At 65.3% G+C, this 56518-nt stretch carries 57 protein-coding genes (1 of these 57 cut by a window edge); 47 read left to right on the forward strand and 10 right to left on the reverse strand.

Annotation, left to right across the window (positions count from 1 at the left end):
• Positions 1-75 precede the first annotated feature (75 nt).
• The 8 genes from R2834_19325 to R2834_19360 all read left to right on the forward strand — a co-directional run bounded on the left by R2834_19325 (position 76) and on the right by R2834_19360 (position 6873).
• Entirely contained in the window at positions 76-816 is a 741-nt protein-coding gene (locus R2834_19325; GenBank protein ID MEZ4702493.1) for a hypothetical protein, read from the forward strand.
• Positions 817-1353: 537 nt separating this feature from the next.
• A complete protein-coding gene (locus tag R2834_19330) occupies positions 1354-1866 on the forward strand; it encodes a hypothetical protein (protein ID MEZ4702494.1) in 513 nt (170 codons plus the stop codon).
• 55 nt (positions 1867-1921) lie between these two features.
• The gene (locus R2834_19335; GenBank protein ID MEZ4702495.1) at positions 1922-2266 is read left to right on the forward strand and encodes a hypothetical protein; all 345 of its coding nucleotides are present in this window, start codon (positions 1922-1924) and stop codon (positions 2264-2266) included.
• A gap of 16 nt (positions 2267-2282) precedes the next feature.
• Positions 2283-2681, forward strand: a complete 399-nt coding sequence (locus R2834_19340) for a hypothetical protein (protein MEZ4702496.1) — start codon at positions 2283-2285, stop codon at positions 2679-2681.
• Between the two features lie 68 nt (positions 2682-2749).
• A complete protein-coding gene (locus R2834_19345) occupies positions 2750-3601 on the forward strand; it encodes an alpha/beta hydrolase (GenBank protein MEZ4702497.1) in 852 nt (283 codons plus the stop codon).
• Between the two features lie 126 nt (positions 3602-3727).
• Positions 3728-4651, forward strand: coding sequence for a T9SS type A sorting domain-containing protein (locus R2834_19350; GenBank protein MEZ4702498.1), 924 nt, complete (start codon positions 3728-3730; stop codon positions 4649-4651).
• 19 nt (positions 4652-4670) lie between these two features.
• Positions 4671-5144 (forward strand): NUDIX domain-containing protein, encoded by a 474-nt coding sequence (locus R2834_19355; protein ID MEZ4702499.1) that lies wholly within the window; start codon positions 4671-4673, stop codon positions 5142-5144.
• 148 nt (positions 5145-5292) lie between these two features.
• Positions 5293-6873, forward strand: a complete 1581-nt coding sequence (locus R2834_19360) for a cryptochrome/photolyase family protein (protein ID MEZ4702500.1) — start codon at positions 5293-5295, stop codon at positions 6871-6873.
• Positions 6874-6916: 43 nt separating this feature from the next.
• Here R2834_19360 and R2834_19365 read toward each other — a convergent pair whose 3' ends face one another.
• On the reverse strand, positions 6917-8686 hold the full coding sequence (locus tag R2834_19365; GenBank protein ID MEZ4702501.1) for a hypothetical protein: 1770 nt from the start codon (positions 8684-8686) through the stop codon (positions 6917-6919).
• A gap of 135 nt (positions 8687-8821) precedes the next feature.
• Here R2834_19365 and R2834_19370 point away from each other — a divergent pair, with 135 nt between their 5' ends.
• The 3 genes from R2834_19370 to R2834_19380 are packed head-to-tail and all read left to right on the forward strand — an operon-like array spanning position 8822 to position 10073.
• The gene (locus R2834_19370; GenBank protein MEZ4702502.1) at positions 8822-9103 is read left to right on the forward strand and encodes a T9SS type A sorting domain-containing protein; all 282 of its coding nucleotides are present in this window, start codon (positions 8822-8824) and stop codon (positions 9101-9103) included.
• 57 nt (positions 9104-9160) lie between these two features.
• On the forward strand, positions 9161-9757 hold the full coding sequence (locus R2834_19375; protein MEZ4702503.1) for a YdeI family protein: 597 nt from the start codon (positions 9161-9163) through the stop codon (positions 9755-9757).
• Between the two features lie 16 nt (positions 9758-9773).
• On the forward strand, positions 9774-10073 hold the full coding sequence (locus R2834_19380) for a hypothetical protein (GenBank protein MEZ4702504.1): 300 nt from the start codon (positions 9774-9776) through the stop codon (positions 10071-10073).
• 537 nt (positions 10074-10610) lie between these two features.
• On the opposite strand, the gene R2834_19385 is transcribed toward R2834_19380, so the two are convergent.
• Positions 10611-11288, reverse strand: coding sequence for a DUF4386 domain-containing protein (locus R2834_19385; protein ID MEZ4702505.1), 678 nt, complete (start codon positions 11286-11288; stop codon positions 10611-10613).
• 236 nt (positions 11289-11524) lie between these two features.
• On the opposite strand from R2834_19385, the gene R2834_19390 reads away from it, so the two are divergent.
• The 5 genes from R2834_19390 to R2834_19410 all read left to right on the forward strand — a co-directional run bounded on the left by R2834_19390 (position 11525) and on the right by R2834_19410 (position 17282).
• A complete protein-coding gene (locus R2834_19390) occupies positions 11525-12136 on the forward strand; it encodes a hypothetical protein (protein MEZ4702506.1) in 612 nt (203 codons plus the stop codon).
• Positions 12137-12301: 165 nt separating this feature from the next.
• Entirely contained in the window at positions 12302-13156 is an 855-nt protein-coding gene (locus R2834_19395; GenBank protein ID MEZ4702507.1) for an endo alpha-1,4 polygalactosaminidase, read from the forward strand.
• 243 nt (positions 13157-13399) lie between these two features.
• Positions 13400-16444, forward strand: a complete 3045-nt coding sequence (locus tag R2834_19400) for a glycosyl hydrolase (GenBank protein ID MEZ4702508.1) — start codon at positions 13400-13402, stop codon at positions 16442-16444.
• A 2-nt stretch (positions 16445-16446) separates the two neighbouring features.
• Positions 16447-16848: a hypothetical protein gene (locus R2834_19405; protein ID MEZ4702509.1), complete on the forward strand. Its 402-nt coding sequence runs from the start codon at positions 16447-16449 to the stop codon at positions 16846-16848.
• A gap of 50 nt (positions 16849-16898) precedes the next feature.
• Positions 16899-17282, forward strand: a complete 384-nt coding sequence (locus R2834_19410) for a Rid family detoxifying hydrolase (protein MEZ4702510.1) — start codon at positions 16899-16901, stop codon at positions 17280-17282.
• A 9-nt stretch (positions 17283-17291) separates the two neighbouring features.
• Here the strand turns inward: R2834_19410 and R2834_19415 are convergent, their stop codons facing one another.
• Both R2834_19415 and R2834_19420 read right to left on the reverse strand, forming a co-directional pair.
• Positions 17292-18992, reverse strand: a complete 1701-nt coding sequence (locus tag R2834_19415) for a hypothetical protein (GenBank protein MEZ4702511.1) — start codon at positions 18990-18992, stop codon at positions 17292-17294.
• Between the two features lie 208 nt (positions 18993-19200).
• The gene (locus R2834_19420) at positions 19201-21414 is read right to left on the reverse strand and encodes a DUF5060 domain-containing protein (GenBank protein MEZ4702512.1); all 2214 of its coding nucleotides are present in this window, start codon (positions 21412-21414) and stop codon (positions 19201-19203) included.
• Between the two features lie 257 nt (positions 21415-21671).
• On the opposite strand from R2834_19420, the gene R2834_19425 reads away from it, so the two are divergent.
• The 6 genes from R2834_19425 (at position 21672) to R2834_19450 (ending at position 25388) form a co-directional block, all read left to right on the forward strand.
• On the forward strand, positions 21672-22103 hold the full coding sequence (locus tag R2834_19425; protein MEZ4702513.1) for a hypothetical protein: 432 nt from the start codon (positions 21672-21674) through the stop codon (positions 22101-22103).
• Positions 22104-22203: 100 nt separating this feature from the next.
• Positions 22204-22524 (forward strand): metalloregulator ArsR/SmtB family transcription factor, encoded by a 321-nt coding sequence (locus R2834_19430; protein ID MEZ4702514.1) that lies wholly within the window; start codon positions 22204-22206, stop codon positions 22522-22524.
• Between the two features lie 6 nt (positions 22525-22530).
• Positions 22531-22998 (forward strand): SRPBCC domain-containing protein, encoded by a 468-nt coding sequence (locus tag R2834_19435; GenBank protein ID MEZ4702515.1) that lies wholly within the window; start codon positions 22531-22533, stop codon positions 22996-22998.
• Between the two features lie 5 nt (positions 22999-23003).
• Positions 23004-23408, forward strand: a complete 405-nt coding sequence (locus R2834_19440) for a DoxX family protein (GenBank protein MEZ4702516.1) — start codon at positions 23004-23006, stop codon at positions 23406-23408.
• Positions 23409-23613: 205 nt separating this feature from the next.
• On the forward strand, positions 23614-24435 hold the full coding sequence (locus R2834_19445; GenBank protein ID MEZ4702517.1) for a DUF1080 domain-containing protein: 822 nt from the start codon (positions 23614-23616) through the stop codon (positions 24433-24435).
• 11 nt (positions 24436-24446) lie between these two features.
• Complete coding sequence (locus R2834_19450; protein ID MEZ4702518.1) at positions 24447-25388, forward strand: DUF4256 domain-containing protein; 942 nt, start codon at positions 24447-24449, stop codon at positions 25386-25388.
• A 17-nt stretch (positions 25389-25405) separates the two neighbouring features.
• Here the strand turns inward: R2834_19450 and R2834_19455 are convergent, their stop codons facing one another.
• The gene (locus tag R2834_19455) at positions 25406-27502 is read right to left on the reverse strand and encodes a NosD domain-containing protein (protein ID MEZ4702519.1); all 2097 of its coding nucleotides are present in this window, start codon (positions 27500-27502) and stop codon (positions 25406-25408) included.
• Positions 27503-27631: 129 nt separating this feature from the next.
• Between R2834_19455 and R2834_19460 the strand changes: the two genes are divergently transcribed.
• Positions 27632-28510, forward strand: coding sequence for a VOC family protein (locus R2834_19460; protein MEZ4702520.1), 879 nt, complete (start codon positions 27632-27634; stop codon positions 28508-28510).
• 6 nt (positions 28511-28516) lie between these two features.
• Here R2834_19460 and R2834_19465 read toward each other — a convergent pair whose 3' ends face one another.
• A complete protein-coding gene (locus tag R2834_19465; protein ID MEZ4702521.1) occupies positions 28517-29644 on the reverse strand; it encodes a transcriptional regulator in 1128 nt (375 codons plus the stop codon).
• A 171-nt stretch (positions 29645-29815) separates the two neighbouring features.
• On the opposite strand from R2834_19465, the gene R2834_19470 reads away from it, so the two are divergent.
• From R2834_19470 to R2834_19485, 4 genes are all read left to right on the forward strand, one after another.
• Entirely contained in the window at positions 29816-31126 is a 1311-nt protein-coding gene (locus R2834_19470) for a hypothetical protein (GenBank protein ID MEZ4702522.1), read from the forward strand.
• A 60-nt stretch (positions 31127-31186) separates the two neighbouring features.
• The gene (locus R2834_19475; protein MEZ4702523.1) at positions 31187-32008 is read left to right on the forward strand and encodes a ferritin-like domain-containing protein; all 822 of its coding nucleotides are present in this window, start codon (positions 31187-31189) and stop codon (positions 32006-32008) included.
• A gap of 115 nt (positions 32009-32123) precedes the next feature.
• The gene (locus R2834_19480; GenBank protein MEZ4702524.1) at positions 32124-32591 is read left to right on the forward strand and encodes a GNAT family N-acetyltransferase; all 468 of its coding nucleotides are present in this window, start codon (positions 32124-32126) and stop codon (positions 32589-32591) included.
• Positions 32592-32737: 146 nt separating this feature from the next.
• Positions 32738-33502 carry a DUF6090 family protein gene (locus R2834_19485; GenBank protein ID MEZ4702525.1) on the forward strand — a complete coding sequence of 255 codons (765 nt, stop codon included), beginning with the start codon at positions 32738-32740 and terminating at the stop codon, positions 33500-33502.
• A 17-nt stretch (positions 33503-33519) separates the two neighbouring features.
• On the opposite strand, the gene R2834_19490 is transcribed toward R2834_19485, so the two are convergent.
• On the reverse strand, positions 33520-34182 hold the full coding sequence (locus tag R2834_19490) for a hypothetical protein (GenBank protein MEZ4702526.1): 663 nt from the start codon (positions 34180-34182) through the stop codon (positions 33520-33522).
• Between the two features lie 164 nt (positions 34183-34346).
• Here R2834_19490 and R2834_19495 point away from each other — a divergent pair, with 164 nt between their 5' ends.
• Together R2834_19495 and katG are read left to right on the forward strand one after the other, a co-directional pair.
• Positions 34347-34766: an SRPBCC domain-containing protein gene (locus R2834_19495; protein MEZ4702527.1), complete on the forward strand. Its 420-nt coding sequence runs from the start codon at positions 34347-34349 to the stop codon at positions 34764-34766.
• A 209-nt stretch (positions 34767-34975) separates the two neighbouring features.
• Positions 34976-37156 carry a catalase/peroxidase HPI gene (gene katG, locus R2834_19500; protein ID MEZ4702528.1) on the forward strand — a complete coding sequence of 727 codons (2181 nt, stop codon included), beginning with the start codon at positions 34976-34978 and terminating at the stop codon, positions 37154-37156.
• A 190-nt stretch (positions 37157-37346) separates the two neighbouring features.
• Here the strand turns inward: katG and R2834_19505 are convergent, their stop codons facing one another.
• Positions 37347-37556: a cold-shock protein gene (locus R2834_19505; protein ID MEZ4702529.1), complete on the reverse strand. Its 210-nt coding sequence runs from the start codon at positions 37554-37556 to the stop codon at positions 37347-37349.
• 352 nt (positions 37557-37908) lie between these two features.
• Between R2834_19505 and R2834_19510 the strand changes: the two genes are divergently transcribed.
• The 3 genes from R2834_19510 to R2834_19520 all read left to right on the forward strand — a co-directional run bounded on the left by R2834_19510 (position 37909) and on the right by R2834_19520 (position 40214).
• Complete coding sequence (locus R2834_19510) at positions 37909-39438, forward strand: phage tail sheath C-terminal domain-containing protein (protein ID MEZ4702530.1); 1530 nt, start codon at positions 37909-37911, stop codon at positions 39436-39438.
• Positions 39439-39455: 17 nt separating this feature from the next.
• A complete protein-coding gene (locus R2834_19515; protein ID MEZ4702531.1) occupies positions 39456-39842 on the forward strand; it encodes a VOC family protein in 387 nt (128 codons plus the stop codon).
• A 222-nt stretch (positions 39843-40064) separates the two neighbouring features.
• The gene (locus R2834_19520; GenBank protein MEZ4702532.1) at positions 40065-40214 is read left to right on the forward strand and encodes a hypothetical protein; all 150 of its coding nucleotides are present in this window, start codon (positions 40065-40067) and stop codon (positions 40212-40214) included.
• Positions 40215-40390: 176 nt separating this feature from the next.
• On the opposite strand, the gene R2834_19525 is transcribed toward R2834_19520, so the two are convergent.
• Positions 40391-40654, reverse strand: coding sequence for a type II toxin-antitoxin system death-on-curing family toxin (locus R2834_19525; GenBank protein ID MEZ4702533.1), 264 nt, complete (start codon positions 40652-40654; stop codon positions 40391-40393).
• Between the two features lie 8 nt (positions 40655-40662).
• Complete coding sequence (locus R2834_19530; GenBank protein ID MEZ4702534.1) at positions 40663-40890, reverse strand: hypothetical protein; 228 nt, start codon at positions 40888-40890, stop codon at positions 40663-40665.
• Between the two features lie 81 nt (positions 40891-40971).
• Between R2834_19530 and R2834_19535 the strand changes: the two genes are divergently transcribed.
• From R2834_19535 to R2834_19605, 15 genes are all read left to right on the forward strand, one after another.
• A complete protein-coding gene (locus tag R2834_19535; GenBank protein ID MEZ4702535.1) occupies positions 40972-42309 on the forward strand; it encodes a TlpA disulfide reductase family protein in 1338 nt (445 codons plus the stop codon).
• 210 nt (positions 42310-42519) lie between these two features.
• On the forward strand, positions 42520-43929 hold the full coding sequence (locus R2834_19540) for a sulfatase (protein MEZ4702536.1): 1410 nt from the start codon (positions 42520-42522) through the stop codon (positions 43927-43929).
• Between the two features lie 71 nt (positions 43930-44000).
• Complete coding sequence (locus R2834_19545; protein MEZ4702537.1) at positions 44001-44408, forward strand: SRPBCC family protein; 408 nt, start codon at positions 44001-44003, stop codon at positions 44406-44408.
• Between the two features lie 597 nt (positions 44409-45005).
• Complete coding sequence (locus R2834_19550; protein ID MEZ4702538.1) at positions 45006-45224, forward strand: DUF4287 domain-containing protein; 219 nt, start codon at positions 45006-45008, stop codon at positions 45222-45224.
• An 84-nt stretch (positions 45225-45308) separates the two neighbouring features.
• Positions 45309-46115, forward strand: coding sequence for an alpha/beta hydrolase (locus R2834_19555; GenBank protein ID MEZ4702539.1), 807 nt, complete (start codon positions 45309-45311; stop codon positions 46113-46115).
• 56 nt (positions 46116-46171) lie between these two features.
• Complete coding sequence (locus R2834_19560; protein MEZ4702540.1) at positions 46172-46780, forward strand: hypothetical protein; 609 nt, start codon at positions 46172-46174, stop codon at positions 46778-46780.
• A gap of 114 nt (positions 46781-46894) precedes the next feature.
• Positions 46895-47812 carry an alpha/beta hydrolase-fold protein gene (locus R2834_19565; protein ID MEZ4702541.1) on the forward strand — a complete coding sequence of 306 codons (918 nt, stop codon included), beginning with the start codon at positions 46895-46897 and terminating at the stop codon, positions 47810-47812.
• 29 nt (positions 47813-47841) lie between these two features.
• The gene (locus tag R2834_19570; GenBank protein MEZ4702542.1) at positions 47842-48846 is read left to right on the forward strand and encodes a sugar phosphate isomerase/epimerase; all 1005 of its coding nucleotides are present in this window, start codon (positions 47842-47844) and stop codon (positions 48844-48846) included.
• A 226-nt stretch (positions 48847-49072) separates the two neighbouring features.
• Positions 49073-49564 carry a hypothetical protein gene (locus tag R2834_19575; GenBank protein MEZ4702543.1) on the forward strand — a complete coding sequence of 164 codons (492 nt, stop codon included), beginning with the start codon at positions 49073-49075 and terminating at the stop codon, positions 49562-49564.
• A gap of 148 nt (positions 49565-49712) precedes the next feature.
• Entirely contained in the window at positions 49713-50705 is a 993-nt protein-coding gene (locus R2834_19580) for a c-type cytochrome (GenBank protein ID MEZ4702544.1), read from the forward strand.
• Positions 50705-51043, forward strand: coding sequence for a TfoX/Sxy family protein (locus tag R2834_19585; protein MEZ4702545.1), 339 nt, complete (start codon positions 50705-50707; stop codon positions 51041-51043). The genes R2834_19580 and R2834_19585 overlap by 1 nt, the downstream gene beginning before the upstream one ends.
• 35 nt (positions 51044-51078) lie before the next feature.
• Positions 51079-52635 (forward strand): hypothetical protein, encoded by a 1557-nt coding sequence (locus R2834_19590; protein MEZ4702546.1) that lies wholly within the window; start codon positions 51079-51081, stop codon positions 52633-52635.
• A gap of 13 nt (positions 52636-52648) precedes the next feature.
• Positions 52649-54115, forward strand: coding sequence for a YdiU family protein (locus R2834_19595; protein MEZ4702547.1), 1467 nt, complete (start codon positions 52649-52651; stop codon positions 54113-54115).
• A 102-nt stretch (positions 54116-54217) separates the two neighbouring features.
• The gene (locus R2834_19600; protein MEZ4702548.1) at positions 54218-56092 is read left to right on the forward strand and encodes a sulfatase-like hydrolase/transferase; all 1875 of its coding nucleotides are present in this window, start codon (positions 54218-54220) and stop codon (positions 56090-56092) included.
• Positions 56093-56197: 105 nt separating this feature from the next.
• Positions 56198-56518: the 5' portion of a dihydrofolate reductase family protein gene (locus R2834_19605; GenBank protein ID MEZ4702549.1), read on the forward strand. It continues 231 nt past the right edge of the window; the window shows 321 of its 552 coding nt (coding positions 1-321); its start codon is at positions 56198-56200; its stop codon lies off the right edge, out of view.

Below are 56518 nucleotides of genomic sequence, written 5' to 3' on the forward strand. Positions count from 1 at the left end.
GGATGGTCTGGGGCGCGGTGGTCGAGGTCCGGGAGATCCAGTTCCACCCCGATCCAAACGCGACGAAGGAATAAGATGATGCGCAGAACACATCTCTGTGCGATCGGCATGCTGCTGGTCGCATCCCTGTGCCACGGCGTGCCGGATGCCGCCGCGCAGGAAGATCCGTACCCGGCGATGGCGCCGATCGACGCCTACCTGATGGATCGGGACGCCGAGATCCAGCTGGCGCGAAGCGCTGCTCCCGACTCGCTCTCCCGCGATGCGACCGTGCTGGTGCTGGGCCGGCATGGTTACGAGACCGCCGTCGAAGGCACAAACGGGTTCGTCTGCCTGGTCGCCAGAAGCTGGATAGCCGCGTTCGACTGGCCCGAGTTCTGGAACCCGAAGATCCGGGCAGCCGACTGCATGAATCGCCAGGCGGCGCGTTCGCTGGTGCCTGTCATCGTGTTGCGCAGCGAGGTGGCGATGGCCGGCCGCTCGAAGGAGGACATGCTGGCGGCGATCCGGGCGGCGTACGAGCAGGGCGACGTGCCGGCCCTCGCCTACGGTGCGATGGACTACATGATGTCGAAGTCGGCCTATCTGACCGACATGGGCGACCACAACGCCCCGCACCTCATGTTCTTTACGATGGGTCTGGAATCCGCGGATTGGGGATCGGGCGTGGCGAATTCACCCGTCATGGCGGCACCGTACTGGTTCTTCTGGCCGCAGGATACCGCGCAGCTGGATGGCCTGCCGCCGATCAACGTATTCCTGGTCGGGGTGCCGACCTGGTCGGACGGTGCGCCGGCCGGCGGGCAGGACCACTGAGACGGGAGCCTCCTGGCTCAATTGCCTTGTGATCTTGCGCAGGCGTGTGCCCGGTTATCTGATGCAGGATGAAAGAAGCGCCGGCATTTTACCGCAAGCAGGGCTACGAGGTCTTTCTGGAGCAGACAGATTTTTACAGCAGCGGTCACAGCCGTTTTGGACGCTGCAAGAGCCTGCGCTGAACCTGGAGCGCCCCGGCTCTATGCAGACGTCAGAAACTGTTGAGAAATCAAAAAGGGTTGTCTTCCTGAGCCCCCGGCGCTTGCGACGGGGTTGTCGAAGGACCTCCCGAATCACTCGCGCAGGGCTCCCATGAGCGTCTCACGGTGGTTCGAGAGGTCTCCCCGCGTTCGCGCGGACTCGCATTCATCACGCCCACCGCAAGCGGAGGGCGGTTCAGGATGACGCACCGAGAAGGATTTTTGAAAATCCCAACCGTTTCTCAAGGGGCAATCGGGTCTTGTCTCGTTGGGTGATGGTATTTATGTTGTTTCTCAGCTGACACGTCCAGCTGAAAACCATTCATTCATCCGTCCGATGCGTATCTGGATACTCGCCCTGCTGTCGCTCCTTGGTCCGGCGGCATTTGCCCAATCGCCGGTCGCACCCGACGCCTTGCAGGATAAATTGATCGGCCAGTGGGTTATGACCGGCACGATCGACGGGGAAGACGTTACGCACGACGTCGACGTCGACTGGATCCTCGGTCGTCGTTATATCCGCGTCCACGATGTATCCCGTGAGCGGGACGCCGATGGAGCGCTCGCCTATGAGGCGTGGATACATATCGCATGGGATGAACAGAACACTGAATACGCGGTCATGTGGCTGGACAATACCGGCACGACGAACTTCGCGGAAGAAGGCGTCGGACACGGGAAGCCCGATGGCGACACGATCCCTTTCATCTGGCGGTTTTCGGACGGGAGCGGCATCGACAACACGTTCGCGTACGACCGGGCGAACGACAGCTGGTCCTGGAGCATCGATAACGTGGCGTCGTCCGGGCAATTGGCTCCGTTTGCACGTGTGACGTTGAACCGAAAGTAGACGGAGGCGGGAAGAGCATGTGCGAACGACCGGACCTACTCAAACAGATGTCTCGATGCGCCCTGAAACATCCCTGCGTCTGGTAAAGACCGCCCACACGATCGTCTGGGCCTTTTTCGCCGGCTGCATCGTCGCCCTCCCGTTTTACGCCTGGCGCGGCGCGTTCGGCACGGCCTTCGTTCTGATAGCCATCACGTGCGTTGAGGTCGTCATCATCCTCGCCAACCGCTGGCGCTGCCCGCTCACCGACATCGCCGCCCGCTACACCGACGACCGGCAGGATAATTTCGACATCTACCTCCCCCTCTGGCTCGCCCGGCACAACAAGACGATCTTCGGCAGTCTGTTTTTCGCGGGGCTGCTCTATACCCTGGCGCGATGGCGGGGGTGGATGCCGTAACGCAACCCATGAACGCATGCGATTCATCCCCAACCTCCTCTGGTTCGACTGCTCCGCCGGCGCGCTCGTCGGGGTGCTGGTACTGATCTTCAGCGGGTGGCTAAGCCGGCTCGAAGGCCTGCCCGAAGGCGTTCTGCTGTTCACCGGCGCAGCGAACCTCGTGTATGCCGCCTACTCCTTTTCGCTGGCCGTCCGCCCGGAGCGGCCGATGCGGCTGATCAAGGTGCTGGCGATCGCCAACATGGCGTGGGCTCCGGTGTGCATCGGACTCATCGCGGCCTTCGCCGGCGCGGCGACGCCGTTCGGGTTCGTGCATCTCGGGGGCGAGGCCGTGTTTGTCGGCGTGCTGGGCGCGGTCGAGTGGCGGTGGCGGCGGGCACTTGCCTCCGGCCTTGCCGGGCGAAAAACGGTCTGAAACATGCCCAACCTTTAGTGCCAGCCTGCCGTAGGGGAAGCGACACGCAGCGTTCACCCAATGGTCGCATGAAGCAGTCGCGTTTCGCCGCAGTTCTTCTCGCTTTTCTGGCACTCACTCCGATCGCCAGCGCGCAGCATGCCGGCGACCCGCGTGCCGAGGAGGTCGCGTTCGACAGCCACGGTGTCACCCTATCCGGGACGATCGTCTTGCCGGCGGGAGTGCCGATTGATGCGGCGGTGGTCTTTATCCACGGCTCTGGAAAGCAGACGCGTAATCTGGGTCTGGCGGAGCGGTTTGCTCGGGCCGGCATCGCGGCGCTGGTCTACGACAAACGCGGCGCAGGCGCGTCCGGCGGCACCTACGAAGGCGAGCAGAGCGTCAGCGAGCAGAATATCGCCCTGCTGGCAGACGACGCGGCATCGGCTATGCGGGTTCTTACTGAGCACCGATCCCTCCGGGGGGTACCGATCGGATTCGCCGGCATCAGCCAGGCCGGCTGGATCGCCCCTTTGGCGGCCGAGAAAAGCCGGCTGGCCGACTTTCTCATCCTCTGGAGCGGACCCGTCTGCCGGGTGAGCGAGGAAGACATCTTCAGTAAGTACACCGCCGACCGGGACAGCCGCGTCGCGCCGGCGTACGGCGAGGCGCTGCACGCGCGGACGGAGCCCTATGTCTGGCCGGATTTTCTGGGCAAAGACACCGACGCCGGCGAGAGCCTCGCCGCGCTGGGGATACCGGGATTCTGGCTCTTCAGCGACAACGACGGCAGCATCCCGGTGGACCTCTCCATCGAGCGGCTGCAGGCGCTGCGGGGCAGCGGCCATCGCTACGACTATGTCTTGTTCTCGGGGCTGGGGCACAACAACATCGACGGCACCTTCGCCACGGCCGTCGACTGGATCCGGCGCCTGCGCTGAACGGCGGCCCGGCCGGGGCACAGGTGTTTTCCCCGGCGGGTAGCGTCTGCGGCGACACTATGGTGTTGGCTTGCGCGATGCAGGCCATTGCTTCATCTCCGTGTCAAACCGCATGTGGTGTTCGTTATGAAATACGTTACCGCTCTTTTTGCCCTCCTTTTCGTGGCCGGCCTGCCGGCCGCCCATGCCCAACTCCTGGGCCCCATCGGAGGCTCCGGCGCCGACGGCGAATACAACCAGGCGGCCGACAGCCCGTTTTTTTTGCTCGACTTTTCGACGGGTTATTTCTACCTGGAAAATTTCGAAGAGGACTTCGATGTGCCCGGCGTGACGACCGACCAGGGCAACAAGGTCAGCATCAACTACGGGCCGAACCAGCACGATTCCGTCGATTCCGATGACGGGGTCGTCGACGGCAACGGTCTGGACGGCGACAACTGGTATTACGACACCGGATCGATCGGGGTCACCTGGACCTTCGACGCGACGGTGCTTCCCGCGCTGCCGACTCACGCCGGCATCGTCTGGACCGACGGCGAGGGCGACATCGTATTCGAGGCCTTCGACGCGGAGGGCAACTCGCTTGGGACAGTGACAGGCATGCACGCGTGCTGCGGCACCAGCGGCACTACGGCCGACGACCGGTTCTACGGCGTGATCGATGCCGGAGGTATCTCCGCGATCAAGATCTCGAACGCCGGTGGCGGCATTGAACTCGACCACCTCCAGTACGGACGGATGGACATCTCCAACGTGGCCATCGAAACACCCGGCTCGGGGCGTTCCGACGGGACCGCGCTGCATCAGAACTACCCCGAGCCCTTCCACGGACGCACCACCCTGGCGTTCGATCTGCCCGATCAGGCCCCGGTGCGGGTCGAGGTGATCAACGTACTGGGCCAGGTGGTTCAGGTGCCTTTTGACGGCTGGGCGTACCGGGGCGCGACGACGGTGCCGGTCGATCTCTCGGCGCTGCCGGGCGGCATCTATATCTACCGCATGACGACGCCCTCCGGAGTCTTCACGCGCCAGATGGTCAACGCCAGGTGAGCGATCCAGCCGACGTCGTATGTCTCCATACTACCAGCAGATACGGGTCCGCATCGGGCACCAACTTATGATGGTGCCGAGTGTCGCGGCGGTGATTCGGGACGAAGAGGGACGTCTGTTGCTGCAGCATAAGGCATCGGGCGAGGGCTGGAGCCTACCGGCCGGTGCGATCGAGCCGGGCGAACGGCCCGAGGATGCGTTGCGCCGGGAAGTCCGCGAGGAAACGGGTTTGATCGTGACCGCGCGCGCGATCCTCGGCGTTTTTGGCGGTGCCGCGTTCCGCTACGTGTATCCGAATGGCGATGCCGTCGAATACACCGTCGTTCTGTACCGGTGCGACATCACGGGCGGGCATCTCGCGGCGTGCGATGCGGAGACGGGATCGCTTCGGTTTCATTCTCGCGCCGGCATGCCGCTGCTGGCGCTGCCTTACCCCACCGAGCTGCTCTTCCCGGCTTCTGACATGGATATGCCGGCGGATCGGGCCGGCTAGTGGTCATATCGTGTCGGTGGTTCTGTACTTTGGACAGGCACGCCTCCCGCCAACCTTAGACATACCGAACGTGCACGATGCAGGCGATCGAACATCCCTCCGTTGATCTTGTCCAGGCCGGCGCGTCCCTCGCCGCATTCCCGTCGCCATGCGTCATCTGATCCTCGTCCTGGGCGACCAGCTGGATGCGGACTCATCCGCGTTCGACGGATTCAACCCCGAGCAAGACGCCGTCTGGATGGCCGAGGTGGCCGAGGAGAGCACGCATGTCTGGTCGCACAAGGCGCGCATCGCGCTGTTTCTCTCCGCCATGCGGCATTTTCGCGACGCGATGATCGCGCGCGGGAGGACGGTGCACTACCGCCGGCTCGACGATGAGGGGAACGCCGGCACGCTGGCGGCGGAGCTGGCCGCCGCGGTGGAAAAGCTCCGTCCCGGCAAGCTGATCCTGACCGAGGCCGGCGACTGGCGGGTGCAAGCGTCGATCGAAAAAACCGCTTCAGCGCTGGGGGTGCCGGTGGAGATCCGATCCGACCGTCATTTCCTCTGTACGCGCGAGGCGTTCGCCGCCCACGTCAGCGGGCGCAAGCAGCTCCGGATGGAATATTTCTACCGGGAGATGCGCCGCAAGACCGGCGTGTTGATGGAGGGCGATCGGCCGATCGGGGGCGCGTGGAATTACGACGCCGAGAACCGCGGCGCCTTCGGCAGCGAAGGTCCCGGACAGGTCGCCGAGCCGGTCGCGTTTGTCCCGGACGCGATCACCCGGGAGGTCATCGCGCTCGTCGAACAGCGCTTCGCCAATCATCCTGGCAACCTCGCCGGCTTCGACTGGCCCGTGACGCGCGATCAAGCGCTCGCGGCGCTGCGGGATTTTGTGACGCATCGTCTGCCGCATTTTGGCATGTATCAGGATGCGATGTGGCGTGCCCGCCCCGGCGACCGAATGCTCTTTTCCGGGGACGCGCCGGCGGCGTCTTTCGATCGTCGCGACGCCTACCTGTTTCACTCCCGACTGAGCGCCGCCCTGAACCTCAAATGGCTGGACCCGCGCGAGGTCATCGCGGCGGCCGAGGCGGCATGGCGCGACGGGCGAGCGCCTCTTGCCGGGGTCGAGGGCTTCATCCGGCAAATCCTCGGCTGGCGCGAGTACGTGCGCGGCATCTACGGACACTTCATGCCCGGGTACCGCGACCTGAACGCCCTCGATGCCGTTGAGCCGTTGCCGGCGTTCTACTGGACCGGCGACACCGAGATGAACTGCCTGAGCCAGGTCATCCGGCAGACGCTGGCGTTCGGCTATGCGCATCATATCCAGCGCCTTATGGTCACCGGGCTCTACGCGCTGCTGCTCGGCGTCCGGCCGCAGGCCGTGCACGCATGGTATCTTGCCGTTTATGTCGACGCCGTCGAGTGGGTCGAACTGCCCAACACGATCGGTATGTCGCAGTACGGCGACGGCGGTTTGATGGCCAGCAAGCCGTACGTCGCCTCCGGGAAGTACATCCAGCGGATGAGCAATTATTGCGAGCGCTGCCGGTTCGATCCATCGAAGTCGACCGGCGACGACGCGTGCCCCTTCACGACGCTTTACTGGGATTTCCTGATGCGCCACGAACCGCTTCTGGCGAAAAACCCCCGCATGGCGTTGCAGGTTCGTTCGATGAAGCGGCTCGGACCGGCGGAGCGGGAGGCCATCCGGGCGCAGGCAGCACGATGGCGAGCGTGATGTACAGGCGCCGGATGGGCCGATGATCGGGCTGTTCGCGTGATCAGCGGATGGTCATCGTATGCCGGAACGGCGTCCGGCCGGTCAGATAGACGTGCATCCCCTCGCCCCTGATGGTACCGTTGTGCACCGAATAGGCCTCGCCGTCGAGGCCGCGGAGGTTGTTGTGCGCGTAGGTGCCGGGGCCGATCTCGATGACGTCGTCGCCGGCGATGTACCGCGCCGTGCCCGACCGCAGGAAATAATCGTCGCCGTTGCGTTCTGGCGACACGCCTTCCAGCCGGCCGCCCTGGTTGAAGCAGCACTCGATCGTCACATCGACATCCGGCGGTCCGTCGATGTCGAACACGAGCGTGAAGGCGCCGTTGTCCTCCGCGACGGTGACGGTCGACTGTTGCACGACGGTATCTTTGGGCCGTTCGGGGAAGTCCAGCTTGCTCCAGAACCGTCCGTCGAGCGACTCGGTGAGGGGGTAGTCGCCGGCGGGGTTGCGCTTGTCCGCCGGCAGCGGCAGGTAGTAGTAGGCCTCTTTTCGCTCGGTCAGCGCGTAGCGGTTTCCGTCGATGGCGACGCCGTCGCCGCGTACGTAGCCCATGCTGAAGAAGGTGGTTGACACCCGCACGGAATGCAGGATGGCCTTGCCTTTCCGGAAGGTGAAGAGCGTCGGGTTGTTGGAGCGCCCGGAGGCGACCTGGATCGGTTTGTCGTTGCCGCCGAAGATGGAGGCCGTGGTATCCGCGCGCCGGATCCGCACGAGCCCGGAGCCGGGCAGCGACTTCGTGTACGTCGTGGGCGGGTGTTCTCGGGGCTCGAGCCGGCCCAGGAGGATGGGATCCTCCATGAAGGCGTACAGCTTGGTGAGTGCATGCCGCTCGAAGCCGGGGAACTCCTCGATCTGGTTGGCGATGGACGCGAGGAAATCGTCCTTGAAGTGGAGGGCCAGGTATTTGTACAGGAAATAATACCGGGCCATTTCGAGCGGGGCGTTCTGATCCTGTCGTCTGGAATCGAGCGTCACGAGGTCGCCGTTGGGCTCCAGATAATAGTAGGTGGCGACCAGGTTGCGCCGGGCAATCTCCATCAGTTCGGGGCGGTCGAGCAGCCGGCCGATCGTCACGAACGCGTTGCTTTCGACGAGCGCGTAGTTCCTGCTGCGCTCCGGATAATTCCCGTCCGCATTCTGGTAGATGCCTTCCGCGAGCCACTGGTCCATGCGACGCAGGTATTTTTCGTCGCCGAACAGCGCGTGGAGCCGCGCGAGCATCGCCGAGACCACCCAGCGGTGGTTCGGGGTGTGGATGCCGCCCGTGCGGACGGCCTCGCCGGCGCGCACCAGGAACGTGTCGAGCTTCTCCCGCACGCCGCCCGAGGCGTCGATGCCGGCCTGCTTGAGGATCTCCGCCGCCGGGATCATCTTCTCCAGAAAAAACGCCGTATCCGGGGGCGACTGCCGGTTTCCGCCGGAGTCCATCGTGCCGTTGGGGTATTGCACCTCGAGCAGCCGGTCCAGCAGGGAGTCCATGCGCGCCAGCACCTCGCCGGACGCGTGGTACGTCGATTTTGGATGGCAGTAGGAAGCGGCGTATGCGGCCAGGGCGTCGCTGAAGGTCCGGTAATACCGGATCTCGTCGTAGTTCTTTAGCGACTCGAAATACTGCGCCACGACGCGGTCGCTGCGCTCGATGATCCGGTCGAGCAGGGCGTCGTCGTGGACGATGGCCGGGCCGTTCGACAGCCAGCGGGCGAGGAGGCCGGCGTGGGTCGTCCCGGCCAGGCCGAGGGCGCTCAGTTTCAGGAATGTGGATCGGTTCATCGTGTCCATGCGGGGTCGTCAGTCAGGGCTGGATTGCGGGGTTCTGCGAGAAGGGCTGGCCTGCCGGCGGCAATGTAAGGCTTGCGGCATGGAACGGGCAAAGCATGGCGGCCGGTTTGGCAATCCGGCGATGGGATGGCTACCTTGCGCCCGCGCCGGTGGTTCTGGATCAGAATCACCCCTAACCCCTTTAATTCCGAGACCGTCATCACCTACACGTTGTCTGCCGATACCGAGGTGGAACTGTCCGTGTACACCGTTACGGGTCGTTTGGTGGCCGCGCTGGTCAACGAGCGGCAGGCGGCCGGGCCGCACGCCGCCACCTGGCACGCCGGCGAGGCATCGAGCGGGATCTATCTGTACACCCTGCGGGCCGGGGCGTTCGAGCGGACGCGGCGGATGGTGCTGTTGCGGTAGCGCAACGAGGCATTATGCGGTGCGATTGAGCGAATCCCATCAGACGGTCGAGAAGACATGCGAAAGAGCGGTATGAATCCGAAGGTCGACGCGTTTTTGCACCGGGCGACGGCCTGGCAGGAGGAATTCGAGAAGCTGCGAGCCATCGCGCTCGCCTGCCCGCTGGACGAAGATCTGAAATGGGGCACCCCGTGTTATTCGCTGGGAGGCGGCAACGTCGTCCTGATCCATGGCTTCAAGGACTACTGCGCGCTGCTGTTTTTCAAGGGCGCGCTGTTGCAGGACCCGGAAGGCATCCTGGTGCAGCAGACGAAAAATGTGCAGGCGACGCGCCAGATCCGGTTTTCGAGCCTGCGGCAAATCGTGGAGATGGAGCCGGTAATCACCGCCTACATAGAGGCCGCCATCGAGGTGGAAAAGGCCGGTCTCAAGGTAGCCCTGAAGTCGACGGAGGCCTTTGAGGTCGCCGAGGAATTCCAGGCGAGGCTGGATGAGCTGCCGGCCCTGAAGGCGGCGTTCGAAGCCCTGACCCCCGGCCGGCAACGCGCTTACCTGCTGCACTTCGCCGCCCCGAAGCAGTCCCGAACCCGCTCGTCCCGCATCGAAAAGTGCATCCCGCTGATTCTGGAGGGCAGGGGACTGCAGGATCGTTAACCCGGGCCATGAACTCATGCGAATCGTACAAAAAGCCGGTCTGGCGCTGGCGTCCCTTTTCGTGATCGGTGCTATCGGTTTCTACTGGAACGAGGCGCGAAAGGAGGTCGTCTTCCTCTGCGGCAACTTCGTAGAGGGCGTTCCCGAGGCGTCGGTCCGCCGGCAACTCGATACCGGCAACCTGCTTCGGTATCACACGGTGGATACGCATGAAGGCCGCCAGGTGCGCGCCGAGAGCCTGATGCCGTTTGGCGTGCCGGCGTGTGTCGTCGACCTCGACGCGGCCGGCGTGGTCGTCGCGGCGCGTCTGGAATGAGGTCTGAGCGATTCGCTTCGGCCTCTCAACCTGCCCTAACCCTACGCATCAGCGTCTGTACGCACGCCACCTGCTAACCCCACGCATCAACGCGTGTACGCACGCCATCTGCTACCCCACGCCACTCGCTGCCCCATGCTGAAGGGTGGGGCAGGGTCCTCCGCGTGTGCAGGGCGAGGATGCCCCACCCGCGGCGCCCATGAACCCCACGCCACTGCTGCCCACGTGAAGTGGGCAGGGCCTCGCGTGTCATGGCGCCTGAACCCCACGCCACTCGCTGCCCCACGCTGAAGGGTGGGGCGGGTGCAGAGCCTCCGCGTGGGGCAGCAGGGCGAGGATGCCCCACCCGCGGCGCCCGCATGAACCCCACGCCACTCACTGCCGCACGCATCAGCGTGGGGCAGGAGCCTCCGCGCGTGCAGCACGAGGATGCCCCACCCGCGGCGCCCATGAACCCCACGCCACTCACTGCCGCACGCATCAGCGTGGGGCAGGAGCCTCAGCGCCGGGCTGCGGCCTCAGCATGGGGCAGCATCCTCAGCGCGGAGACGGACGCAACCCCACCGACAGCAGGTACCCGATCATCCAGAACTCCCCGACGCTCGCCGGCGCCGTCAGCCCTTCCACCAGCCACACCGGCGCGCCGGCGACGCCATTCGAGAGGAAGGCGCTCAGCAGGTACCCTCCGCCGCCCCCCATGAGGGTCCACCCGAGCCCCTTCGGCATCCGGCCCGAGGTCAGGGCGAGGTACCCCATCGGGATGAGCCAGAGCCCGAAGAACAGCGCCCCGACGCTCCAGAAGTTGGAACTCAGGACATACATCAGCTGGATCGTCGCTGCCGCGTCGCCGCCCGGCGCGAGGCCGGCGTCGGCGGAGACCTCGATGGCGGTCGCCATGAACCCGGCGCTGCCCAGGATGGCGACGGCGTTGACGAAGCCGAACGCCGCGAGCGAGCCGGCGGCGATCTCGCCGAACGAGCGAAACAGCTTGTAGAACCAGATCGCGGCCAGGGCCTGCGTCACCACGATGCCCATCTCCAGCACGACGCCGAGCCGCGCGAGCGCCGCGTGGTCGATCAGGTTTTGCGCGGTCGCGGCCGCGTCGCCGGCGACGTAGATGGCCGGGCGGACGAGCAGAAAGCCGAAAACGCCCGTCAGGGCGATGCCGAGGTACCAGAGGCCGGTGATGCGGGCCGTTTTGTTGAGGTCGCTCATGTTGGTGGGGTTGGGGTGGGTCCGGACACATGTCTCGCTAAGAAATACGGGACGAGGCGTAAAATGGCAAGGTTGCGTTTCCCGGACGTAGGCCGAACCGCTTTTCAAACGCCGTCCGCACGCCGCGGGGATCCACCCGGACGCCGCCGCGTCTACCCAGCGAAGCCGTTTTGATGGGATCCTACGCCGGGGCACGAGTCGTTTTGCACGCTGGACGCAGCACATATCTGGCAGCGGTGTTGCTGCTTTTCGGCCTCGCGCATCCGGCGCGGGGTCAATCCGATCGGGAGGTGGCGGAACGTATCGTTGCGACCCTGCCGGCGAGCCCGCAGGGCTGGAGCGCGGCCGCGTTCAGCGAAGCGCAGTTCCGCCACGTGCAGGACCACGGGGCGCTGTATGTCGACGTGATCCGGGAGGCGCTGTCCTGGCCGGCGAGCGAACGGCTTCTGGAAGATGAGGACGCCATCCGGCTGTACGGCACGTTGCTTCCGCTGCTGGTGACGGCGCGGGGAGAAGCGTCGAGGCACTTCATGGACGAGGTGTTCCAGGCCGCCGCGCGGCGCTACGACCGGTTGCAACAGTCGGTCGATAGCCAGGGCAATCGGGCCAAGAGCGCGATCCTCGCCGAAGAGCTTTTTATGCCGCTGGCCGACGTGATGCGCCTGTCCATCGAGGGATTGCGCTACAGCGAAGACGACCGGTTGCTGGATGAGGTGATGAGCCGCTACGACGCCATCCAGGAATCGGCGCGATCCGCCTGTGTCGCCTACGTCAGGCAGTTCAGTCCCGGGAATCCGAAAGCTGAAAAATGGCTCCAGGATCGCGGACTAGCTCCGGCCACCCGATAAACCGCCGGCCGCGAAGGGGCGATGGCGGATGCGACCACCCAGGCGGCGTTCGGGCTGATCCAGTTGGAAGGAGGGTGTAAAAGGCGGGTCCGTGATCGATTTCTGGCGGGTTTGTTGCGTCAGAACAGAGACCCCTCTCCAACCGAGCATCAAACCGCCTTTCTTATGCTGCGCGTCCTTCTTCCCGTACTGCTTCTGCTCGTCCAGGCCGGCTGCGATTCGGCCTCGACCGCCGATCAGGACCCATCGCCCCCCGCCGATCTCGACCCGACCGTCACCCCGCCGCCGCCCGGCGACTGGTACCGTCCCGCCGCCGACGTGACCTGGCAATGGCAGCTCGACGGCACGATCAACACCAGCTACGCCGTCGAACTCTACGATGTGGATCTCTGGGAAACCCCCGACGCGACGATCGACGCGCTGCACGCCGCCGGCCGGCGGGTGATCTGCTACTTCTCGGCCGGCTCCGGCGACGAAGACCGCGCCGACTACGACCGCTTCCTCCCGTCCGACCTCGGACGCAAGCTCGACGGCTACCCCTCGGAGCGCTGGCTCGACATCCGCTCGGCCAACGTCTTCCAGATCATGCTCGACCGCCTCGACCTCGCGGCGGAACGCGGCTGCGACGGCGTCGAGCCCGACAACGTGGACGGCTACACGAACCGGCCGGGCTTCCCGCTGACAGCGCAGGATCAACTCGCCTTCAACCGCAACCTCGCCAACGCGGCGCACGAGCGGGGGCTGGCCATCGCGCTGAAGAACAGCGGCGACCAGGCCGGCGAGCTGGAACCGTATTACGACTTCGAACTCAACGAGGAGTGCCACGAATACGAGGAGTGCGAACAACTGCAGCCGTTCGTCGACGCCGGCAAGCCGGTTCTCAACGTCGAGTACACCGATACGAAGAACCAGGCGACCAACCTCTCGCGGACCGTCTGCCCGGTCGCCAATGCGGCCGGGCTGCGGACGCTGATCATGTCCTACGACCTCGACGATGCCTTCCGGGTCGCGTGTTTCTAAATCCCGCATCCAACCCCGGGAATGCGCCGGCCGGTCGCTCGATCCGGGATAGATCGCCGTCGGGATTGATGCGCGCCGGGCCGACGCCTACCTTACCGATGTGCTTGCAACGGGTCGTGCGTCCCATGCCTTCACGGAGACGATTCGGCCCAGAACGGAAAGGATACCATGCGTTGCCCCCGGATCGCCACAGTGGTGCTTGTTACAGGTCTGGCCGTCCTGGCTGCATCCTGCACCTCCGCCATGAAGGTGGATCCTGGCTCCGTCGTCCAGGTCGAGGATGCGCGCGGCAACCGGGTGACGGTGCTCACGGCGGCGGGCTTCGCCCATCCGCCGATCTCGGACTGGCCGTGGGTCCGCTACAACTTCCCGCCGGAAACGGCGCAAATACCCGATCTGGAGCGGGAGCTACAGGAACTGTACGACGCCGGCGTGGGCGGTGTGGAGATCGGGCAGGGCGGAGCGCCCACGTTCGAGCAGCTGGCCGCCATCCTGCGGAAGGCCACGGCGCTGGGCATGAGCGTCAGCCTCAAATACAAGGACGGTGCGCCTGTCCCGGGCACCTACGCCGAGACGGACGACTATGTCCGCAAGATGCTGCAGATTCGCGACACGACGCTCGCCGCCGGCCAGGCTTTCGAAGGCGCGCTGCCCGGTGAGGGGACGCTCGTCGCGGTGCTGGCCTATCGGATGGCGGACGCCGTCGAGGCCGATACACGGGTCATCGCGCTGGATCGCGCGTCGGTCGTGGACCTCACCTCCTCCGTCACCGCGACGAATACGGACGGCTTCCTCGGCGGCTCGACGGCCGGCGCGCTCGCCTGGATCGCCCCCGCCGAACCTGCCGGTGCGCGATGGGTGCTGATCACCTTCCGGGCCGTCGCCTACAGCCCGCAGCCCGAAGTCTACAGCCGCAAGGGCACGGATCAGCTGATCGCCGGCTACGAGGCCTACTGGCCGGAGGAGATCAAGACTCTGCTCCAAGCGACGTCCGGCGGCGATCTTTTTGTCGATTCGCACGACACCGATCCCTGGGGCGCCGTGCTGGATCTGTGGAGCAGCAACCTGGCCGGCGACTTCCAGTCGCGCCTCGGCTACGACCTCATCCCGAACCTCGCCGCCCTGATCCATCCCACCATGAACCGGATCATCCGCGGGCGCGCGTCTTTTTCGACCGACCGGTATTACGCCTTCAGCGATGGCAGCGCCGAGCGGATTCGGGCCGACTTCAACCAGCTCCGCAGCGATCTCTACATCGAAAACCGGATCCTCCCGTTCAAGGAATGGGCGGCCGGGTACAACCTGAAGCTGCGGCTCCAGTTCGAGGACGGCGTCACCCCGCCGGAGGCCGCCTACAACTTCGGCGGCGACCAGATCCAGGTGACGTACCACCTCGACCGCACGGAGCACGAAACGCTCGCACAGGTGGACGCCATCGACAGTTACCGGCCCATGGCGTCGGCGAACCACCTCAGCGGCAGCACGTGGTACTCCAACGAACTCGCCGCGGCGCTGGGGATGAACTACGTGCAGACGTTCCAGGACCTGATGATCCGCATGAACAAGGGCTTCGCCGGCGGCAACACGAAGCCGGTGTACCACGTCTATCCGCACGCCGCGAGTCCGACCGCCACCTGGCCCGGCCACGACCACTTCGCGCCGGCCGGCTTTTCGAACAGCTGGGGGCCGCGCAATCCGAACTGGAACGCCGACGCGAAGCGGCTCAACGCCTGGATGGCGCGCAACGGCCAGGTGCTCTCGCAGGGCGTCCCCCGGGTAGACCTCGCCGTGTACATGCACAACTTCTCGTACCCGACTGCCCAGGGCGACCTGCGCGGGCACTGGAACGACCCGGCGCTGTACCATGCCGGCTATTCGTGGGATTACCTCAACCCGACGCTGCTGAGCCTGCCGGGCACCACGGTCCGCAACGGCCGGCTCGCGCTTGATGGGCCCGCCTACAAAGCGCTGGTTTTTGATGCCGATCTCTGGCCTCCCCAAAACGCGGCCAGCGGCGATCTTACCCTCGCGATGGCGGACCGCTTCCTTGAATATGCCGTGGACGGCTTACCCATCCTTTTCGTGGGCCGGCTGCCCGACGAAACTCCGGGGGATACCCCGGAGGACGATGCTCGGCTGAGGGAGCGGATCGAGCGGCTGATGGCGTTCAGCACTGTCCGGCACGTGCGGACCGAGGCGGATGCGCCGGCCGCACTCTGGGAACTCGGTGTTGAGCCTGCCGCTCTTACCGCCGCCCTGCCCTCTGAGCCGTCCAGCCTGTTCAGCGTCCGCCGGCACGACGCCGGCACCGGGACGGATTATTATTTCCTGTACAACCAGGGGCATCAATCCAATACCTACAACTCCCTCTACGAAGAGCCAACGGCGGCGCTGGATGGCACCGCCGGCGACCGCTTCGTGGGCACGGGCGACGGGATCGATCTGGAGGTCCGCTTCGAGGGCGCCGGCGCGCCGTACCGGCTCGACGCCGGCTCGGGGACGATCACGCCCCTCGCCGAATACGAGGCCGGCGACGGGTATGTCACCCTGCCCATTCGCCTGGGGCGCGACGAATCGATGCTCCTCGCCATCACCCGAAACCCCCAACGCTTCGGCAGCGCGGCCGCGCCGGTGCACGTGACGGGCACCACGGCGGAGCGGGCGGTGCAGACGGCCGGCGGCGACATCGCCGTGCAGCTCACGTCGGCCGGCCGGTTCGAGACCGTGCTGAGCAACGGCGAAACCGTGTCCAGCCAGGTCGAATTTGTCCCCGAGCCGCTCGACCTCACGGCGGGCCTCTGGCAGCTTTCCGCCGAGGACTGGCAGCCGGAGCATCCGTTCGGGGCCACGGGACAGGATGGGGCGGCGACGAGCCGGCATCCCGTGCAGGTCGACCTCTTGGGCCTGAGACCCTGGCCCGACATCCCCGAACTGGCCCGCGCCTCGGGGGTCGGGACCTACACCACGCGGCTCGACCTGCCCGGCATGTGGGCCGACGGCTACGGCGCCTACCTGGAGCTGGGGCAGGTGGTGGACTCGTTTGTCCTCACCGTAAACGGAGACCCCGTACCCATCGATCAGATCAACCCGGTGGCGGACATCGGGCCGTACCTGCGTGCCGGCGTCAACGAGATCGTCGTCCGCGTCGCGACCACGCTGAACAACCGCCTGGCCACGCTGCATCAGGGCGTCGCCGACCGAGGCATCGTGCAGGCGTACGGGTTGGTGGGGCCGGTCGTGCTGCGTCCTTATAAACAAGAGAGGGCGTGGGGCTCTGCCTCGGAATAACCATGGCCGACTATTACGGATTTCTCGCCTCGATCAGCGCCGTCCTCGGCGGGTTCGCGCTGGCCTTTTTGGGCTCCGTGCTCAGCCGCCCGGAAGGGCGGGTTTCGGCGTGGACGCTCGGGCTCAGCGCCGGCGCGACGGCCGTGTTTACCGTCAAGGCACTCGGATGGGCGCTCGCGGCGTCCGACCTGGCCGTCGCCACTATGCCGTCCGGACTGATGGAGAGTCTCCGGCCGCTTCATCGGACCCTGTCGATGCTGTTTATCGGCGGGATCTATCTCTTTCTCGCCGTGCTGGGCGTCGCCGGCTGGATGCGATCGCGGGCGGTAGGTATCGCCACGACGGCCATTGCCGTGACGGCCGGCGCTCTGGTCGTGTATGTGCTGACCTTTTTTGTCAGATAGGCAACTCCGGTACGTCAATCCCGCATTCCATAACCCGCATCCCCATCCCCATGCCCCGTAGCGCAGTAACCTCCCCCAACGCTTCCACCGTCGGACCCTATTCGCACGCCGTGTGGGCCGGCGAACTGCTCTACCTCTCCGGCCAGACGCCCATCGACCCGGCCACCGGCAACCTCGTCTACGGCGACGTCGGCGCCCAGGCCGCACAGTGTTTCGCCAATCTGTTCGACGTGCTGGCGGCCGCCGGCCTCGCGCCCGGTGACGTCATCAAGGTGAACGTCTACCTCACCGACATGGCGGATTTTCAGGCGATGAATGCCGTGTACGCCGGCCAGTTCGCGATGCCCTACCCGGCTCGGACGACCGTCGCCGTCGCCGGGCTGCCGCTGGGGGCGCGGATCGAGATCGAGCTGATCGCGCGCCGGTCTGCCTGAGGCCTGCGTTCACCACGACAGCTGCAGCAGCGAAACCCCCTGACGCGGCAGTGAGAAGGCGATCGTCGCCTCGCCGGCGGGGGCGTCGATCCACATCGGCGACGTCAGCAACTCCAGCTGCCCGGACGCCTCCAGCCGGGCGTACTGCTCCCGCGTGACCTGCTGCGGGGCGCCCATCTCGCGCCAGACGGTGTAGGCGTTGCTGTGGTTCTCGTCGATCCGGTAATGCGAGAGCTTCACGCGGCCGGCGGGGATGCCCTTCAGGTGGACCGACACGTCGGCGGCCAGCGCGGGGAGGTCGTCGTCGTGGTAGTTCCAGACCATCACGTAGGCCGCGTCGCCGTCCCGGCTCGCCAGCGCGTTGATGTCCGGGAGGTCTCCCCGGACGCCCTCCTGGATCACGCGCTCAGCGGATGGGGCGTCGGATGGCGACACCGCCACGCGGTCGCCGCCCATCATCCCGAACATCCGGAAGACGTTCAGCACCGGCTTGTCGACGCCGTTGGTCGCCATCGCGCGGAAGCCGGCGAACCAGGGTTTGCCCTCGAACTGGAACGACCAGCTGACGGCCCCTTCGAGGTTGATTCCGCGCCGGTCGGCCAGCTCGTATTTTTTTGCGAACGAGGACGCCGTGTAGCTGGCGTACATCGTGCCGTTGCGGTAGGCGTTGGCCGGGTGGTAGTCGACCGAGCACGCCGCGCAGCCCTCGGGGTCGGATTCGCCGATGATGATGGGCAATGCCTTGAAGGGTGATGCCGCCACGATCTGGAAGCCGGCGTCGATGGCGTCCAGTTGCGGGGCCATGTTCATCCGCACGTAGCGGCCGTCGTCCATCACGCGGGGGCTGCCCTTGGCATGGAAGGAGATGAAATCGAGCGGCGAGCCGGTCTGGCCCGTCGCGTAGTTGGTGCCGGCGCTGCAGTGGGCGAGAAAATCCGCGAGAAACCGGCCCGAGGCGTCGTCGCCGAGGCCCGGGTTGGTCGTCGTGGGGCCGCCGACGCGCGCGGCCGGCAGCGCGCGTTTGATGGCGTCCGCCGTGTAGTCGTACAGCGTGAAATACTCCTCCCGGGTGCCTTTCCAGTAGGGGATGTCGGGTTCGTTCCACACGTCCCACCACCACGTCGCCACCTCGTCCGCTCCGTAGCGGTCGACGCTGTGGCGGACCCACTGGAAGATCAGTTCCGCCCATTTCGCATAGTCCTTCGGCGGATAGGCCCAGCCCGTGAAGATGTCGCCGTAGGGGTCCGCCGGCGACCAGTGGTGGCGGTAGGGCTCCGGCTTCGAGGAGAGCGCCTTCGGCATGAATCCGACTTCCATCATCGGTTTCGCGCCGTTCTCGACGTAGGTGTCCACGATCCGGTCGACGATCGTCCAGTCGTACACCGGGTTGCCGGCGGCGTCTTCCGTATAGGCGTTCGTCGAGCCCCACTTCAGCGCCGCGCGCGGCCCTTCGTCGGTGTTCAGCATGCTGTGCGCCCGGAAGTACACTGGCACCGGGCTCAGTTCGCTGATCTCCCGGATCAGCTTACGACCGTTCGCCATGTAGGTATAGTTCGGCTCGTCGTAGCCCCAGTACGCCCACATCGGATACATGGCGCCTATGCGCGTGTCCAGGTCGATGCCGATCGATACAGGCTGTGCTTCCGCGCAGGAAAGGCATGGAAGCAGGAGGATCAACAGCAGAAAGGCGGGGAAGCGGGTCGCGTGCATCTGGAGGCGGGGTTGGTGAGCGCCGGATAGCGTGAACGGTTTGAAGCTCCAGGTTTCCTGTTCAACGTAAACGCGCCTTGAACCTGAAACGGCAAACCCATGCACGCCGCGGCATGCATGGGTTTGTACGTAGATACGCGAAACGAAGCGAGAACTACAAGCGAGCCCGTATGGCGAGGAGGGAGGCGCCCGATGGGCCAGGGGCCCCTCAGCGATGCACCACCGGCATCGTCTGCTGCAGCCGTACGGCGTTTCCGGTCTCCAGCCGATAGAGGTACAGCCCGCCGGGCAGGTTCGAGGTGTCGAGGTCGTAGCGGTAGACGCCCGGTACATGGAAGCCGTCGGCGAGCACGTCGATTTTTCGGCCCAGGAGGTCGTACACCGTCAGCGTCACCCGATCGGGCGCGAAGAGTTCGAAGGCGATGGTCGTCGCCGCGCCGGCGGGATTGGGGTAGTTCGGGTGCAGCACCGCGTTGGGGCGGTCCGGACCGGTTTCGTCGCCTATCGACTCGATGACAGGCCGCAGCGTCACCACGGCGACGGCATCCTCCGTAAACCCGATGGGCTCGCCGATGGAAACGAAGGCGTTGCCGCTGGAGACCGTGACGTCCGCCAGCGTACCCTCCTGCAGCGGGCCGCCGGCGAACGCATCGTACCAGCGGATGTCGTAGGTGCCCGCCGGCAGCAGAAGCTCCGTCGGCTCCAGGTAGGGGGAGTACACGAGATAGGCCTCGCCCGGTTTGGCGAGCACCCACGTGTTGGCGGCCGTGGCGATGCCGTTCAGGTTGTGCATCTCCCAGAACGGCAGCCCGCTGCGCTGTATCATGGCGACGCCGTCGCGCGTCCGCTCGAAGAACTCCTCGCGGTAGCTGAAGTCCTCCATCCAGATGTCGTTGTATTCGTAGGGATCGGAGCCGAAGTACCAGTCGGCGCCGGCGCCGCCGGCCATCAGCGTCCCCCAGAACCCTTCGCGCCGGGCGCGCCGGTTGGTCGGATCGCGCCGGTCGCCGTCGGGCACGATGCCGTCGCTCCAGTGGCCGATTTCGTCGAGCGTCACGACCCACGGCTGTTCGGCGGCGTTCGACGCCGCCACCCACTTCAGTACGGCGTTATGGATGCGGCCCGGCAGCGACTGCGGGATGTCGAGCGAATCCAGATCCGTCAGACCCACCTGCAGCGAGGCGCCGGCGAAATTCGGGAAACCCAGCAACGGGGTGTAATACCGCTCGTGGGCGTCCAGCGTACCGTTCGCTTGCGAGACGATAGGATGGTCGTAGGCATCCACGCTGCGGATAAAGTTCGAATAGTCGCGGATCTGGGCCGTCGTGGCGGAATTTTCCTCCCCGAGGTTCCACACGATACCCGGGTGGTGAGCGTACCGCGCGACCAGTTCGCGATAGAACAGCTTGCGGATCCGTCCGAGCTCGGCATTGTCCAGATCCCACTGGTTGAGGCGATCCTGGGTGACCATGTTGATGGAGATGCCCAGGCTGTCCATGTGGCTGAAGACGACTTCCCACTGGGCGAGCTTGACGATGCTGAACCGGTCGCGCGACTCGGCCTCCGGCGTCAGCCAGGGCCAGATCGCGGTGTCCTGCCCGTTGCCGTTGAACGCGGTGTTATTGACGATGAGGTAGTAGCTGTTGACGTTCAGGCGGTGCAGGTAATTGAGGGCGCCGATGACGCCCTGGCCTTTGGACCGGTCGGGTCCCCAGAGCGGGTCGCCGGCTCTAAAATCCTTGACGTGCGGCCCGAACTGGTGGGGCGGAATGCGCGGGATGGTGTCCTGCTGGTACGTGTTGTCGAACTCGTGATAGTGGAGCAGATTCTCGGGGCTGCCCGCGCCGTTTTTGAGGAAGTACTCGCCCGACCCCGAAAAACGCAGGTAGTTGGTGTCCGAAGATCTCAGAAAGCCCTTTGCCCTGAAGTCGCTACCGGTTTTGTCGGATTCGCCCACCGCGAACGTGCCGGTCGCGCCGTCGGGGCCGACCGGCGTTCCGTCGCCGGTTTCGATCACGAGGTCGGGCCCGGTCTGAAACGACACCCGATACGACCAGACGCCGGATTCGGGCGGCGCGAAATAGGCCATCCAGACATTGCCGGAGTCCGCCTCGGAGCGTTCCGCACGCCCGTCGCCGGCGTAGAATCCGGGGACGGTCAGTACGTCGCCCCCGCCGGGCGGCGTGAGCATCACCAGCAGCCGGTAGTCGGTAAACGGGTTGGGGTCGCTCGTGGCCGACACGGCGCCGCAGTCGGCTACGGGGCACGTAACGAGAAGGGAGATCCTGTGGTACTCCTTGAACGTGCCTTCCAGGCGGATCGGGTCCTGGGCCAGTGCTGTGCGGCTCGTCAGCAGAGCCAGCCCGATTATAAGCGCGACGGCCCATCGACGACGGGACCACGACGCGGTATGTGAAACCATGTATGTATGCGGAATGAATCGACTCGTAGAGGACTACCTGAATGCGTCGCGCGGGCTTGCGCGTATCGGGGAAGCGGGGCAACCGGGCGCGCAGGCATCGCCCATTCAGGTACTCGGCGTAGGTGCCTACTCGTCTCGCGCCTGTCGGTTCGGCAGTGGCATGCGGAAGGAGGCGGCCGCTGGAAAAAACCCGCGCGATATCTATCTTTGCGCCGGCGTCCCTCCGGTTTCGGGGGATGGATAGCTATCGTTGCGTCATGGATCACCTTCTGACAGAAATCGCCGGCATGTTGGACGGCGTCGCCGCGATGCCGGTTCGCGTCGCTCCTCCCGCCGCCGGGGAAGAGGGCGTGTTCGTCTGGCCATGGCGCGCCCGGGTCGACCCCGTCATGCGAAGCAGCCCGCTCCCCGCGCGGGATACGGCCGGCGTTCCGGCCCCGGTGGTGCACATCGACTGGCTCCTCGTCGTGCAGCTTGCGGACGCCGCCGCGGCGCTTGCGACGCTTGTGGCCTGCTGGCGCGCGCTCGAAGCGCATCCCCTCGTCCAGCGCCCCGAGGGCGAGGGCCGCATCGCGGCGTCGCCCCTGCCGCACGCAGACCTGTGCGGCCTGTTTCTGGCCGCGGGTATCCCGCTGCGGCCGAGCATGAGCTTTTCGCTTACCGTCGTCGATCGGCGCGCCGGGATCTGACGGGCCGGCTTCGACACCCCCCTCGGGTAGTGGCGATTTTTTTCTGTTCTATTGCGTAGCTATGTGGCTACGCATATATTTGTAGTCAAATAGCTACACGATGGACCTACGACGCGATGTATTCCAGGCCATAGCCGACCCGACCAGGCGGGCGATCCTCGTGCTGGTAGCCATGCAAGCCATGACCGCCGGCGCGATCGCAGCCAACTTCGACACGGCCCGGCCGACGGTTTCCAGGCACCTGAAGATTCTTTCGGAATGCGGCCTGCTCGAACAGGAGCAGAACGGCCGGGAGATCTACTACCACCTGAATCCGCAAAAAATGAAAGAGATTGCCGACTTCATTGAGCCCTTCCGCGCCGTGTGGGACGAGCGGTTCAACAAGCTCGAAGCCGTCATGAAGGCCTATAAAACCAAATAATCCACGATGGAGCGAAAAACGCAGGTTCACGCCGAAGACGACCGGCAGGAACTGGTGATCACGCGCGATTTCGACCTGCCTGTCGACCTGCTGTTCAGGGCGTACGTCGAGCCAGAAATCGTCGAGCAGTGGATGGGGACGCGGGTTGTCAGGCTGGAGAACTGGAAGGGTGGAAGCTGGCAGTTCGAAACGTCTGATCGCCACGGTGTGATTGCTGTCCGCATGAACGGGGTCTTCCACGCGTACGAACCCGATCGGACAATCACGCGGACTTTCGAGATGGAGAATACCCCCTTCGGCGCGCAGCTCGAGTTCCTGGAGTTCGAGTCGCTCTCGGAGGACACCAGCAGGCTCACCATGCACATAGTATTCCGGTCGACCGCTCTCCGGAATCAGTTGCTGCAAATGCCGTTCGCGTCGGGCATCAACATGGCGCACAACCGATTGCAAACCGTCGCAGGCAACCTGCGCTGACGACTATGACGAAGCGAAACAAGATCATCTACTGGGTTGCCACACTCTGGCTGGCGCTGGGCATGGTGTCGACCGGAGTCGTGCAACTGCTCCAGCTTGAGGAGGGGCAGGGCGGCGCGGCCAGCATCGCGCATCTCGGGTTTCCGCTGTACATGCTGACGCTACTGGGCATCTGGAAACTCCTGGGCGTTGTAGCCGTGCTGCTCCCGCGGTATCCGCTGGTCAAGGAATGGGCCTACGCCGGCTTTTTCTTCGCCATGACCGGAGCGATCTATTCGCATGCCGCCGTCGGAGATGCGGTGGTCGAGATGCTGCCGGCGCTGTTGCTGCTGGTGCTAACCGGGCTGTCGTGGTACTTCCGGCCGGCGGGCCGGAAAATGGCCGTGGCCAATCCAGGAGGAGCGTCGTGAATCCACGGACCGCATCCGAGTTGATCGATGCCCTGCCGGCGGGACGCAGGCCTGCGTTCGAACGGGTTCGCGAGGTGATCCTGTTGAACCTGCCGCCGGGATACGAAGAAGCCCGTCGAATACAGGGGTTAGGTGTTTGGGGGGAATGGATTTATCTTTCACCCATCAGCTGCACCGCGTTTCCTTAAAACCCGCCAGGTTCGCCATGCCCTCTCGCCGCAACTTCCTGAAACAATCCGCCACGCTCGCGCCGGCGCTCTCCCTCGCCACCGTCATCACCCCGAGCAAGACCCGGGCGGATGAGGCCGACTTCATCTCGCTGTTCGACGGGAAATCCCTCGCCGGCTGGCACAAAAATCCGGAAAAGATCTGGCACGGCACCGGCGGAAACTGGCAGGTGGAGGACGGCGCCATTACCGGCGAGCAGGATCCGCCGGCATCCGGAAACGGCGGCATCCTGCTGACCGACCGGACCTTCGGCGACTTCGAGCTGCTCCTCGAAATCAACCCCGACTTCGGCATCGACTCCGGCCTCTTCCTGCGGGCGACCGACAAGGGCGAGGGGTTCCAGGTGATGGTGGACTACCTCGAAGGCGGCGTGGTCGGGCAGATCTACGGGGAGAACATCGGCGGGTTCGGCGCCGCGTCGCTGCGGCTTCGGGGGACCACCGACGCCGCCGGTAAGCTCACGCGGCTCGGGGCCGAAGCCAACCCGAACATCCTGGAAAACCCCATGACCTACGCCATCTCCCCCGAAAACTGGCTCAAGGCGTGGCAGATCAACGACTGGAACCGGATCCGCGTCGTGTGCGTGGGGGACTACCCGGTCATCAAGGTCTGGATCAACGACGCCCTGGTGACCGACTTCAACGCCGCGACCTTCGTCCATGCCCGCTACGACCGCGAAGAGACAAAGGCGAAGCTGGGACGCGCCGGCTCCATCGCCATCCAGGTCCACGGCGGCGCCGACCGCTGGGCGACCGGGGCGAAAAACCGATGGCGCAACATCCGGATTCGGCCACTCTGACGAAAGCATAGATGACCCTGGAAGAAACCCTCGCTCAGCTTGAGGCGCTCGGCAACGAGAAAGTCCGCGCGATGCACCGGAAGAACGGCGCCGGCGACAACCTGTACGGCGTCAAGAGGGGCGACATCCGGAAGGTGGCCGCGAAGATCAAGAGCGACCACGTGCTGGCCCTCGCGCTGTGGGACACCGGCAACCTGGAGGCGCGGCATCGGCATCCATCATCCCGCGCACCGGGAGCGCGCCATCGCGATCGGCGAGGAGCTGGGCATCTATCGCGACTACCCGGTTTCCAAAGGCTGCACCTCCCCGTTCGCGCCGATCTGGATCAACGAAATGGTCTCCCGCGCCGAACACGGGACTTGATCCCTGTTGCCACGCTTGTCCTGACCCTGAAACGCCACGACCGTATGCCTGCACCCGACTACAGCACCCTCATCCAGACCCTCGAGGATCGCTTCGCCCACAACATGCCCCGGCACCCTGAGGTCGTCTGGGGCGACGTGCTCGCGCGGTTGCTGGCGCAGCCCGAAAAACTCGGCGTCCTGGAAGCAATGGAAGAAACCGGCGGCGAGCCGGATGTGATCGGGCGCGACGCGAAGACGGGCGCTTTTGTCTTTTGCGACTGCGCCCCGGAGAGCCCGAAGGGCCGGCGCAGCCTGTGCTACGACCGCAAGGCGCTCGATGCGCGCAAGGAAAACAAGCCCGGCGGCAACGCGCAGGAGATGGCCGCCGAGATGGGCGTCGAGCTGTTGACCGAAGCACAGTACCGGGAGCTGCAGGAACTGGGGGAATTCGACCGGAAAACGTCCAGCTGGGTGCAGACGCCGGAGCGCATCCGCAAACTGGGCGGGGCGCTTTTCTGCGACCGCCGGTATGACACCGTGTTTGTGTACCACAACGGTGCGGAGTCCTATTACGCCGCGCGGGGCTTCCGGGGCCGGCTGTCGGTGTGACGCACGATGCCGCGTCGTTACGGTGCCGCCTGTTCCAGCGTCGCGACGAGCGTGGCGTAGCCGTCGATCTCGAAGTGTTCGATGCGGAGTTCGTGCCGGCCGCTCAGGGTTAGCGGGATGCGCTCCAGTTTGGGGGGATGGTAGGTCCAGTCGTCGTGGATGAGCGTGCCGTCGAGCCAGACGCGGACGCCGTCGTCGCTCGTGAGGTCGAGGACGTAGCGGCCGGGGGGTACGGCGAACGTGCCGGTGGATACCGTCGCGAAGTGGTTGGCCGGCAGGTCGTGCCCCGGGCTGCCGTACCACTGGTAGCCGAGGTCGGTCGGGTGGTCGGTGAAGGCCGGCGTGCCGGCGATCAGGGCGCGGAAGGCCTCGGGCCGGGAGCGCGGTTCGGTGGCGTCGTCGTAGGCGAAGAAGTCGACGGTCCAGTCGATGGCGGCATGGAAGTGGCGGTAGGGGTAGACGTACGGCGTGCCGGCCGGCGTGACAACCCCGAACCGGTCGGTCACCGTTTCGCCGACGTATTCCAGGTCGATGCGCAGGTCCACGACCGGTCCATCGGTGCGCCAGACCACGATGGAATCGGGCACGGAGCCGCTCCGCGCCGAAACGGAATCGACGCCGCTGGTCTGTGCGATGCGCCAGGCGCCGGCGGGGCCGTGGATGTCGAACACCTGCCGCACGCCGTCGCGGGGATAACGGGGCCAGAGCACGGGCGAGCGGAAGTCGTACGGCCCCCAGGCATCGACCATCATGTAGCGCCGGCCGCGCGGGAGGGACGCGGGCCAGTCGGGCAGCGCCTCGGGCAGGCCCGGCGCGGCCTCGTCCGCCTCCGCCACGATCCGGTTTTCCGTTTCCGACACCGGTTCGGTTTTCAGGATGCGCAGGGGTTCGGCCACGCCGGCGAAGCGGTTGCGATGGATGGTGTAGTCGCGGCTGCGCGTGTCGCGATGCTGCGCGTAGCCCCAGTCGGCCGGCTGGCTGTCGCGCGCCCAGGTGTAGATGCCGAGCTTCCCGCCGGCGAACGTGTTGTCCGTTATGGCGATGTCCTGCCCGTGTTCGATGGCGATGTGCTCGTCGTTGTCGATGAAGGTGTTGCCGGCGATGGCGGTATCGAACGAATACCCGCCCCAGATGCCATGCCAGCAGCCTTCGAGGCGGTTGCCGAGGATCGTGTTGCGGCTGAAGGTGACCTCGATACAGTTGGTGGGCGCGAACGAGAAGTCGTTGCCGACGAGCAGGTTGTCGTTGCTGCCACCGCTGCCGTCGTCCATCGTCGTCTGGCCGGCCCAGAGGAAAAACCCGTCGCCCGAATGCGTGGCCGAGTTGTAGGCGAAGGTGTTGTGCGTCGACTGCTCGTAAACGAGGATCGCCGCCGAATCCTGGCCCCGGTAATAGACGCCGTGACTGTAGCCGCGCACGTTCCAGTCGAGCCGGTTGTGCAGCACGGCGTTGTAGCTGCTCCGGTACATCCCGATGCCGATGCCCGAGTTGAAGGTTATCGCGTTGTCTTCGAGGAGGCCGTGGTTCACGTCGGTCAGCATGACGCCGTTCTGCCCGCCGGTCACCGTCACCGCCCGGATGGTCGGCCGATCGCACCGGTTGAGGTAGATGGCCGCCCCGTAGCCGAGCCACTCGTCGTGGTCGTTGAGGTGGTAGCTCATCCAGTCGTCGAGATGCTCCCGTTCGATGGTGCTTTTGAGGCGCTGCCGGTAGTTGTAGCTGAAGTCGCCGCCATCGATCTTGAGGTGCGGGGTGTCGTAGGCGATGAGGCCGACCTTGTAGCCGCGCACGACGGCGTTTTTAATCGTGACGTGGCTGGACCGGTCGATGACGATGCCATACCCGGCGAACTGGTCCGGCGTCGCGTCCGCCGCTGCGCCATCGAGCACCGCGCCGTTGAAGTCGACGACGATGCCCTCGCCCTGGACGCGGATGGCGCCTAGGCTGTCCGCCGGCAGGCGGTACACGCCCGGCGCGACCGTGACGGAGGTGGTGAAGACCATGCCGGCTTCGAGGCGGACCGGCTCCTGACCGAGGGCGGGGAGGTTGATCGCCGCGCCCAGGATGAGCGCGAGCAGTGCCTGTCTGGCGTAGTCCGTTTGCCGGTAAGTCATCCCTGACACGGGGTTTAGGGGTTAGAAGATCGCGTGCATCCGCGACGCATCCTGGAGAAGCTAGCGCTTTATGCCGGCAATGTCATGCGGCTCCCGTGCGAGGGAACGGATCCGTCACTAGATTCCACCATGAGCATTCTCGCACCCGGCACGATCCGCCGGACGGGCTGTCGCCCGCTGGTTTTGATCCTGGCCATCCTTCCGATGGCCTGTACTTCCCCCACGCCCGATCCCGACATGCGCCTCGTCCGCCAGATCGACCATATCAAACTCGTCTCCGGCGAGGCCAGGGGGTTGTTCGCGGTGCTGACGGATACACTGCGGCTTCCCGTAGCCTGGCCGATGACGGACTACGGTGGCTTCGTGAGCGGCGGCGTAGCGATCGGGGATGTCAATCTGGAGATCATCCAGACGGAGGAGGGCGCGCCTCGATTTACGGGCTTTGCGCTGGAGCCGGCGCCGCTCGATGAAGTGCTGACCGAGTTGAAGGCCCGGGGCATCCGTCACGGCCCGCCGGCCCCGTATCGCGCGCGGCAGCCGGATGGGACGATGCAGACGCGCTGGACGACCGTGTCGCTTCCGGAGGTATCGCGCGACGCGGTCGAGGTCTTTTTTTGCGCATACACGCACGACGTCCCCGCCCGCCGGCGCAGCTTGCGCGACGCGCTCCAGGCCCTTCATGGCGGGCCGCTCGGGGTGGTTGCGACGGAGGAAATCGTCTACGGCGCACGCGATGCGGAAGCGATGCATGCCGCGTGGGAGCGGCTACTCGCACCGGCGTCGGATTCCCTGGGGAGATGGTCCCTATCAGCCGGGCCGGCGATCCGGGTGATTCGGGCGGATGAAGACGAGATTCGGAGCGTGGTGCTCGGTGTACGGTCGTTGGCCGAGGCGCGGCGTTTTCTGGAGGATCACGATCTGCTGGGGGAGGTTCGGGGGGATACCCTGATGCTGAAGGGGATGTCGATGGCGCTGGTGGAGGCCGCACCACTCGGCGCCAGCAGGTAGGGGCCGTTAACCGACCTTCGCGCGGCGCGACGCCACGAGCGCGCCTACCACGCATCCGCCGAAGAGGAGCCCCTCGATGCCGGCGAGGATGACCTGCGTCGTCGTTCCGAAACGCACGTCGCCGAAGAACCGCCCGATGGTGTCCAGCTGGAGCCGCGACTCCGCGAAGGACTTGGCCAGGAGGTCCAGACTGCCTCCCAGCAGATGGCCGCCCGCCAGCGCGATCAGGACGCCGATGCATGCGCCCGTGGCCGCTGCGGCGACGACGGGCCTCCACCACACGCCGGCGTCGACGTCACCTCCCAGGCGCGCGCCCAATCCCACCGCAAAACCGAGCGCGGCGCCTTCCATGCCGCCGGTGATGCCCGCCGGCGTGCGCCCGAAGAGCAGGTTGAACGCGTCGACGCCCAGCAGCTTCACGCTTCCGCCGATCAGCAGGCCGCCCAGCGTTGCGCCGACGATCCGCCACGCCGGCCCCCCGCCCGACGCGTGGTCGGCCGCGGCCATTCCGGCTCCGATGCCGAACCCGCCCACGGTGCCCAGGAAGCCCGTCAGGCTGATCAGCACGACCAGCACCGAGGCAGTCCCGATCTGCTGATCCACCGGCGAGTAGGCCAGGCCGAAGCCGTAGAGGAGCCCGCCCACGAGACCGGCGACGGTGCCCCCCAGCGTGCACGCGAGCGCCGTCGCCATGGCCGCCGAAAACGCTGTGTCGCGCCGGGCGGCGGAGTGTATCGTGGCGTGAGATTCGGGTGACGGCCGGAAGGCCGGCGGCGGCGTGTCCTCGACCGCCGCTTCGTGCGGGCCACCGGGATCGACGGACACCGCCGCGATGAACCGGTAGCCGTGCCGGGGGACGGTCTGGATGAACCGGGGGTTTGCGACGTCGTCGCCCAGCTGCCGGCGGATTTCCTTGATGCACTGTGTGAGGGCGCTGTCGCTCACCACCACGTCGTCCCATACTTCCTGGAAAAACCGATCCTTGACGACGAGCTGTCCCTGCTCCCGCACGAGCAGGACGAGCGCGTCGAAGTAGCGCGCGCTGAGGTCCAGCCGTTCTTCCTCCCGAAGCAGCGTCCGGTTGGAAACGTCGAGCGTAAAGCCGTCGAAGCGGTAGATCAGGGAATCTTGCACGATGCTTATGAAATGCTCAGATGTCGCTCATGCCCCTCACAAGCCATGGAGGCATATTACGGCCGGGTTGGTACTCCTGCAAAATGGCCGGACATCGGGAGCCGGCACAGGAGCCGAGCCCGGGAAGGACGTCAGGTCCTGCCGCATTATCTGAAAACCAACGAGCCGTCCATGACACAGCAACAAGACATCGAAGCGGCGAGCGGGGATCCCGCGCGTCTCGAGCAACTTTACCGTAGCGCCCGCGAAGCCGGCCGCGAAGCCGACTTCCGGGAAGCGCTCCGGCACTGCGCGGAAGCCAGTCCGGGCGACGTGCTGTTCGAAGCCTGGGCGCACCGGCTCGACGTACCGGTCGTCAAAAAGGAAGCCGCCGGCGGCGACCGGCGCTGGCTGCCCCTCATCGGCGGAAGTGTGGCGCTCGGCGTCCTGAGCGCCCTCCTCGCGGGAGGCCAGCCCCCCGTGCCGGCGCCGGGCGAGGCCACCACGCTGTTCTGGGTGAGCTGGGGGCCGATGATGGCGCTGGGCCTGCTCGCCTACCTGGCCTGGGTGCAGCGCGCGAAGGAAAACGTGACGCGCTACGCGGTGGCCGCCGTGGCCGTCGTCGTGCTGGCGCTGTATGTCGGTCTGGTGCTGAGCCCGCGGACCGGCGACGTGGCGGAGCTGACGGCGGTCCACCTCCCGCTGCTGTGCTGGGCGATCGTCGGAGCTGCTCTATGCTTCGGGTATCGCGACCCCGAGCGGCAGGCTTATGGCTTCCTCGTCAAGTCCGTCGAAAGCGTGCTGACGGGCGGGATTTTCTTCGGCGCCGGCGTGCTGTTCATCGGTCTCACCGTCGGCATCTTCAAGGTGCTGGGCATCGCGTTGCCGGAGGAGGAGCTGGTGGTCGTGGTGGCCTGGGGTGTGGGCGCCATCCCGTTGCTCGCGGTGGGGAGCGCCTTCGACGCGACCCGGACGCCGGCGGCGCAGGACGAACAGGCCGGCATGGCGCGCACCCTGCGCATCCTGGCCCGGCTCATCCTGCCCCTCGCGCTCGGCGTCCTGGTCGTCTACGTGCTCTGGTTTATCCCTGTTTATTTCCTGAAGGCGTTCGAGGAGCGGGAGGTGCTGCTGGTCTATAACGCGACCATCGTCGCGATTCTGGTGCTGCTGACCGTCGTCGTTTCCGGTCCGCTGGATGCCGGACGAGGATCGCTGCTGCGGTACGGCGTGCTGGCCCTCGGCGCGCTCACCCTGATCCTCAACGCGTATGCCCTGGCGGCGGTAGCCGGTCGGGCGCTCGATGCCGGCCTGACCCCGAACCGCCTGGCTGTGATCGGCTGGAACGTGACGACGCTCCTGATCCTGTCGACCGTCGGCTTGCGTCTCTGGAAGCACCGCCTGCAGCCGTGGCTGCCCGTCTTCCGGGCGTCGATGGGGATGGTCGCCGGGCTGGCGGCCGTATGGGGCGTCCTGCTGCTGCTGCTCCTGCCCCTGTTCCCGTAACCCGCGCCGGAATCGCCCGGATCGCCGGGATGCCGAACCGCGCAACAGACTTCGACCATCATGGACCGATCGACTTCATACCGCCTTCCTCTTTCGTCCCAGGTGTGGGTCAACCACTTCCGCGAGAACCTGAAGGAAACCCGGATAAACTGGCGTCTTCCGGCCATTCTGGATACCACGTGGGATAAAAAACTGATTCGCTCGCTCCAGGCCTGGCAGCGCGGCGAGACATCGGATGGCGCGCACCTCCTCCGGGCCGCACGCGCGTATGCGGAGCGGGTCGACGACCCCGACTACGTGACGGCCATCACCCTCTTCATCCAGGAGGAACAGAAACACGGCGAAAATCTCGGCAAATACCTCGATGCGATCGGCGCGCCGCGGCTTGTGTTCGATCTCGGCGACTGGCTGTTTCGGCGCGTGCGGTATTTTAACACCAGCATGGAGCTGTGGACGATCACCGTGATCACGGTCGAGCTGTTCGCCCAGTTCTATTATGCCGCGCTCGCCAGAGCATCCCACTGCCCCCTGCTCACCCAGGTGTGCAGGGACATCCTGCTCGATGAATCGCACCACATCCGGTTTCAGGCCGAGCGGTTGCAGACGCTTCTCAAGGATCGCCGCAGCACGCTGCGTCGTCTTTCAAAATGGGGCTACCGAGGCTTGTTTTACGGGGTGGCTCTGAGCGTCTGGGTCGGGCACGGCGTCGTGTTTCGGAAAGGAGGCTGGTCTTTTGCGCGCTACTGGAGCACGTCGAGCCGGCGTTTTTCAAGACTCATGTCGGGGCTCGATGCCGCACCGGACGGGCTGCCGGCCCGGGCGGCGCAGCGCGACAGTCCCGTGCGGGCGCGTGCGCGCACCGTGTTGCCGTCGCTGGAGTGATTGCTCCCGCCTTCTTCTATCACGCTGCGGCCGGTAGCGTGATGAGGTCCGCTGGGAGGTGCTTTCGACGTTCGCGCACAATTTTTCGTCATCACGGAGCACTGGGGAGGCTGCTATGAGGCACGCTATCGCCATACGGCCTGTTCGACCGAACGAGTTAACGACCCTCAACCGGATCGCCCGGGCCGCCAAGGCGCACTGGGGCTATGCCGAGGAGCTGCTCGACGCCTGGCAGGATGACCTGACCGTCGACCCCGGGACGCTGGCAGATCGTCCAGTATTCGTCGCGGAGGATGCCGCCGGCCCCGCCGGCTTCATCCAGGTTGCCACCGACACGACGCCCTGGGAGATCTGGGCGCTATGGGTGTCGCCGGACCGGATGCGACGGGGGATCGGCCGCGCGCTGGTCGAGCAGGCTTGCCGGTTCGCGCGCGATGCCGGCATCGCCGAACTGGGCATCGATGCGGATCCGAATGCCGAGGCGTTTTATCGGGCGATGGGTGCGAGGCGCGTCGGGAGCGTGCCGGCGCCTATCGCCGGCGAGCCGGACCGGGCGCGGCCTCAACTCGTGCTTCCTGCGTGATCCGGCGTCACCTGGTGTGTCGTGCCGCTGCGGTCGGCCGGTGATAGGGTAGAGACCCTCCGAGCCGGTCATTGGACGCCCGTTGATGCCATCTATGGAGACGCAATATATTGCATCTTTGCGCACGTTGACCTGTCCAGACCCACATGATTCGATTCTTCAGGAGCATCCGCCAGAAGCTGCTGGTGGAGAACCGGTTCACGAAGTATCTCGTGTATGCCCTGGGCGAGATCGTGCTCGTCGTCATCGGCATCCTGATCGCGCTGCAGGTCAACAACTGGAACGAGCACCGAAAGTCGCTGGCCCGCGAACAGAAATATCTGGTGGCGATCCGTGGTGAACTCAGGAATAATCTCGCATCGCTTAATCGAGAAAAGGCCAGGCTTGCCGCAGCGCTGGAGGCGCAACGCATGCTCATCCGGCTAGTCGAGGCGGAAACGGATACCGTGAGCGAACGCTTCCTGTCGACGCTCTTAGGACGGTCGTTCTCCGACGAAATCGCGCTGCCGTACGAACACGGGGTGTTTACCGAGCTGTTGAGCACGGGAGGGCTCAGCGACCTCACGAACGACAGCATCAAGACGGAGATTGCATCCTGGGATGGCAAGATGCGCGACGTGGAGTTACAGGAGGCGGAGCTGGCGTTGTACCGCAACACCATCACCCAGTATTTTATCGACCACATCGACTTCAAGACCATGTTCGCCGATCCGGGACGGACCGCGATGGCGAAGGATGGCCGGTCGCTGGCAAACCACAGCAACCTGCACCTGTTGCACGATCAGACGTTCGAGAATTATCTGTTGCTGTACCAGGTGCTGGGGGACGTGCAGTATGAGATGAAGTACCCCGCACTGGAAGCCGACATCCAGACCTTGCTGGATCGTGTGGAGCGCGAAATCGATGGGTGATGCTTCCCCATCAAAATCTAGGCTTGCATCGCCAGCGCCCTGATATCCGGTGGCTCCAGGATGCGTTTGGGCGCCCCGTTGCGGGCGGCTTCCAGCATCGCCAGCCCCACCTCTTTCGAATTGAGGATGTAGCCCGGTGCGACCTTGCGCGCCAGCCATACGACCGGGGCGAATACGGCATAAAGCCCATTGTACCAGGCCGTTCTCGAGCGCACCCCGTCTACCGGCTGGATGACGCCGGGTCGGAACATGTAGGCGGCCTTGAAGGGCATCGCCAGCAGGTCTTGCTCTGTCTTCCCCTTGACGCGGCTCCACATGGCCGCCGCGTTGCCGGTGCCCTGGCCCGAGACGTAGATGAACGTCATCCCCGGATTGAGCCGGCCCAGCAGCGCGCCGGCGTGGACCGGCATGTCGTGGTTGATGCGCGTGTAGCCGGCCTCGTCGAGGCCGATGGCGGAAGCGCCCAGGCAGTAGAAGCAGGCGTCGTACTCCTCCAGCTGCGTGGTGACGGGCGAGAGATCCAGCAGGTCGGGATGGGCGATCTCCCGGAGTTTGGCGTGCGAGCGCCCGGTCGGCTGGCGGCCGACGGTGACGACGCGGTCGACGTCGCCGGCGCGCAGGCATTCCTGCAGCACGCCCTGGCCGACCATCCCGGTGGCGCCGAAAAGGATGATGTTCATGGGGTTTCTCGACGTCAAAAGACCTTTTGGGTCTTCAAAGACCCGAAAGGTTTCGTTGCGAAACACGCCACCCAATATCGACAACCCTGCGTCAGGCGCGCAAACGCCGTATCTTGGTACGGCCCGATGGGCTCGCTTCTATTCCGCATCTTTCTCCAAACCGCATGTCGACCTTTTCCACCTTGCGTCACATCCTCGCAACGCCTGCCGCTGTCTTCGCCGCGATCAGCGATCCCGTGCGCCTCGCCCGCTGGTGGGGGCCGGACGGGTTCACCAACACGTTCGAGATCTGCGAATTCGAGGCCGGCGGCCGATGGATCTTCACGATGCACGGTCCGAACGGCGCCGCCTATGCGAATGAGTCCGTTTTCGAGGAAATCGTCCCCGACACCCTCGTTCGGATCCGGCATGTTTCGCCGCCGCACTTCGTGTTGACCGTCGCGCTCGAACCGCGCGGCGCGGGCACGCTCGTGACGTGGGAGCAGGTGTTCGCGGATGCCGATGTCGCCGAACGCGTCCGCCACATCGTGGAGCCGTCAAACGAGCAGAACCTGGATCGGCTGATGGTTGAGGTGGCCGGGTAGCGGGTAGCGGGTAGAAAGGCGTCGAAGGGGTTCAGATCCGCGCCGTGTCAGGGCCGAACGCACGCCGGCGTACGGAACTCCCGGTAATTCCGCATGGCGGCCGACAGGGAGGAACGTACCCCCCTCCAGGCCGTACCTTGGCGCCAGCGCGACCCTCAATTCGCGCACCCACCTCGCAGTCAAACCACCCGCATACGATAGAAGAAGCCATGTCAACCGAACCCAAATGCCCCGTTAATCATACGGCTGGCGGCGGTACCTCCAACCGCGACTGGTGGCCGAACCAGTTGAAGCTCGAACTCCTCAACCAGCACTCCGAAAAGTCCAACCCGATGGGTGAGGACTTCGATTACGCGGAGGCCTTCAATGCCCTGGACCTCGCCGCCGTGAAGAAGGATCTCGCGGCGCTGATGACCGACTCGCAGGACTGGTGGCCGGCGGACTTCGGCCACTACGGCCCGCTCTTCATCCGCATGGCCTGGCACAGCGCCGGCACCTACCGCACCGGCGACGGCCGCGGCGGCGGCGGCCGCGGGCAGCAGCGCTTCGCGCCCCTCAACAGCTGGCCCGACAACGTCAGCCTCGACAAGGCGCGCCGCCTGCTCTGGCCGATCAAACAGAAATACGGCCGCAAGATCTCCTGGGCCGACCTCATGATCCTCGCCGGCAACGTCGCCCTCGAGACGATGGGCTTCAAGACCTTCGGGTTCGCCGGCGGGCGCGAGGATGTCTGGGAGCCGGACATGGACGTCTACTGGGGCGCCGAAAAGGACTGGCTGGCCGACCAGCGCTACTCCGGCGAACGCGATCTCGAAAACCCGCTCGCGGCCGTGCAGATGGGCCTCATCTACGTCAACCCCGAAGGCCCCAACGGCAACCCCGACCCCGTCGCCGCCGCGAAGGATATCCGCGAGACGTTCGCGCGCATGGCGATGAACGACGAGGAGACCGTCGCGCTCATCGCCGGCGGCCACACCTTTGGCAAAACCCACGGCGCCGGCCCCGCGACGCACGTCGGCGCCGAGCCCGAGGCGGCCGGCATCGAGGAACAGGGGCTGGGATGGCGGAGCAGCTTCGGCTCGGGCATCGGCGGCGACTCGATCACCAGCGGCCTGGAGGTCACCTGGACCACCACCCCCACGAAGTGGAGCAACAACTTCTTCTGGAACCTCTTCAGCTTCGAGTGGGAGCTGACGAAAAGCCCCGCCGGTGCGCACCAGTGGACGCCGAAGCACGGCGCCGGCGCCGGCACGGTGCCGCACGCCCACGACAAATCCAAACGCATCGCACCCGCGATGCTGACCACCGACCTCTCCCTGCGGTTCGATCCGATCTATGAGAAGATCTCCCGCCGGTTCATGGAGAACCCGGATGAGTTCGCCGACGCGTTCGCCCGCGCCTGGTTCAAATTGACGCACCGCGACATGGGGCCGCGCGCGCGGTACCTGGGTCCGGAAGTGCCGGCCGAAGAACTCATCTGGCAGGATCCGATCCCCGAAGTCGACCATCCGCTGATCGACGCGAAGGATATCGCCGACCTGAAAAAGCAGTTGCTCGCGAGCGGCCTGTCCGTTTCCGAGCTGGTGTCTACCGCCTGGGCGTCGGCGTCGACCTTCCGCGGGTCCGACAAGCGCGGCGGCGCGAACGGCGCCCGGATCCGGCTGGCTCCGCAGAAGGACTGGGCCGTCAACAACCCGAAACAGCTGTCGAAGGTGCTCACGACGCTCGAAGGCATCCAGAGCACGTTCAACGCGGCCGCCGCCGGCGGCAAGAAGGTCTCGTTGGCCGATCTGATCGTGCTCGGCGGCTGCGCCGGCGTGGAGCAGGCGGCGAAGAACGCCGGCGTCGAGGTCACGGTGCCGTTCACCCCGGGCCGCATGGACGCCTCGGCGGAGCAGACCGACGCCGAAGCGTTCGACGTGCTCGAGCCCATCGCGGACGGCTTCCGCAACTACGTAAAGGGCCGCTACACCATCCCGGCCGAGGCGCTGCTGGTCGACAAGGCACAGCTGCTCACCCTCACTGCTCCGGAGATGACGGTGCTCGTGGGCGGGATGCGCATGCTGGGCACCAACGCCGGCGGGACGACGCACGGCGTCTTTACCAGAAAGCCCGGCGCGCTGACGAACGACTTCTTCGTCAACCTGCTCGACATGGGCACCGTGTGGAAACCCGGCTCGAACGGCTCGGGCGTCTACGAAGGCCGCGACCGCAAGACGGGCGAGGTGAAGTGGACCGGCACGCGGGTCGACCTCGTTTTCGGCTCGAACTCCGTCCTCCGCGCCCTGGCCGAAGTCTACGGCGCATCGGACGCAAAGGAGAAGTTCGTGCGCGACTTCGTGGCCGCGTGGGACAAGGTGATGAACCTGGACCGGTTCGACCTGAAGTAATCGCGGGTCCTGGTCAGCGATCGAGACGGCCCCGGCCGCCGGTGGAAACGCCGGCGCCGGGGCCGATTTTTTGGGGTCCACATCGACGATCCGCGCAGTACCCGACGCCCTTAAAAAGAAAAAGCCCGACCATCACATGGCCGGGCTTTTCCTGTCTACATCGTGCGCGGGAGATGATCCCGGGCAAAATCTAGTTGAAGCGCTTCACGTTCGCCGCGCTCAGGCCTTTCGGCGTGCGCTCGACTTCGTATTCGACTTCTTCGCCATCGCGAAGACCTTCGTCGTAGCCGAGGCCGGCGACGCTGTTGCGATGCACAAAAATGTCCTTGCTGCCATCAGCGGGTTCAATAAAGCCGAAGCCTTTTTCGGTGTTGAACCACTTTACTTTACCGTTAGCCATTGTATTGTTCGTTGTGTTTCTCCACTGAACGCGAATATCAAGATCAACCAGTGGAGTCTAAACCAGCAACGGGTAGAAGAGCCAACGGGGGAGTCGAAATACCGAATCAGTGAGGTGTCAGAGTAACAGGGTGTAGTGGCCAGTTAACGCACGAACGCCCGAATGGTTCGCACCCGGTGCCGAAAGAGTGCCGCGAGGGCGTGAATATCACGCGCATATTTGCTGAAAACGGGGTTTGCGGTGACGCTCCTCCCCCCGCCTCCAGCGACGCGGCGCGCATTCTGTTTGGACCCGAGGCGGACGTTGCGTAGGATAGGGACGCAGTCCTGTACACCACCCGGTTTCTGAGGCCATGGCCAAATACAAAACACCCGGCGTGTATATCACCGAGACGTCCGCGTTCCCCGCTACGGTCGTGCCGGTGGATACCGCCGTCCCGGCGTTTGTCGGCTATACGGAGAGGGCGGCGTACGCCGGCACATCGCTACGCGGCGTGCCCCGGCGCATCACGTCGTTCGCAGAGTACGAGGCCTGCTTCGGCGGGAGCCCGGCGTTTGGCTTTCAGATCGAGGAAGCGGACCCTGCGGAGGCCGATTTTACCGCCGGCGCCATGGCGTACAGGCTGCTACAGACCGACGGCCTGTTTCTCCTCCACCGGTGCCTGCGGCATTTCTTTGCAAACGGGGGAGGCGCCTGCTACATCGTCTCGGTAGGGGATTACGCCGAGCCGATCGACGCCGGCCGGCTCGGCGACGGCATCGCCGCGCTCGAGCGCGAACGCGACGTCACCGTGCTCGTCGCTCCGGAAACGACGCGGCTCGATGCCGTGGGAAGCAGCGCGGTGCACCGGGCCATGCTCGCCCACAGCGGCGGGCGGATGAAAAACCGTTGTGCGATCCTCGACATCCGGGACGGTCATCGGCCGCGTAACGACCCCTCGGGGGATGCCATCGACGCCTTTCGCGCCGGCGTGGGTGCGGCCTACCTGGACTTCGGGGCGGCCTATTACCCCTGGCTGAACACGACCGTCGTGGGCCCCGACGAGATCTTGTACACCGCCTTCGCCCCCGTCGAGCGGTTGCAGGCCCTCTTGCGCGAGGAACTGGGCGTCCCCGAGGCGGTCGACCCCTGCGCGCCGGCCGCCGTGAAGCAGCTGGCCGCGGCGATTGCCGATATCGCGTCGACCTGGGACGCGGCGTCGCCGGCCGAACGCGCCGCGAAGCAGCAGGAAGTGAACCTCAACCTCCTCGCGATCAGTCCGCTCTTCCACCAGATGTGTGATGCCGCCCGGCTAAAAGCCAACCTGCTGCCGCCGGCCGCCGCGATGGCGGGCCTCTACACGATGGTGGACAACAGCCGGGGCGTCTGGAAAGCGCCGGCGAATGTGTCGCTGAACGCCGTCGTGTCGCCGGCCGTCGCCATCTCGCAGGCCGAGCAGGAGGACCTCAACGTCGATCCCGTATCCGGTAAATCCGTCAACGCCATCCGCACCTTCATCGGCCAGGGCGTGCTGGTCTGGGGCGCGCGGACGCTGGACGGCAACAGCGCGGACTGGCGCTATATCAACGTGCGCCGAACGATGCTCATGGTGGAGGAATCCATCCGCATCGCGCTGAAGGCGTTCGTCTTCGAGCCCAACGACGCCAACACGTGGGCGACGGTCCGGTCCATGATTTCCAATTTTCTGACGGGGATATGGAAGGCCGGCGGGCTGGCCGGCGCAACGCCGAATGACGCCTTCGGCGTGCGCGTGGGCCTGGGAGAGACCATGACGGCGCAGGATATCCTGGATGGGCTGCTGCGCGTGACCGTCTTCGTCGCGATCACCCGGCCCGCCGAATTTATCGTCCTCAACCTCGAACTCAAGCTAACGCCCCCCTGACCGGAGGTCTTTCCCCCATGCGCATCGAACACTGGGGTTATCAGGTGGCTGATCCGGCCGCGACGGCCGCCTGGTACGCCGAGCACCTCGGCTTCACCGTCACGCGTCTGCTGCACAACAACGCGAACGCGCATTTCCTGGCGGACGGATCCGGCCGGGTGATGATCGAGATCTACAACAACCCGCGCATCTCCGTCCCGGACTACGCGGCGATGGATCCGCTCCTGGCGCACCTGGCGTTTGTCTGCGACGACGTGCCGGCGACGATCGCGGCGCTCGTGGCCGCTGGGGCGACGGTCGTCGGGCCCGCCCAGACCACGCCGGCCGGCGACACCCTCGCCATGCTCCGGGATCCCTGGGGGATGGCCATCCAGCTCTGCCACCGCGCCGAGCCGATGGTGTAGGGGGGCGTTTTGTTCCCTAATGAATCAATGTCATCTCGACCAAAGGCGCCGGCCATGCCGGCGCTGTAGCGGAGAGACCTCCCAATCGAGGGCAAACATTGTGTAGTCAATAGGTTTCGCTGAACAGGAGGAGGTCTCTCCGCTGCATCGCCATAACATGGCGATTTCGGTCGAGATGACATTTTTTGGTACCGATCGATAATGTTGAATACCGGAGCGGCTATGTGGATGGCACTTTTCACGTGTTTGATGGTGCTCATCGCAGCGCCGGCCTCTGCCCAGACCACGCCGGCCGGCGACGCGCTCGCCATGCTCCGGGATCCCTGGGGGATGGCCATCCAGCTCTGTAGCCGCGCCGAGCCGATGGTGTAGGGGGGGATGACCAAAGTGAAACAGAGCGCCCGCTTTGGGGCCTACTCTGGGAGCCTTGCAGATGAATCGCCACGTATCCATGCAGATACCTGCGGCACCTCGATTTCACCGGCCGCTAGGCCCTCGATGACCGTGACAGTTTCAACCGGATTCGGGAAGAACCGGAAGCCATTCATTTACAAAAAGGACCTGATCGCAAGAAGGGCCACCCGCTTGTTGCCATCCACGAAGGGGTGATTGCGAGCAAGGCCGTATGCATACTCGGCGGCAAGCGTCTCAATGTCGACGCTTTTTTCATAGGCGAACCGCTGCTGTAGACGTGCGAGGACGCTCTCCAGCAAGCCCTCATCGCGCAAGCCGGTGCCGCCGCCGAACAATCGCAGCGATTCAGCATGCAGCAAACGAACCTGAATGGTCGAAAGCCAGATCGGTTCTTCCACGGAGGGGCTCACTTCGCCAGGGCGTGGAAGGTGTCGCGATGCGTTCGCATGAATTCGCGGGCGTCAGCGAGCGCGGCAGCGAACTCCGGGTCGTATGGCGAGATGGTAATGCCCTCGGCGGTGGCGGAGATGAACAGCTCGTCGCCCTCCTGGAGCGCGAACGCATCCGAGATGGTCTTCGGGAGAATGACGCCGAGGGAGCCTCCGAATTTCCGTACCTTAAGTGAGTCTGGCATAACTTTTTAAGAGTGTCGTATCTAGGCCTTTGTTTGACATAAGTTGAATAATCGGGTTTCGTACAAAACCTTCATGGGGATATGAAGATATACGTCGGGTATCTGGCCTCCGCTCTGCTCCTCCTTACGCTGCCGGCTATCGCGCAAGAACTCACTCCGCTCCCTCAGCCTGCGGAGGAGTTATTCGTCCCGTTCGGCGAAACCCGCACACTCCTGGACCGCCAAGGAGTGCATGTCGAAGGGATGAGATCGAAGCCCGAAGAAGCGCTCTATCTCCCTGATGTCGACACCACTGGCGCCCGCTACCTGACGCTCTATTATAGTCGTGACGTCGCCGGCCACGAGGGCGACTTTACGCTCTCGATTCTGACGGTGCCTTATGATGGAGGACTGCTCCTCTACGCCGACCTCAATAACGACGAGGACCTGCGCAACGATGGCCCTCCGCAACGGCTCGCGGATAGCACGGGCGCGGTCACCTTTGCACTCGTTGCGCCGAACGATCCGATGCAGGTCACGCACCGGACCGTGCTGCACATACCGACCGGTGTGCGGACCGGACAGCTGAGTCAGGCCTGGTTCGCCGGCATGATGGATGAAGATGGCAACCTGAAGCCGATGTTCAAGAATCTGATGAACATCAGCGGAGAAAAAGGGACGTTTCTGTTTGACGAGCGGCCTGTGTTGGCGCGTGGGATGCTGGCTCGCGACAGCGACACACTCGCTGTCGGCGTCTTCGATTTTAACGTGAACGGCCGGTACGACGACGAGGAGGATTTGCTGTTGGTCGATCTGGATCGCGACGGCCGGCTGATCCATACCGGCGACAGCGCGCATGTCTTCAAGCTCAACGAAGTGTTCGAGATCGACGGGCGGCGGTACCGGTTGAGCCATGTGGATCCATATGGTCGCGGCGTCCGCTTTGTGGAGGTGTCGGATCTACCGACGGGGGACTACCTGGCGGAACAGAAGGCCGCGTACGATGCGGCGGAGATGAAGCCACGGGGAACGATCGATCTGGATTCGGCCTTCTGGGCCCTGGAGATGCCCACGCTGGACGGCGACACGCTGCGACTCGCCGACCTGCGCGGCCGGCCGCTTCTGCTCAATGTATGGGGCGAGTGGTGTGCGCCGTGCCGCATGGAGATGCCGATGCTGATTGAGGCGGACGGCCTGCACACGCCCGAGGAGCTGCTGATCGTCGGCGTGCTCTCTTCGAGTGACGAGGAAGCGGCCCGAGCCTATCTGGATGCCATTGGCGCGACGTGGAAGCAGGTGCGGATCACGGACGCATTCCGCGACCGGGTGAACCTGCGGATGTATCCCACCAACCTGCTGGTCGGTGCGGCCGGCGAGACAGCCATAGAGGCCGGTGTGGTCAACCTGCGGTTCGTCGAGCAGTGGCTGATCGGGCGGTGAACCTGGTAAGGCAATCGCATTCTAGATTTGACCGTGAGAAGCGTAGGGCGGTTCGGGGTATCGGTGTGAGCTTGCCCCCCAAACTCCCCCTATCCCCATACGCTCCACGACCCGACAAGCGCATGGGTGTAGGCTCCAGTGCGCGTTTCTGATCGGTCGAACCCCTATACTCCCTGGATCGGTATCCCGCACCAACCCCGCCGCACCGCCATGACCCGCCCCCTCGGACTCCTCGCCCTCCTCCTCCTGCCGGCCCTGCTCCCCGGCTGCTCCTCCCTGAACGGACAGTCCGTTTCGCCGCCGAACATCGTCATCATCTTCGCCGACGACCTCGGCTACGGCGACGTCGGGTTCAACGGCCACCCGACGATCCACACGCCCAACCTCGACCGGATGGCCGCGGAGGGGATGAAGTTTACCTCGTTTTATGCGGCGGCGTCGGTGTGCACCCCCAGCCGCGCCGGCCTGATGACCGGGCGCCTGCCCATCCGCAGCGGCATGGCGAGCAACAGCCGGCGCGTGCTGTTCCCCGATTCGAAGCTCGGCCTCCCCGCCGAGGAGATCACCATCGCCGAGGCGCTCAAGGAAAGCGGCTACGCCACGGCCGCGTTCGGCAAATGGCATCTCGGCCACCTGCCGCCGTACCTGCCGACGCGCAACGGGTTCGACTACTACTACGGCATCCCGTATTCGAACGACATGGACCGCGTGGTGGACGGTGGGCGCGAGGCGTTCTGGGCGCCGAAGGTCGAGTACTGGAACGTCCCGCTCATGCGGGATGAGGAGATCATCGAACGGCCGGCCGACCAGACGACGATCACCCGGCGCTACACCGAGGAGGCCGTCCGCTTCATCAAGGAGCATAAACAGGGGCCGTTTTTCGTCTATCTCGCGCACAGCATGGTGCATGTCCCGCTGTTCCGGTCGGATGCCTTCGCCGGCGTGAGCCGGCGCGGGCTCTTCGGCGACGCCATGGAGGAGGTCGACTGGAGCGTCGGCCAGGTGCTCGATGCGCTGCGGGAGGAGGGGCTGGCCGAAAACACGCTCGTCTTCTTCACCAGCGACAACGGACCCTGGCTCGTCTTCGATACGCACGGGGGCTCGGCCGGACTGCTGCGCGGCGGCAAAGGGATGACGTGGGAAGGCGGCATGCGCGAGCCCTCGGTGGCGTGGTGGCCCGGTACCATCGCGCCCGGGCAGGTCAGCGCGGCCCTCACCACCACGATGGACTACCTGCCCACCGCGCTGGAGCTGACCGGCCGCGCGCTCCCGAACGACCGTGTCATCGACGGACGCAGTCTGCTCCCGATTCTCCGGGGCGACACGGACCACGAGATCCACGACACCTACTTCTACTACCGGGGGACGACGCTCCAGGCGGTGCGGAAGGGCCCGTGGAAAGCCCACTACATCACCCAGTGGGAATACGAGGCCGACAACCAGCGCGCCGAGCACGACCCGCCGCTCCTTTTTAATCTCGACGAGGATCCGTCGGAGCAGTACGACGTCGCCGCCGGGCACCCCGACATCCTGGCCGATATCGCGGCCGAGGTAGCGCGGCATCAGGCCGAGATGGTGGCCCGCCCGACGCAGCTGGAGGAACGGATCGAAACCGAGTGATTCGCGTACGCTTGCTTTCTTTTTCGCGGCAACGGCGTGCAGCCGCTCACACATCATGGAGAAGAACACGCATGCAAATCACCGTTGAAACCACCGTCGCCGCGCCGATCGAGGCGGTCTGGCACGCCTACACGACGCCCGAGGACATCATCCAGTGGAACGCCGCTTCCGACGACTGGCACACGACCGCCGCGACGGTCGATTTGCGGGCCGGCGGGGACTTTTCCTCCCGGATGGAGGCGAAGGATGGGAGCATGGGTTTTGACTTCGCCGGCACGTATACGCAGATCGTCGAGCACGAACGGATCGCGTACGACTTCGGCGACCGCAAGGCCGTGGTCGAGTTCGCCGATGCTCCGGACGGCGTCCGGGTCCGCGTTACGTTCGACGCTGAGACGGAGCACCCACTCGACATGCAGCGCGACGGCTGGCAGGCGATCCTGAACAACTTCAAGCGGCATGTCGAGGCCGGCGTGTAGGGATACCCGTTTCTCATCGGGTCTGGGCATCGATGTGCGAAACATGATCGGTGACGTGCCAGCGCTCTTCGGGCCGTATATTGAGCGTTGGGCCAGCCAGCCCGCTCGTGCAGAACTTCTGAACGAGGTGCGGGCATCAACGATACGTCGAAAGAAATAGCCGAAGTTTATCGAGACTTGATGAGGCGTACATCGGGTGCCGAGCGGCTTCGCATGGCGTCGGGTATGTTCGAAACGGCACGTGCACTCGTTCGAGCGCAGCTCCAGAATCAGCGATTGTCCGGCGAGGAACCGGATACGCATATGTTCCTCCGCTTCTACAGGCGGGATCTCGAGCCCGCCACGCTGGAAAAGATTCTGGCATGACTCACTAACATGACTGATCTTACGCTCGATAGCCTCAAGTCTTGCGATGCAGGATACAGGGATGCAGGATACAGGATGCCGGATGATCGATAAAACGGACGGTTTTTCGGTAAACATCCTGCATCCTGCATCCTGCATCTTGCACCTTGCACCCCGTCCCCCTACCCATAAATCACCTCTATAACGTGCGTCATGTCAGCGTAACATGAGTCCAGAACGTAGCTAAACACGATGACCGATTCGTCGAAAATCAAAGGCCCGGCCTCCTATTTCCCGTCCATCGAAAAGACGTACGGGCAACCCATCAGCCACTGGATGGCGATACTGGATGGGATGACCGATCTGAAGCATATGGAACGCGTGGCGGCGCTCAAGGCCGAACACAACCTCGGGCACGGACACGCCAACGCGCTCGTCGCCTATCATCGTTCCGTAAACGAAGCGAAATGAGCACTGGCTATCCCGATGCGCAAGCCCCACTTCCATAGCCGCAGGTTTGTTTTGTGGGTGTTTGCCCTCTTGATGGGTGCTACGGTGTCTCCCGCCTCCGCTCAGGAGGCGACCACCGCCATCGAGGTTTACAAGGTGGTGGGGATGGACACGCTGCGGCTGCATGTGTTTTACCCACCGTCTGACACCTCATCCTCGCGCGCCCCCGCGATCGTATTCTTTTTCGGCGGAGGGTGGGTAAACGGGAGCCCCGAACAATTTTTTCCACACGCGCGCTATTTCGCCTCGCGCGGGATGGTGGCGATCTCCGCCGAATACCGGATCAAGAGCCGCCACGGCACGACGCCGTTCGAGAGCGTCGAAGACGGCAAGTCGGCGATCCGCTGGGTGCGCGCGCATGCCGGCGAGCTGGGCGTGGATCCCGAGCGTATCGTGGCCGCCGGCGGGTCGGCCGGCGGACAGGTCGCGGCGGCTGCGGGAATGCTGGACGCGTTCGACGCGGCCGGCGAGGACCTGCACATGAGCAGTCGCCCGCAAGCCCTCGTCCTGTTCAATCCGGTCATCGACAACGGCCCGGAAGGATACGGCTACGAGCGGATCGGGGATCGATACACGGCCTTCTCGCCCCTGCACAACGTCGATGCGCAGTCGCCGCCGACCGTGCTTTTCCTGGGGACGGCCGACGCCCTCATTCCTGTGGCCACCGCGACGCGGTTTGAGGCCTTGATGGAGGGCGCCGGCGTCCGGTGCGACGTGCACCTGTACGACGAACAGCCCCACGGCTTTTTTAACTATCGGGACGGGGATAATCCGTATTACTACCACACGGTGCGCGAGGCAGACCTGTTCCTGAAGTCGCTGGGATACCTTGCGGGCGAACCCACGCTGTAGCCGGAAGACCGCCCGGGTTTCCGCAATGCCTTCCACGCTAAAGGGGGAAGAGGGCCATGTACAAACCTGCTGATCTGTTTCTGGGGATCGTCGATTTCTTCTCGGTCCTGGTCCCGGGCGCGATCCTGTCGTACGCGGTGTACGCGGTTTATCCGTCGTTCGTCGAGCGCATCGTGCCGCTCGACGGAAACGGCGCGTGGTTCGCGCTCCTGTTCTTTTCGTTTTTTTCGGGCCACGTCATCGCGCGGCTTGCCGAGTACATCGACAAGTTATGGAGCTCGAACACCTGGCTTCAAAAAAACGAAGAGCTGTGGAACGCCGTGTTTCGCATCCGGGAGGATCTGGGCCGGGCCACCGATTCGTACGCGATCAGCATCTATCAGTGGTGCCGCTCGGTGCTGATTGTCGTTTCGCCCGAGGCGATGGCCGACATCAATGCCGTCATCGCGTCGGCCGATTTCTTTCGGAATCTGTACGTCGTGTTTCCCTTCGCCGCGCTGGTCAGTTTTCTGGGTTCGCAATCCACCCTCGGCATGGTGTTCATCGTCATGGCGGCGTTGAGCCTGTTGCTGAGCGAGATGAGCCGGCATACGTTGCACAAACGCATCTGCTACCACGTCATCGTCCTGCACATGCTGGGCCGGCTCCGGCCCGACGCGGACTAGACGGCGCTGCGGCCGGCCGTTTGAGGACGCCCGGCCCGCCGCGTTGCCCGCCGGCGCTTCGATACGTAGTTTGTGCGCACGAATGTCAGGGGCCCCCTTAACCACGACACCCTCATGACCATGATTCCCCCTTCGTATGCCAGGATGCGACGCTTTCTCGCCGCATGGCTGATCGTCCTCGCGCTGCCGCTGACCGGTTATGCGCAGGATGGAAACGGCGAGCCGAGGCGTTTCGGCGGCCCCATCGTGCTCCATGAGGACGACGTGGCGGCCTTCCCCGAACCGCCGGCCGGCATCGACACGCCGCGCGACGGGATTCCCCACGGCAAACTCGAGATGATCGCCTACGCCTCCGAAACCGTCGGCACGATCCGTCACATGCTCGTGTATGTGCCGCCGGGTTATTCGCCGGATAAAACATACCCGGTGCTCTACCTGCTGCACGGCATCGGCGGCGATGAAACGGAATGGCAGCGGTTCGCCACGCCCGGCGTCCTGCTCGACAACCTCATCGCCGACGGCAAGGCGGAGCCGATGATCGTGGTGATGCCGAACGGTCGCGCGCAAAAGAACGACCGCGCCGAGGGCAACGTCTTCGCGTCGGCGCCGGCGTTTGCGGTGTTCGAGGACGACCTGCTCGAGGGCGTCATCCCCGCCATCGAGACCCGCTACAGCGTTTCGCCGCGCCGGGAAGACCGCGCGCTGGCCGGCCTGTCGATGGGCGGGGGGCAGACGCTGAACTTCGGACTGGCGCACCTGGATACCTTCGCGTGGCTCGGCGCCTTCTCGTCGGCCCCCAACACGAAGCCGCCGGCGGAGCTGATGCCCGATCCGGCCGCGGTGGCGTCGCAGCTGAAGTACTTCATGCTCTCGTGCGGCAACCAGGACGGCCTGATTGGCATCAGCCAGGGCGTTCATGGGTACCTGAAGGAGCATGCGGTGCCGCACGTATGGCATGTCGACGGGAATGCCCACGACGCGACCCACTGGAAGCACAGCCTGTATCATTTCATGCAGGCGCTCTTCCACTGAAGCGTGTCCTGATTCAACCGAGACCCACCATGCAACGCAGAACCCCTGTTTCACGCCGCGGCTTTCTCGCGAGCGCCGGCGCCGCCGGCCTCGGGGCGATGGCTGCCCCCGCCGCCCTGGCCACGCCGCAGACCTCCATCGAGCCCGCGGCGCGGCGCATCCCCGCCAGCCGGATCGGCGTCCAGATCTACACGGTCCGCAACCTGCTCGATGAGCGCATGCTGGGTTTCGAGGGCGCCCTGGCGTTGCTGCGCGACATCGGCGTCGAGAACGTCGAACTGGCCGGCGTATTCATGGGCCACACCCCGGCGGAGCTTCGCGCGATGGCGGCTCGCTACAACATCCACATCGCCGGAAACCACTTCGGCCCGCGGACGATGGACGGGGAGAACGCGTGGTACGACGAAGCCGGCCGCGCGGCGATCTTCGCCGACGCCCGGGCGCTGGGGCTCGAGTTCGTGGGCACCGGCCACTACTACAACGTCCCGCTGACCGTTGACGGCTTCCGGCAGTTCGCCCGCACGCTCAACACCTGGGGCCGGGCCGCCTCGGAAGCCGGGCTCTCGTTTTATTACCACTCCCACGACGGCGAATTCACCCGCTTCGACGGGAAGCCTATCTTCGACATCCTCCTCGAGGAGACCGATCCGGAGCACGTCCATTTCGAACTCGACCTCGCGTGGGCGGCGATAGCCGGCGAGGACATCTACGCATGGGTCCCGCGCCATCAACACCGGTTTCCCCTGTTCCATGTCAAGGACTTCTGGTTCACCGCGGACGGTCCGCGCGAGACGAAGCCGGGGACGCTTGCGGCCGGCAATCGCTTCACCTTCGCCGATGTCGGCAAAGGCACGATCGACTGGCCGCGTCTGTTTTCTGGGCTCGACGACCCCTCGCGGCACCTGTATTTCATCGAGCGCGACGATGCGGGAGACGACGTGGCGGTGGAAGGCCAGCCGAACCCGACCAACCCGGCCGGGCCGGCGAATACGGTCTGGACAAGCTTCCAGTACCTGACGCAGCTCACGTTCTAGGCCCGGGCTGAAGCACCCTCAGACAGTGCCACGACGTGGACGCGCGTCAGGGGCCGAGCGGGATTTCCTGCCCGAAAACCGGATCAGGCTGAACGGGCCGGCCATGCCGGGCAAGCGGGAGGCATGCCCCTGAGGAGGCGGCCATAGATTGTTCAGGATCTATTGTGCAAGATATGTGCGCGCGGTAACTTCCGGGATCCCCATCACCCAAACCGCTCTGGCCGCCATGCCGCACTCCGACTCCGGTAGCACACCGAATGACTTCGATTTTATCCTGGGCGACTGGCGCGTTCGCCACCGCCGGCTCAACGAACGGCTGGCCGGGTGCACGGAGTGGACCGCGTTCGCCGGCCGCTCCTCGACCCGGAAGATCCTGGAAGGGTTTGGCAACGTAGAGGACAACGTGCTCTCGTTTCCAGAGGGGGGTGTTCGCGCGGCGGCCTTCCGCTCCTTCGACACCAAAACCCGGACCTGGGCCATCTGGTGGCTCGACGGCCGGAATCCGCACCACCTCGATACACCCGTCATCGGTTCGTTCACCGAGGGCGTCGGGGTGTTTTATGCGGACGACACCTTCAACGGACGCCCCATCAAGGTGCGATTTATCTGGAAGGCCCATCCGGGCGGGAATCCGACGTGGGAGCAGGCCTTCTCGGCCGACGGAGGGGAGAGCTGGGAGACGAACTGGACGATGGAGTTTGTGCGGAGTGCCGGTTGATCCGGGCGATCCATCGTTCAGTTCCAGGGCTGCTCACGACCTGTCGCGAGCGAAAAATCAGACACAGGAAGGCCACGATGTTCCTGTAGCATCATGCCCCCCCACCTATTATCTTGAAACGATGCCATAATCTACCAGGGTGCTTCGCATGAAGGGTTCTCGCCGTTTGGCCTTTGTTGCAGGGCTCATAGCTCTCGTGTTCGTCATCGCGCCGGCCGCCGCGCAGAACGCGGCGCCACCGTCCAAATGGGCCCCGGACTTCCCGCTCTGGGCCGCGCTGTGGAATCCCGATTTCCCTCGCGAGCCGACCAACGAGGAGCCGTATCACGTCCCGAACAGCTCGGAGACGTACACGATGAAGCATGCGCGCAACCTGTTCTTTTCGCCGGACTGGCACCCCGATCATCATCCGGCGCTGCCCGATGTGGTGCTGAACGGCCGGCAGCCCGAAGTATGGGCCTGCGGTTCGTGTCACCGGGCGGAAGGCACCGGCGGGCCGGAGAATGCGCCCATCGCCGGCCAGCCGGCGGCGTACATCGTGCAGCAGATGGCCGACTTCAAGAGCGGCGCCCGCATGTTCTCGGCGCCGCAGCGCAAGCCGATCCACGACATGACCCAGATCGGGCGGGCGATCACCGATGAGGAAGTCCAGGCCGCGGCCGCCTATTTTTCCGCGCTGAAACTGGAGCCGATCCTCAAGGTCGTCGAGGCCGAGACGATTCCGAAGACCGTCATCGCCGGCCTCGTGTACGCCAAAGACCCCGCCGGCGGGACCGAGCCGCTCGGCGACCGCATCGTCGAGATGCCCGACAATCTGAAGCAGTTCGAGATGCGGGATTCCGGATCGCACTTCACCGTCTACGTCCCGGTCGGCAGCCTCGCGAAGGGCGGCCTGCTGGTTACGGGCGGGGCGCCCGGGGGCGTCCCCTGCGCCACGTGCCACGGCGCCGACCTGCGGGGTATGGGCCCCGTGCCGGGCATCGCCGGCCGGTCGCCGAGCTACATGATGCGCCAGCTGATGGACTTCAAGACGGGCGCGCGGGCCGGCACGTGGTCGCCGCTGATGAAGCCGCAGATCGAACACCTGTCCATCGACGACATGACGGCCGTGGTAGCCTATCTGGCGTCGTTGACGCCCTGATGAAGACCGATGACCTGCTCGTGCACCGCGTGCGCGAGGTGATGCAGCACGTGCCGGGCGTCCGGGAGAAGAAGATGTTCGGCAGCATCGCGTTTCTCGTGGATGGCAAGATGTGCGTGAACGCGCGCGCCGAACGCATCATGTGTCGCATCGACCCGGCCCTGCACGACCAGGCCGTCGAGCGCGATGGGTGCCGGACGGTGGTGATGCGCGGCCGCCCCATCAGGGGGTATGTGCATGTCGATGCCGAATCGGTGCAAACCGAGCGGGAGCTGTTGTACTGGATCGATCTGGCGCTGACCCATCACGGGGCCGGCGCGAGGCCCGGGGATCGGTAGCCCCGAAATGAGCTGAACGGCTCCCGGAAAGCTGGATGAAAACGCGGAAGCAGCAAACCCCGACCCGCCGGCTGGCCGTGTCGACCCTTATCCTGCTGGGGATGGGACTCCTCGGATGCGCGCGGGAACCGGAGCGCGCCGGGATCGAGATCGTGTCGTCCGACACCTCGCTCGTCGCGGCGTTCGACTGGGCGAGGGAAAAAGCCCTATCCTATGTGCAAACGGGGAAAAGGGGTCCGGTCGACGTCTGGGAGCGTGGGGCCGGGCGGGACACGGTAGCCTACCTGCCCACGTACTGGGCCGGCTACCCCGGCAGGTCTGCCTTTTACTCGCGCGACTTCGCCCACCAACTAACGGGCGCCCACCTGCTCGGGCTCGGCGAGGAGAACTTCACCATGATGCGAGCCTTCGCCGCCTCGGCGGACGAGGGGAAGCGGTGGTTTCCGTTATGGGCGATCAACTTCGACGGCTCGCCCTTCGCGCTGGATTATCGCGGAGACACGGATTTCGTGCGCGAGGTGCCGGCGGTCTTCGAACTGGTGGAAAAGGCCGAGGTCCTGTACCGATGGACGGGCGACCGGCGGTATGTGGAGGACGAGGTCCTGTGGACGTTCTACACCAAGGCGGTGACAGATTTTGTCGCGCTTCACGACGACCGGCTCCCGAACGGCGTGGCCGAAGGGACGGGCGAGGGGATTTTCGCCGGCGCCGCGTCCTACAACGAATCCCCCGACGCGCCGCTGATCGAAGCCGGCGACGCCATCGCGGCCCAGTACAGGGCGTACGATGCGTACGCGCGGATCGCGGCGCTGCGCGGCGAGCCGGCGCTGGCCGATACGTTCTCCCGAAAAGCGGACGCTCTCAAGGCGTATTTCAACGAGGAATGGGGCGGAGACGATGCCGAGAGTTATCGCCGCGGCTACCTCGCGAGCGGCGAAGCGGTCGCGGGGTGGGGCAAGGAGAACTCCTGGTTCATGCCGATGAAGGGCATCGTCGAGGCCGGCTCGGCGCGGGCGAACGCGTATCTGGATTTCATCGGGGACCGCCTGCAATCCGGCGACGACATGCCGGACAATATCGAGGCGCTGACCTATATCCCCGAAACGTTTTTTCTGCACCACCGGAACGAAGAAGGATGGCGATGGATGAAGCATATCATGATGCGCCTCGACCAGGACCACAGCCACCGGATCGCCACCGGCCGGAACGGCGACTACCCGGAGGTGTCCTATGTGTTGATCCAGAACGCCGTCGTCGATCTGCTGGGCCTGTCGCCCGACGCCGGCGAGCGGCGCATGGCCACGCTGTCCCACCTGCCTCGTGACGTGGAGCGGCTGGGCGCCCGGAATATACCGATGGGCGATGCGCTCCTCTCCGTAACGCACGAAGCCGGCCACACCTCGCGGCTGCGGTTCCAGCAGGGAGCCGGGGCGCTCCGCTGGCAGGCGGGCTTCCCGGGGCGCCACGCCGAACTCATCGTCGACGGCGCGCGTCAGCCCGCCATGCAGGGGGTGGATCATGGGATGCCGTTCGCGTACGTGACCGTGACGCTGCGGCCCGGCGAGGAAGCCGTCGTTACCACCCGGGAATGAGCCGAAACCGCGTATGAACATCGCCTTCGACAATAGCTACGCCCGCGAGCTGGAGGGCTTCTATGTGCCCTGGCAGGGCGCGCCGGTGCCGAAGCCGGAGGTCGTTCGCCTCAACGAGCCGCTCGCCGTCGAACTCGGCCTCGACCCCGACGCGCTGCGGACCCGCGAGGGCGCCGCCATCCTCGCCGGCAGCGTCGCCCCCGCCGGCGGGAGCCCGCTGGCCCAGGCGTATGCCGGCCATCAGTTCGGCGGCTTCTCGCCGCAGCTCGGCGACGGGCGCGCGCTGCTCGTCGGCGAAGTCATCGACCGGAACGGGACGCGTCGCGACATCCACCTGAAAGGCTCCGGCCGGACGCCCTTCTCGCGCGGCGGCGACGGCAAGGCGGTGCTCGGGCCCGTGCTCCGCGAATACCTCGTCGGTGAGGCCATGCACGCGCTGGGCATCCCGACCACCCGCGCGCTGGCGGCCGTCGCGACGGGCGAACGCGTCTACCGCGAGGGGCCGCGGCCCGGCGCGGTGCTCGCCCGGGTGGCGTCGAGCCATCTGCGGGTCGGCACCTTCCAGTTTTTCGCGGCCCGGGGCGACGTCGAAAAGGTCGCCCGCCTGGCCGATTACGCGATCGAGCGGCACGACCCGGATCTGGCCGGGCGCGCGGATCGCTACCTCACCTTCCTGCAGCGTGTCGCCGAGCGCCAGGCCGCGCTCGTCGCGCGCTGGATGCACGTGGGTTTTGTCCACGGCGTCATGAACACCGACAACATGACGATTTCGGGGGAGACGATCGACTACGGGCCGTGCGCCTTTATCGACGCCTACAGCCCGGCCGCCGTCTTCAGTTCGATCGATCATCAGGGGCGGTATGCCTACGGCAACCAGCCGGCGATCGCCCGGTGGAACATCGCGCGCCTCGCCGAGACGCTGCTGGCGCTGATCGATCCGGAGGATGAAGACCGCGCCGTCGCGCGGGCGACGGATGTCGTCGATGCCTTCGCGATCCACTACGAGGCGCGCTGGCTGGACGGGATGCGCCGTAAGATCGGGTTGTCGACGGAGGAAGAGGGCGACGGGGAGCTGGTTGCCGACCTGCTCGGCGTGCTCAACACCCACGCGGTGGATTTTACGCAGGGCTTCCGCCGCCTCGCGGAATCGGCGCTGGGGCAGGACGACGCTATGCGCGCGCTGTTCGGCGATCCGGCCGGCATCGATGCCTGGCTCGCAGCGTGGCGCAACCGGCTTCAGCGCGAGCCGCTCGATCCGGCCCAGCGCGCCGAAGCCATGAACCGGGTGAATCCGATCTACATCCCGCGCAACCACCTCGTCGAGGAGGCGCTGACGGCGGCATCGGACGGGGATCTCGCGCCGTTCGACACCCTGCTCGGCGTCCTCGCCGACCCGTTCCGCCGGCGCGAGGGGCTGCAGGCGTATGAGACGCCGGCTCCGCCGTCGTTCGGGCGCTACACGACGTTTTGCGGGACGTAAGGCCTGCGGCCCGCTTTGCAACTGCATCGCGGATTCGCGTTATTTCAACGGATCGATTCGGTCGATTTGCCCCATGTGCCACACCTCCATCGCTACCCCGCTATGTCGCTTCGCTTCTTCTGGGCCGGCCTCTTGCTGTTTGCCGGCGTCTCCTGTCAGTCCCCTGCCCCCGATCGTCCCAATATCCTCTGGATCACGGCGGAGGACATGAGCCCCGTGCTGGGGTATCTCGGCGACACGTACGCCATCACCCCGAACATCGACCGCCTCGCCGGCGAGAGCGTCATCTATACCAACGCCTTCGCCACGGCTCCGGTGTGCTCCCCTTCGCGGGCCGCGCTCATCAACGGGATCATGGCGTCGATACAGGGCGCGCAGCAGATGCGGTCCGCCTATCCGATCCCCGACGCCTGGATCGGGTTTCCCGCGTACCTCCGGCAGGCCGGCTACTACACGACGAACAACGTCAAGACCGACTACAACTCCGCCAACGAGGCCGCGATCATCGCGGCGTCGTGGGACGAGAGCAGCGACACCGCCGGCTGGCAGGGCCGGCGGGGCGACCAGCCGTTTTTCAGCATCTTCAACCAGATGGTCTCTCACCAGTCGCGCACGATGGCGTGGCCGTACGAGCAATTCGTGCGCGAGGTGCAGAGCCGGCTAGCGCCCGACGAGATCCACGACCCCGCCGCGGCGCCGGTCCCGCCGTATTACCCGGACACCCCGGTCATCCGACGCACGATCGCCCGGTTCTACGACTGCGTGACGGTGCTGGACCATGAGGTCGGCGAGATCCTGCAACGGCTGGAAGACGACGGGTTGATGGACGACACCATCATCTTTTTTTACTCCGATCACGGCAGCGGCATGCCCCGGCACAAACGGGTGCTGCTCGACTCCGGCATGGCGGTCCCGCTGCTCGTCCGTTTTCCCGAGAAATACCGCCACCTGGCGCCGGCCGGCCCCGGCGAGCGCGTCGACCGGCTCGTGAATTTCGAGGATTTCGGGCCGACCGTGCTGAGCCTCGCCGGCGTCCCGATCCCCGAATACATGCAGGGACAGGCCTTCCTCGGTGGCGCGGAGACGGCGCCGAGGGCGTACGTGTTCGGCCATCGCGACCGGATCGACGAGGCGGTGGACATGTCCCGCTCGGTGCGGGACAAACGGTATCTTTATGTCCGCAACTACATGCCGCACCTGAGTTACAACCAGTTCAGCGCCTGGGCCGACGAAGGTGAAGTCAACCACGAATTCTATGCGATGAAGCCGGAGGACATGAGCGACGCCGTGCGCCAGTTCGCCGGCCCCACGAAGCCGCGCGAAGCCCTGTTCGACACCCAGGCCGACCCGTTGAACCTGAACAACCTCGCCGCGTCGGGGTCGCACCAGGATGTGCTCCAGCGCATGCGCGGCGTACTCAACGACTACCTCGTCGACCACCGGGACCTCGGCTTCGTGCCGGAGGTCGAGATGCGGAGGATGGGCATGGGAACGACGGCGTACGACTGGGCGCGCAGCGGGGCGTACGATGTGACGGCGCATATCGCGGCGGCGGAAGCCGTTGGAACCGACGATTTTGCGCGGTTCCGCGAGGCGCTGCAGAGCGAGGCTCCCGGCATTCGGTACTGGGGCGCGATGGGTTATACCGCGGCGTCGCAGCTGCCGGCGCAGGAGGTCGGGGCGCTGCGCGCCGCACTGGCCGACCCGTCCGCGATCGTCCGCATCGAGGCGGCTTCCGCGTTGTTGCAGCATGGCCGCGCCGGCGAGGCGCTGCCCGTCCTCACCGAATTGCTGCACGACGACGACCTCTGGGTAGTGACCTATGCCGCCCGCGCGCTCGAACTGGGCGGGGAGGCCTCGCGGCCGGCTTACGCCGAGTTGAAAGCGCTGCACGATCGCTACCAGGGGACCATGGACGTGCCGGAGTGGCTCGTGGTGTTCTCGACGACCGGCTTCATGAACCGGGTGCAGCCCTGATGGATGCGGAACGCGACCGCACCGTCGTCATCCCATGTGTGGACGGCCCGCCGGCGCCCGGCGAGGCGCGGCCCAGAGCGTATCCTTTGTTACCTCCACGTGCCTATGAAAACCCAGTACTACACCGCAACGAGCATCAACGGGTACATCGCCGATGCACAGAACTCGCTGGACTGGCTCATGCAGTTCGGTGAGATCGAGAGCATGAAGGATCACTACCCGCATTTCATCAAGGACGTCGGCGCCATGGCGATGGGCTCGACGACCTACGAGTGGGTCATCCGGCACGACAACATGCTCGAACACCCGGAGAAGTGGCCGTATGAGATCCCGGCGTGGGTCTTCAGCCGGCGGACGCTGCCGGCGATCCCGGGCAAGGACATCCGGTTTGTTCAGGGGGATGTAGCGCCCGTCCATGCGGCGATG

This window comes from Rhodothermales bacterium (assembly GCA_041391505.1).
GTDB lineage: Bacteria > Bacteroidota > Rhodothermia > Rhodothermales > JAHQVL01 > JAWKNW01.

Bases quoted from the DNA above. Each gene is read 5' to 3' on its own strand.
- R2834_19545 (MEZ4702537.1), top strand. From the start codon at position 44,001: ATGCAAATCACCGTTGAAACCACCGTCGCCGCGCCGATCGAGGCGGTC.
- R2834_19565 (MEZ4702541.1), top strand. From the start codon at position 46,895: ATGACCATGATTCCCCCTTCGTATGCCAGGATGCGACGCTTTCTCGCC.
- R2834_19600 (MEZ4702548.1), top strand. From the start codon at position 54,218: ATGTCGCTTCGCTTCTTCTGGGCCGGCCTCTTGCTGTTTGCCGGCGTC.
- R2834_19435 (MEZ4702515.1), top strand. From the start codon at position 22,531: ATGGAGCGAAAAACGCAGGTTCACGCCGAAGACGACCGGCAGGAACTG.
- R2834_19485 (MEZ4702525.1), top strand. From the start codon at position 32,738: ATGATTCGATTCTTCAGGAGCATCCGCCAGAAGCTGCTGGTGGAGAAC.
- R2834_19350 (MEZ4702498.1), top strand. From the start codon at position 3,728: ATGAAATACGTTACCGCTCTTTTTGCCCTCCTTTTCGTGGCCGGCCTG.
- R2834_19520 (MEZ4702532.1), top strand. From the start codon at position 40,065: ATGTGGATGGCACTTTTCACGTGTTTGATGGTGCTCATCGCAGCGCCG.
- R2834_19585 (MEZ4702545.1), top strand. From the start codon at position 50,705: ATGAAGACCGATGACCTGCTCGTGCACCGCGTGCGCGAGGTGATGCAG.
- R2834_19495 (MEZ4702527.1), top strand. From the start codon at position 34,347: ATGTCGACCTTTTCCACCTTGCGTCACATCCTCGCAACGCCTGCCGCT.
- R2834_19560 (MEZ4702540.1), top strand. From the start codon at position 46,172: ATGTACAAACCTGCTGATCTGTTTCTGGGGATCGTCGATTTCTTCTCG.
- R2834_19490 (MEZ4702526.1), bottom strand. From the start codon at position 34,182: ATGAACATCATCCTTTTCGGCGCCACCGGGATGGTCGGCCAGGGCGTG.
- R2834_19415 (MEZ4702511.1), bottom strand. From the start codon at position 18,992: ATGCACGCGACCCGCTTCCCCGCCTTTCTGCTGTTGATCCTCCTGCTT.
- R2834_19395 (MEZ4702507.1), top strand. From the start codon at position 12,302: ATGCTGCGCGTCCTTCTTCCCGTACTGCTTCTGCTCGTCCAGGCCGGC.
- R2834_19570 (MEZ4702542.1), top strand. From the start codon at position 47,842: ATGCAACGCAGAACCCCTGTTTCACGCCGCGGCTTTCTCGCGAGCGCC.
- R2834_19365 (MEZ4702501.1), bottom strand. From the start codon at position 8,686: ATGAACCGATCCACATTCCTGAAACTGAGCGCCCTCGGCCTGGCCGGG.
- R2834_19420 (MEZ4702512.1), bottom strand. From the start codon at position 21,414: ATGGTTTCACATACCGCGTCGTGGTCCCGTCGTCGATGGGCCGTCGCG.
- R2834_19515 (MEZ4702531.1), top strand. From the start codon at position 39,456: ATGCGCATCGAACACTGGGGTTATCAGGTGGCTGATCCGGCCGCGACG.
- R2834_19470 (MEZ4702522.1), top strand. From the start codon at position 29,816: ATGACACAGCAACAAGACATCGAAGCGGCGAGCGGGGATCCCGCGCGT.
- R2834_19330 (MEZ4702494.1), top strand. From the start codon at position 1,354: ATGCGTATCTGGATACTCGCCCTGCTGTCGCTCCTTGGTCCGGCGGCA.
- R2834_19380 (MEZ4702504.1), top strand. From the start codon at position 9,774: ATGCGAATCGTACAAAAAGCCGGTCTGGCGCTGGCGTCCCTTTTCGTG.
- R2834_19400 (MEZ4702508.1), top strand. From the start codon at position 13,400: ATGAAGGTGGATCCTGGCTCCGTCGTCCAGGTCGAGGATGCGCGCGGC.
- R2834_19410 (MEZ4702510.1), top strand. From the start codon at position 16,899: ATGCCCCGTAGCGCAGTAACCTCCCCCAACGCTTCCACCGTCGGACCC.
- R2834_19530 (MEZ4702534.1), bottom strand. From the start codon at position 40,890: ATGCCAGACTCACTTAAGGTACGGAAATTCGGAGGCTCCCTCGGCGTC.
- R2834_19440 (MEZ4702516.1), top strand. From the start codon at position 23,004: ATGACGAAGCGAAACAAGATCATCTACTGGGTTGCCACACTCTGGCTG.
- R2834_19445 (MEZ4702517.1), top strand. From the start codon at position 23,614: ATGCCCTCTCGCCGCAACTTCCTGAAACAATCCGCCACGCTCGCGCCG.
- R2834_19550 (MEZ4702538.1), top strand. From the start codon at position 45,006: ATGACCGATTCGTCGAAAATCAAAGGCCCGGCCTCCTATTTCCCGTCC.
- R2834_19425 (MEZ4702513.1), top strand. From the start codon at position 21,672: ATGGATCACCTTCTGACAGAAATCGCCGGCATGTTGGACGGCGTCGCC.
- R2834_19580 (MEZ4702544.1), top strand. From the start codon at position 49,713: ATGAAGGGTTCTCGCCGTTTGGCCTTTGTTGCAGGGCTCATAGCTCTC.
- R2834_19340 (MEZ4702496.1), top strand. From the start codon at position 2,283: ATGCGATTCATCCCCAACCTCCTCTGGTTCGACTGCTCCGCCGGCGCG.
- R2834_19335 (MEZ4702495.1), top strand. From the start codon at position 1,922: ATGCGCCCTGAAACATCCCTGCGTCTGGTAAAGACCGCCCACACGATC.
- R2834_19430 (MEZ4702514.1), top strand. From the start codon at position 22,204: ATGGACCTACGACGCGATGTATTCCAGGCCATAGCCGACCCGACCAGG.
- R2834_19355 (MEZ4702499.1), top strand. From the start codon at position 4,671: ATGTCTCCATACTACCAGCAGATACGGGTCCGCATCGGGCACCAACTT.
- R2834_19455 (MEZ4702519.1), bottom strand. From the start codon at position 27,502: ATGACTTACCGGCAAACGGACTACGCCAGACAGGCACTGCTCGCGCTC.
- R2834_19510 (MEZ4702530.1), top strand. From the start codon at position 37,909: ATGGCCAAATACAAAACACCCGGCGTGTATATCACCGAGACGTCCGCG.
- R2834_19505 (MEZ4702529.1), bottom strand. From the start codon at position 37,556: ATGGCTAACGGTAAAGTAAAGTGGTTCAACACCGAAAAAGGCTTCGGC.
- R2834_19460 (MEZ4702520.1), top strand. From the start codon at position 27,632: ATGAGCATTCTCGCACCCGGCACGATCCGCCGGACGGGCTGTCGCCCG.
- R2834_19360 (MEZ4702500.1), top strand. From the start codon at position 5,293: ATGCGTCATCTGATCCTCGTCCTGGGCGACCAGCTGGATGCGGACTCA.
- R2834_19595 (MEZ4702547.1), top strand. From the start codon at position 52,649: ATGAACATCGCCTTCGACAATAGCTACGCCCGCGAGCTGGAGGGCTTC.
- R2834_19345 (MEZ4702497.1), top strand. From the start codon at position 2,750: ATGAAGCAGTCGCGTTTCGCCGCAGTTCTTCTCGCTTTTCTGGCACTC.
- R2834_19405 (MEZ4702509.1), top strand. From the start codon at position 16,447: ATGGCCGACTATTACGGATTTCTCGCCTCGATCAGCGCCGTCCTCGGC.
- R2834_19480 (MEZ4702524.1), top strand. From the start codon at position 32,124: ATGAGGCACGCTATCGCCATACGGCCTGTTCGACCGAACGAGTTAACG.
- R2834_19475 (MEZ4702523.1), top strand. From the start codon at position 31,187: ATGGACCGATCGACTTCATACCGCCTTCCTCTTTCGTCCCAGGTGTGG.
- R2834_19575 (MEZ4702543.1), top strand. From the start codon at position 49,073: ATGCCGCACTCCGACTCCGGTAGCACACCGAATGACTTCGATTTTATC.
- R2834_19370 (MEZ4702502.1), top strand. From the start codon at position 8,822: ATGGCTACCTTGCGCCCGCGCCGGTGGTTCTGGATCAGAATCACCCCT.
- R2834_19535 (MEZ4702535.1), top strand. From the start codon at position 40,972: ATGAAGATATACGTCGGGTATCTGGCCTCCGCTCTGCTCCTCCTTACG.
- katG (MEZ4702528.1), top strand. From the start codon at position 34,976: ATGTCAACCGAACCCAAATGCCCCGTTAATCATACGGCTGGCGGCGGT.
- R2834_19450 (MEZ4702518.1), top strand. From the start codon at position 24,447: ATGACCCTGGAAGAAACCCTCGCTCAGCTTGAGGCGCTCGGCAACGAG.
- R2834_19375 (MEZ4702503.1), top strand. From the start codon at position 9,161: ATGCGAAAGAGCGGTATGAATCCGAAGGTCGACGCGTTTTTGCACCGG.
- R2834_19385 (MEZ4702505.1), bottom strand. From the start codon at position 11,288: ATGAGCGACCTCAACAAAACGGCCCGCATCACCGGCCTCTGGTACCTC.
- R2834_19325 (MEZ4702493.1), top strand. From the start codon at position 76: ATGATGCGCAGAACACATCTCTGTGCGATCGGCATGCTGCTGGTCGCA.
- R2834_19590 (MEZ4702546.1), top strand. From the start codon at position 51,079: ATGAAAACGCGGAAGCAGCAAACCCCGACCCGCCGGCTGGCCGTGTCG.
- R2834_19540 (MEZ4702536.1), top strand. From the start codon at position 42,520: ATGACCCGCCCCCTCGGACTCCTCGCCCTCCTCCTCCTGCCGGCCCTG.